This window comes from Paraburkholderia sp. GAS448 (assembly GCF_050435685.1).
GTDB lineage: Bacteria > Pseudomonadota > Gammaproteobacteria > Burkholderiales > Burkholderiaceae > Paraburkholderia.
Genome location: NZ_JBNDKT010000018.1, coordinates 57158 through 114232 on the forward strand (window position 1 = coordinate 57158; position 57075 = coordinate 114232).

54 protein-coding genes (2 of these 54 only partly in view) are annotated in these 57075 nt (G+C 63.9%); 25 read left to right on the plus strand and 29 right to left on the minus strand.

What is annotated here, in order from left to right:
- Positions 1–1097: the 3' portion of an aldehyde dehydrogenase family protein gene (locus P3T23_RS28195; RefSeq protein WP_429319380.1), read on the plus strand. It extends 340 nt beyond the left edge of the window; only the last 1097 of its 1437 coding nucleotides appear in the window; its start codon lies off the left edge, out of view; its stop codon occupies positions 1095–1097.
- A gap of 375 nt (positions 1098–1472) precedes the next feature.
- Positions 1473–2930 (plus strand): DEAD/DEAH box helicase, encoded by a 1458-nt coding sequence (locus tag P3T23_RS28200; RefSeq protein WP_429319381.1) that lies wholly within the window; start codon positions 1473–1475, stop codon positions 2928–2930.
- 104 nt (positions 2931–3034) lie between these two features.
- Here P3T23_RS28200 and gluQRS read toward each other — a convergent pair whose 3' ends face one another.
- Entirely contained in the window at positions 3035–3943 is a 909-nt protein-coding gene (gluQRS, locus tag P3T23_RS28205) for a tRNA glutamyl-Q(34) synthetase GluQRS (protein ID WP_429319382.1), read from the minus strand.
- 88 nt (positions 3944–4031) lie between these two features.
- A complete protein-coding gene (locus P3T23_RS28210) occupies positions 4032–4895 on the minus strand; it encodes a sulfurtransferase (protein ID WP_429319383.1) in 864 nt (287 codons plus the stop codon).
- Between the two features lie 228 nt (positions 4896–5123).
- Here P3T23_RS28210 and dnaE point away from each other — a divergent pair, with 228 nt between their 5' ends.
- From dnaE to P3T23_RS28225, 3 genes are all read left to right on the plus strand, one after another.
- The gene (gene dnaE / locus P3T23_RS28215) at positions 5124–8696 is read left to right on the plus strand and encodes a DNA polymerase III subunit alpha (protein WP_429319384.1); all 3573 of its coding nucleotides are present in this window, start codon (positions 5124–5126) and stop codon (positions 8694–8696) included.
- Between the two features lie 10 nt (positions 8697–8706).
- Positions 8707–9903, plus strand: a complete 1197-nt coding sequence (locus P3T23_RS28220) for a glycosyltransferase family 9 protein (RefSeq protein WP_429319385.1) — start codon at positions 8707–8709, stop codon at positions 9901–9903.
- Between the two features lie 312 nt (positions 9904–10215).
- The gene (locus tag P3T23_RS28225) at positions 10216–11487 is read left to right on the plus strand and encodes an O-antigen ligase family protein (RefSeq protein WP_429319386.1); all 1272 of its coding nucleotides are present in this window, start codon (positions 10216–10218) and stop codon (positions 11485–11487) included.
- A 181-nt stretch (positions 11488–11668) separates the two neighbouring features.
- Here the strand turns inward: P3T23_RS28225 and P3T23_RS28230 are convergent, their stop codons facing one another.
- Complete coding sequence (locus tag P3T23_RS28230) at positions 11669–12511, minus strand: glycosyltransferase family 2 protein (RefSeq protein ID WP_429319387.1); 843 nt, start codon at positions 12509–12511, stop codon at positions 11669–11671.
- 105 nt (positions 12512–12616) lie between these two features.
- Complete coding sequence (locus tag P3T23_RS28235) at positions 12617–13405, minus strand: glycosyltransferase family 2 protein (protein WP_429319388.1); 789 nt, start codon at positions 13403–13405, stop codon at positions 12617–12619.
- A gap of 324 nt (positions 13406–13729) precedes the next feature.
- On the opposite strand from P3T23_RS28235, the gene msbA reads away from it, so the two are divergent.
- On the plus strand, positions 13730–15511 hold the full coding sequence (gene msbA, locus P3T23_RS28240; protein ID WP_429319389.1) for a lipid A export permease/ATP-binding protein MsbA: 1782 nt from the start codon (positions 13730–13732) through the stop codon (positions 15509–15511).
- Positions 15512–15537: 26 nt separating this feature from the next.
- Here msbA and P3T23_RS28245 read toward each other — a convergent pair whose 3' ends face one another.
- From P3T23_RS28245 to upp, 14 genes are all read right to left on the minus strand, one after another.
- Positions 15538–15852, minus strand: a complete 315-nt coding sequence (locus P3T23_RS28245; RefSeq protein WP_429319390.1) for a hypothetical protein — start codon at positions 15850–15852, stop codon at positions 15538–15540.
- Positions 15853–15956: 104 nt separating this feature from the next.
- Entirely contained in the window at positions 15957–16115 is a 159-nt protein-coding gene (locus tag P3T23_RS28250) for a hypothetical protein (protein ID WP_166656095.1), read from the minus strand.
- A 64-nt stretch (positions 16116–16179) separates the two neighbouring features.
- Complete coding sequence (locus P3T23_RS28255) at positions 16180–16734, minus strand: ester cyclase (RefSeq protein ID WP_429319391.1); 555 nt, start codon at positions 16732–16734, stop codon at positions 16180–16182.
- A 167-nt stretch (positions 16735–16901) separates the two neighbouring features.
- Positions 16902–17159 (minus strand): hypothetical protein, encoded by a 258-nt coding sequence (locus tag P3T23_RS28260; RefSeq protein ID WP_429319392.1) that lies wholly within the window; start codon positions 17157–17159, stop codon positions 16902–16904.
- A 210-nt stretch (positions 17160–17369) separates the two neighbouring features.
- Positions 17370–17690, minus strand: a complete 321-nt coding sequence (locus P3T23_RS28265; RefSeq protein ID WP_429319393.1) for an ecotin precursor — start codon at positions 17688–17690, stop codon at positions 17370–17372.
- Between the two features lie 174 nt (positions 17691–17864).
- A complete protein-coding gene (gene rng / locus P3T23_RS28270) occupies positions 17865–19334 on the minus strand; it encodes a ribonuclease G (RefSeq protein ID WP_429319394.1) in 1470 nt (489 codons plus the stop codon).
- Between the two features lie 9 nt (positions 19335–19343).
- On the minus strand, positions 19344–19973 hold the full coding sequence (locus tag P3T23_RS28275; RefSeq protein ID WP_429319395.1) for a Maf family protein: 630 nt from the start codon (positions 19971–19973) through the stop codon (positions 19344–19346).
- Positions 19974–20155: 182 nt separating this feature from the next.
- Positions 20156–20626, minus strand: coding sequence for a 23S rRNA (pseudouridine(1915)-N(3))-methyltransferase RlmH (gene rlmH, locus P3T23_RS28280; protein ID WP_429319396.1), 471 nt, complete (start codon positions 20624–20626; stop codon positions 20156–20158).
- A gap of 59 nt (positions 20627–20685) precedes the next feature.
- Positions 20686–21144, minus strand: coding sequence for a ribosome silencing factor (gene rsfS, locus P3T23_RS28285; protein WP_429319397.1), 459 nt, complete (start codon positions 21142–21144; stop codon positions 20686–20688).
- A 3-nt stretch (positions 21145–21147) separates the two neighbouring features.
- Positions 21148–21855, minus strand: coding sequence for a nicotinate-nucleotide adenylyltransferase (locus tag P3T23_RS28290; RefSeq protein WP_429319469.1), 708 nt, complete (start codon positions 21853–21855; stop codon positions 21148–21150).
- 70 nt (positions 21856–21925) lie between these two features.
- Positions 21926–22849, minus strand: coding sequence for an oxygen-dependent coproporphyrinogen oxidase (gene hemF / locus P3T23_RS28295; protein WP_429319398.1), 924 nt, complete (start codon positions 22847–22849; stop codon positions 21926–21928).
- 221 nt (positions 22850–23070) lie between these two features.
- The gene (purD, locus tag P3T23_RS28300) at positions 23071–24348 is read right to left on the minus strand and encodes a phosphoribosylamine--glycine ligase (RefSeq protein ID WP_429319399.1); all 1278 of its coding nucleotides are present in this window, start codon (positions 24346–24348) and stop codon (positions 23071–23073) included.
- A 186-nt stretch (positions 24349–24534) separates the two neighbouring features.
- Positions 24535–25263 (minus strand): YebC/PmpR family DNA-binding transcriptional regulator, encoded by a 729-nt coding sequence (locus P3T23_RS28305; RefSeq protein ID WP_429319400.1) that lies wholly within the window; start codon positions 25261–25263, stop codon positions 24535–24537.
- Between the two features lie 435 nt (positions 25264–25698).
- Entirely contained in the window at positions 25699–26349 is a 651-nt protein-coding gene (upp, locus tag P3T23_RS28310) for a uracil phosphoribosyltransferase (protein WP_429319401.1), read from the minus strand.
- A 296-nt stretch (positions 26350–26645) separates the two neighbouring features.
- On the opposite strand from upp, the gene P3T23_RS28315 reads away from it, so the two are divergent.
- The 16 genes from P3T23_RS28315 (at position 26646) to P3T23_RS28390 (ending at position 43598) form a co-directional block, all read left to right on the plus strand.
- Positions 26646–27425, plus strand: a complete 780-nt coding sequence (locus P3T23_RS28315; protein WP_429319402.1) for an SDR family oxidoreductase — start codon at positions 26646–26648, stop codon at positions 27423–27425.
- 60 nt (positions 27426–27485) lie between these two features.
- Positions 27486–27875: a methylglyoxal synthase gene (locus tag P3T23_RS28320; RefSeq protein WP_429319403.1), complete on the plus strand. Its 390-nt coding sequence runs from the start codon at positions 27486–27488 to the stop codon at positions 27873–27875.
- Between the two features lie 62 nt (positions 27876–27937).
- Positions 27938–28912 carry a quinone oxidoreductase family protein gene (locus P3T23_RS28325; protein ID WP_429319404.1) on the plus strand — a complete coding sequence of 325 codons (975 nt, stop codon included), beginning with the start codon at positions 27938–27940 and terminating at the stop codon, positions 28910–28912.
- Between the two features lie 209 nt (positions 28913–29121).
- Positions 29122–29235, plus strand: a complete 114-nt coding sequence (locus tag P3T23_RS28330) for a potassium ABC transporter ATPase (protein ID WP_133660325.1) — start codon at positions 29122–29124, stop codon at positions 29233–29235.
- Positions 29232–29324 (plus strand): K(+)-transporting ATPase subunit F, encoded by a 93-nt coding sequence (gene kdpF, locus P3T23_RS28335; protein ID WP_063495262.1) that lies wholly within the window; start codon positions 29232–29234, stop codon positions 29322–29324. Before P3T23_RS28330 ends, kdpF begins: the two co-directional genes overlap by 4 nt.
- Positions 29321–31126: a potassium-transporting ATPase subunit KdpA gene (gene kdpA, locus P3T23_RS28340; RefSeq protein ID WP_429319405.1), complete on the plus strand. Its 1806-nt coding sequence runs from the start codon at positions 29321–29323 to the stop codon at positions 31124–31126. The genes kdpF and kdpA overlap by 4 nt, the downstream gene beginning before the upstream one ends.
- 31 nt (positions 31127–31157) lie before the next feature.
- Positions 31158–33269 (plus strand): potassium-transporting ATPase subunit KdpB, encoded by a 2112-nt coding sequence (kdpB, locus tag P3T23_RS28345; RefSeq protein WP_429319406.1) that lies wholly within the window; start codon positions 31158–31160, stop codon positions 33267–33269.
- A 30-nt stretch (positions 33270–33299) separates the two neighbouring features.
- The gene (kdpC, locus tag P3T23_RS28350; protein WP_429319407.1) at positions 33300–33878 is read left to right on the plus strand and encodes a potassium-transporting ATPase subunit KdpC; all 579 of its coding nucleotides are present in this window, start codon (positions 33300–33302) and stop codon (positions 33876–33878) included.
- A 176-nt stretch (positions 33879–34054) separates the two neighbouring features.
- Entirely contained in the window at positions 34055–37006 is a 2952-nt protein-coding gene (locus P3T23_RS28355; protein ID WP_429319408.1) for a DUF4118 domain-containing protein, read from the plus strand.
- Complete coding sequence (kdpE, locus tag P3T23_RS28360) at positions 36999–37697, plus strand: two-component system response regulator KdpE (RefSeq protein ID WP_429319409.1); 699 nt, start codon at positions 36999–37001, stop codon at positions 37695–37697. The genes P3T23_RS28355 and kdpE overlap by 8 nt, the downstream gene beginning before the upstream one ends.
- Before the next feature lie 126 nt (positions 37698–37823).
- Positions 37824–38144, plus strand: a complete 321-nt coding sequence (gene sugE / locus P3T23_RS28365) for a quaternary ammonium compound efflux SMR transporter SugE (RefSeq protein WP_133660318.1) — start codon at positions 37824–37826, stop codon at positions 38142–38144.
- A 319-nt stretch (positions 38145–38463) separates the two neighbouring features.
- Entirely contained in the window at positions 38464–39075 is a 612-nt protein-coding gene (locus tag P3T23_RS28370) for a DUF4126 domain-containing protein (RefSeq protein ID WP_133660317.1), read from the plus strand.
- A 92-nt stretch (positions 39076–39167) separates the two neighbouring features.
- Complete coding sequence (locus P3T23_RS28375) at positions 39168–41657, plus strand: ABC transporter permease (RefSeq protein WP_429319470.1); 2490 nt, start codon at positions 39168–39170, stop codon at positions 41655–41657.
- A gap of 27 nt (positions 41658–41684) precedes the next feature.
- Entirely contained in the window at positions 41685–42095 is a 411-nt protein-coding gene (locus tag P3T23_RS28380) for a group II truncated hemoglobin (RefSeq protein ID WP_429319410.1), read from the plus strand.
- A 145-nt stretch (positions 42096–42240) separates the two neighbouring features.
- On the plus strand, positions 42241–42972 hold the full coding sequence (locus P3T23_RS28385) for an alanyl-tRNA editing protein (RefSeq protein ID WP_429319411.1): 732 nt from the start codon (positions 42241–42243) through the stop codon (positions 42970–42972).
- On the plus strand, positions 42969–43598 hold the full coding sequence (locus P3T23_RS28390) for a DUF924 family protein (RefSeq protein ID WP_429319412.1): 630 nt from the start codon (positions 42969–42971) through the stop codon (positions 43596–43598). The genes P3T23_RS28385 and P3T23_RS28390 overlap by 4 nt, the downstream gene beginning before the upstream one ends.
- Before the next feature lie 39 nt (positions 43599–43637).
- On the opposite strand, the gene P3T23_RS28395 is transcribed toward P3T23_RS28390, so the two are convergent.
- The 11 genes from P3T23_RS28395 to P3T23_RS28445 all read right to left on the minus strand — a co-directional run bounded on the left by P3T23_RS28395 (position 43638) and on the right by P3T23_RS28445 (position 53272).
- Positions 43638–45527 (minus strand): ArnT family glycosyltransferase, encoded by a 1890-nt coding sequence (locus tag P3T23_RS28395; RefSeq protein ID WP_429319413.1) that lies wholly within the window; start codon positions 45525–45527, stop codon positions 43638–43640.
- A 241-nt stretch (positions 45528–45768) separates the two neighbouring features.
- Positions 45769–46515, minus strand: coding sequence for an SDR family oxidoreductase (locus tag P3T23_RS28400; RefSeq protein ID WP_429319414.1), 747 nt, complete (start codon positions 46513–46515; stop codon positions 45769–45771).
- A 79-nt stretch (positions 46516–46594) separates the two neighbouring features.
- Positions 46595–47179, minus strand: a complete 585-nt coding sequence (locus P3T23_RS28405; RefSeq protein WP_429319415.1) for a TIGR00730 family Rossman fold protein — start codon at positions 47177–47179, stop codon at positions 46595–46597.
- A 2-nt stretch (positions 47180–47181) separates the two neighbouring features.
- Positions 47182–47907, minus strand: a complete 726-nt coding sequence (locus P3T23_RS28410) for a TetR/AcrR family transcriptional regulator (protein WP_429319416.1) — start codon at positions 47905–47907, stop codon at positions 47182–47184.
- Between the two features lie 161 nt (positions 47908–48068).
- Positions 48069–48716: a diacylglycerol kinase gene (locus P3T23_RS28415; protein WP_429319417.1), complete on the minus strand. Its 648-nt coding sequence runs from the start codon at positions 48714–48716 to the stop codon at positions 48069–48071.
- A gap of 18 nt (positions 48717–48734) precedes the next feature.
- Positions 48735–49766: a glycosyltransferase family 4 protein gene (locus P3T23_RS28420; protein ID WP_429319418.1), complete on the minus strand. Its 1032-nt coding sequence runs from the start codon at positions 49764–49766 to the stop codon at positions 48735–48737.
- An 89-nt stretch (positions 49767–49855) separates the two neighbouring features.
- On the minus strand, positions 49856–50800 hold the full coding sequence (locus tag P3T23_RS28425; RefSeq protein WP_429319419.1) for a UDP-2,3-diacylglucosamine diphosphatase: 945 nt from the start codon (positions 50798–50800) through the stop codon (positions 49856–49858).
- Positions 50801–50963: 163 nt separating this feature from the next.
- A complete protein-coding gene (locus tag P3T23_RS28430) occupies positions 50964–51482 on the minus strand; it encodes an RDD family protein (protein WP_429319420.1) in 519 nt (172 codons plus the stop codon).
- 27 nt (positions 51483–51509) lie between these two features.
- On the minus strand, positions 51510–52259 hold the full coding sequence (locus P3T23_RS28435; protein ID WP_429319421.1) for a DUF3106 domain-containing protein: 750 nt from the start codon (positions 52257–52259) through the stop codon (positions 51510–51512).
- Between the two features lie 15 nt (positions 52260–52274).
- The gene (locus P3T23_RS28440; RefSeq protein ID WP_133663935.1) at positions 52275–52712 is read right to left on the minus strand and encodes a DUF3619 family protein; all 438 of its coding nucleotides are present in this window, start codon (positions 52710–52712) and stop codon (positions 52275–52277) included.
- On the minus strand, positions 52709–53272 hold the full coding sequence (locus P3T23_RS28445) for an RNA polymerase sigma factor (RefSeq protein WP_133663934.1): 564 nt from the start codon (positions 53270–53272) through the stop codon (positions 52709–52711). Before P3T23_RS28445 ends, P3T23_RS28440 begins: the two co-directional genes overlap by 4 nt.
- 342 nt (positions 53273–53614) lie before the next feature.
- Between P3T23_RS28445 and P3T23_RS28450 the strand changes: the two genes are divergently transcribed.
- From P3T23_RS28450 to ilvC, 3 genes are all read left to right on the plus strand, one after another.
- Positions 53615–55378, plus strand: a complete 1764-nt coding sequence (locus P3T23_RS28450) for an acetolactate synthase 3 catalytic subunit (RefSeq protein ID WP_429319422.1) — start codon at positions 53615–53617, stop codon at positions 55376–55378.
- 111 nt (positions 55379–55489) lie between these two features.
- Positions 55490–55981: an acetolactate synthase small subunit gene (gene ilvN / locus P3T23_RS28455; protein ID WP_074301882.1), complete on the plus strand. Its 492-nt coding sequence runs from the start codon at positions 55490–55492 to the stop codon at positions 55979–55981.
- 110 nt (positions 55982–56091) lie between these two features.
- Positions 56092–57075, plus strand: the 5' portion of a protein-coding gene (gene ilvC / locus P3T23_RS28460) for a ketol-acid reductoisomerase (RefSeq protein ID WP_429319423.1). 33 nt of this gene lie beyond the right edge of the window; only the first 984 of its 1017 coding nucleotides appear in the window; the start codon lies at positions 56092–56094; its stop codon lies off the right edge, out of view.

The following is a 57075-nucleotide window of genomic DNA, read 5'->3' on the forward strand; positions in this document are numbered from 1 at the left end:
AAGAGTCGGTGCGCATCGACGGTGAGATCGTCAACCTGGAGATTTCCGCGCGGGCGAAGGGCTACCACGGTTATGTAAAGCGCGTGCCGATCGGGCCGTGCTCGTTCATCTCGCCGTTCAACTTTCCGCTCAATCTGGCTGCACACAAGGTGGCGCCGGGTCTTGCAGCGGGGGTGCCGTTCGTGCTGAAGCCCGCCAGCCGCACGCCGGTCGGCGCGCTGATCATCGGCGAGATTCTCGCGGAAACGGACCTGCCGAAGGGCGCGTTCTCGATCCTGCCTGCACACCGCGACGGCGCCGATCTGTTCACCACCGACGAGCGCTTCAAGCTGCTTTCATTCACCGGCTCGCCCGCGGTCGGCTGGGACCTGAAGAAAAAGGCCGGCAAGAAAAAGGTCATTCTGGAACTAGGCGGCAACGCGGCGGCGATCGTCGACGGCGACCAGCAAAACAAGCTCGACTACGTCGTTGACCGCCTCGCGTTCGGCGCGTTCTATCAGTCGGGGCAGAGCTGCATTGGCGTGCAGCGGATCCTGATCCACTCGAGCCTCTATGACGCGCTGCGCGACAGGCTGATCGCAAAAACAAAGTCGCTGAAAATGGGCGACCCGAAGGACGAGGCGACCTTTGTCGGTCCGATGATCTCCGAATCGGAATCGAACCGGCTCGCCGGCTGGATGGAAACCGCGGTCGAGGCGGGCGCGAAGATCGTCGCGGGCGGCAAGGTGGACGGCGCGATGTTCGAGGCGACGCTGCTGGAGAACGTCGGGCGCGACACCGACCTGTATCGGAAGGAAGCGTTCGGGCCGGTGGCGATCCTCGAGAAGTTCGACGATTTCAGGAGCGCGCTCGCGACCGTCAACGACAGCGACTTCGGCCTGCAGGCAGGCATCTTTACGGATTCGCTGGCGCATGCGCATCAGGCGTGGGACGAACTGGAAGTGGGCGGCGTGGTGATAAACGATGTGCCGTCGTTCCGTGTCGACAACATGCCGTACGGCGGCGTGAAGGACTCCGGGCTGGGCCGCGAAGGTATCCGCTACGCGATCGAGGATATGACTGAACTTCGGCTGATGGTGATGCGCGAAACCTGGTGACGGGGGTGCAGGGTGGCTGCGCAGCCCGTTTCCATGCTGCTTTTAGCGGCTGGAAGCGCGGCTGGAAGCGCCGTCACGCGAATGTCGTCTACATGTCGTACGCTGCCTGGGGCCAAATCCGCCGCGCGACCGGAAAGCCGGTCGCGCGGGGCTGGAGCAGAAAGCGGATGCGTGCGCCATGAGCGTTTTTGCTGAAGTGCTACAATACCGCCCTTTCCGGCGGATGTTTCCGTCGGCCGGAGCCGGCTGCATTCTTTCCCATAGTTCATTCGGGTCCCGTGCGGCACGCCGTGGCTCCGCCTTCATCCTGATGCCCTCCGCGGCCTTGTCCGCTGCCACGCGTACCGCGCAGGCGCATTTTTAGCGAAAGCCACCATGTCCGACACAGCCGTCACGCCCAGCACCGATACACCGACCTTCGACCAGTTCGGCCTTTCCGCCGACATTCTGAGGGCTGTCACGGACTCGGGCTACACGACGCCGACGCCGATCCAGGCCCAGGCCATCCCCGTCGTCCTCGCCGGCCGCGACGTCATGGGCGCCGCCCAGACCGGCACCGGCAAGACCGCCAGTTTTTCGCTGCCGATCATCCAGCGGCTGTTGCCGCAGGCCAGCACGAGCGCCTCGCCCGCGCGACACCCGGTGCGCGCGCTGATCCTCACGCCCACGCGCGAACTCGCCGACCAGGTCGCCGCAAACGTGCAGGCGTACGCGAAGCACACGCCGCTGCGTAGCGCGGTGGTATTTGGCGGTGTCGACATGAATCCGCAGTCCGCCGAATTGCGGCGCGGCGTGGAAATCCTGATCGCGACGCCGGGGCGCCTGCTCGACCACGTGCAGCAAAAGACGGCGAATCTCGGCCAGGTGCAGATTCTCGTGCTCGACGAAGCCGACCGGATGCTCGACATGGGCTTCCTGCCGGACCTGCAGCGCATCCTGAACCTGCTGCCGAAGGAGCGTCAGACGCTGCTTTTCTCGGCGACGTTCTCCGGCGAAATCAAGAAACTGGCGGCGACCTATCTGCGCAATCCGCAGACGATCGAAGTCGCGCGCAGCAATTCGACCGCGACGAACGTCACGCAGATCGTCTACGAGGTCGCGGAAGGGGACAAGACCGGCGCGGTCGTGCAACTGATCCGCGAGCGCAGCCTCAAGCAGGTAATCGTGTTCTGCAACAGCAAGATCGGCGCGAGCCGTCTTGCGCGGCAGCTCGAGCGCGACGGCGTGGTGGCCACGGCCATTCATGGCGACCGGACGCAGAACGAGCGGATGCAGGCGCTCGACGCGTTCAAGCGCGGCGAGATCGAGGCACTGGTCGCGACCGATGTGGCGGCGCGCGGTCTGGATATCGTGGAACTGCCCGCGGTGATCAACTTCGATCTGCCGTTTAGCGCGGAAGACTATGTGCACCGGATCGGCCGGACGGGCCGCGCAGGCGCGTCGGGTGATGCACTCTCGCTGTGCAGCCCGAACGAGCGCAAGCAGCTTGCCGACATCGAGAAGCTGATCAAGCGTCCGCTCGATGTGCAGCGTCTGACTGTCGATGTGCCGGTGCGTCATCACCACGAAGAACGCGCTGGCCGGCGTGAGCGCGATGAGCGTCCGGGGCGTCGTCGCCCGACGGGTGGGTCGTCGTTCGATCGGCCGCATCATCATCGTCACGCGCAGCCGCCTGTCGACGATTTCTTCCTCAAGCCTTACGAGCCGTCGCTTTCCTCGAAGAAGCAGGAAGACGAAGCGGCCGCCGCTCCGCAGAAACCGGCTCCGAGGCAACCGCTTGCCGCGCTGCTCGGCGGCTTCGGTATGCCGCGCAAGACGCCTACCTCTTCCTGATCGTCTTCGCTGCTGTGTTCGCCTCTCTCCGGCTTGCTGCCTGAGAGGGGGCCTGGCAGCGGCGCACGTTTATCTTCCGTTCGCCGCCATCGCGGCCCAATGGGCTACTGGTGCCCGCGATTTTCGATCTGCGCCATGCGCCGGGACCATGCCATCGTGGCGGCCGCGTAAAAAGCGTCCAGCGATCCGCTGATGCTTGAGCCCAGGTCAAGTTCCAGATGCGCGGCCGCGGCGTGAAGCGTCCTTAACGGCGCTGAGTGATCGAGCGCGGTTGCTCCAGTCTGCTTGCTGAGTTTTTCGCCTGCATCGTTCGTGACCACCGGGACGTGCAGATATGACGGCGTCGGCACATCGAGGCAACGCTGCAGATAGATCTGCCGCGCGGTCGAATCGAGCAGGTCCGCGCCGCGCACAACGTGCGTAATGCCCGCATCCGCATCATCGACCACCACCGCCAGCTGGTAGGCCCATTGGCCATCCGCGCGCTTCAGTACGAAGTCGCCGACTTCCGTGGCCAGATCCTGTGTCGGCTGTCCCTGCCAGCCATCCTCGAACGTGATCACGGCCGCGTCGCCGTCCGGAATCCGCAGACGCCACGCGCGTGCAGGTTTGCCATGCAGGCCGCCACGACAAGTGCCTGGGTAGGCGAGGGTCGTGTTGCGTTCGTGTGCCTGCAGCAGTGAATCGGCGATTTCCTTGCGCGTGCAGCCGCACGGATAGATCAATCCGTTGGCCTCGAGTTGTTCGAACGCCCGCTGATACGGGTCGGTGCGCCGGCTTTGCCACACCGGCGGTTCGTCGGGGTTCATGCCGAAACGCACGAGTGTCGCGAGAATATCCTCGGCGGCGCCGGCGACCGTGCGTGGCCCGTCGATGTCTTCGATGCGCACCAGCCATGCGCCGCCATGTGCGCGCGCATCCAGCCAGCTCGCGAGCGCGCTGACGAGCGAGCCGAAATGCAGCGGTCCGGTAGGCGACGGCGCGAAGCGTCCGCGATAGGTCGACACGGTCATGGGCAAGGCGTCTGGCGAGCGCCTGCTATGCCGGCCGCGATGTCGGGTTGCGCGTGCGACCGTTCAGATTCGAAACCGGGCGCTGCCATCACGCGGCGTATGCGCCGTCCTTTTGCGGATGGCATTCAGGACAGGTCTTGCCCGGCGTGTACAGCGGCGACTTTTGCGCCTCTGCATCCACCACCGCGCGGCAGCCGAAACATTGCACTGTCGAAGTCGGCTCCAGTTGCGGGTTCAGTGCGGTCCGGTAGTCGAACACGAAGCAGTCGCCTTGATAGTGCGCGCCCCCCACTTCCTCGAAATACTTCAGGATGCCGCCTTCGAGCTGGTAGACGTTCTCGATGCCGACTTCCTTCATATGGATTGCCGCCTTCTCGCAACGAATCCCGCCCGTGCAGAACGAGACGACCGTCTTGCCCTCGAGATCCGAGCGGTTTTGCTCGATGACCTCGGGAAATTCGCTGAACTTCGCGATCCGGTAGTCCAGCGCGTGCTCGAAAGTGCCGACGTCTACCTCGAACGCATTGCGCGTATCGAGCATCACGACGGGGCGCCCTTCATCGTCGTGACCGCGGTCGAGCCATGTTTTCAGCGTCGGTGCATCGACGAACGGAGCGCGGCCCAGTTCCGGGCGGATGGCCGGCTTTTTCATCGTGATGATCTCGCGCTTCAGCTTGACGAGCATGCGACGGAATGGCTGCTTTTCCGAGAAGCTTTCCTTGAACTGAAGGCCCGCAAATTTTCCTTCGAAGAGCGGATCGTGGCGAATGTAATCGATGAAATCACGCGCGGCTTCGGGGGTGCCGGCGACGAACAGGTTGATGCCCTCCGGCGCGAGCAGGATGGTGCCGCGCAGGCCGAGCGCGTGGCAGCGTTCGGTGACGAGCGGGCGCCACTCGACGATGGCTTCGAGGGTCGCGAATTGATAGGCGGCGAGGTTGACGATACTCATGATGGTCCAGCAGCAAGAGGTGGCGGGCGGCGCGAAATCGCGCCCTGGCAGCGCGCTGGCGCGCGGTGCGGCCACGACAGAATGGTTCAAAGCCGTATTATCCCTCATCCCGCCGATATCCCCGCAGTCGGCCGGCTGGCATACGATTGCGGCAACCGGCGCAGACGCTCCTGGCCGAATGGCTAACGCTTTGCTTTCGGCGCAAATCTTCGGGAGGGTGGAGTTACAATGTCGCCCATGTCAGATCCCCGCTTCGTTCATCTTCGCGTCCACTCCGAATTCTCGATTGCCGATGGCATCGTGCGCCTTGACGACATCGTCAAGGCCGCCGCCAAAGACGGTCAGGGCGCGCTCGCACTCACCGACCTCGGCAACGCGTTCGGTCTCGTCCGTTTCTACAAGGAAGCTCGCGGCAAAGGGGTCAAACCCATCGCCGGCTGCGACGTCTGGATCACGAATCCCGATGATCGCGACAAGCCTTCGCGGCTCTTGCTGCTGGTCAAAGACCGGCGCGGCTACCTGAATCTGTGCGAGCTACTGACGAAGGCGTGGCTCACGAATCAATATCGCGGCCGTGCGGAAGTCGAGATCGGCTGGCTCGAAGCGGGTCTTGGCGAAGGTCTGCTCGCGCTCTCTGGTGCGCAACAGGGCGACGTCGGCATGGCGCTGGCCGCCGGCAATGAAGAGGCCGCAAGGCGCAATGCGCAGCGCTGGGCCGCGCTGTTTCCCAATGGTTTCTATATCGAGTTGCAGCGTTGCGGGCAGCCGGGTGGCGAAGCCTACGTCCAGCAGGCCGTCGCGCTGGCCGCTGCGCTGAAACTGCCGGTCGTCGCCACGCATCCGCTGCAGTTCATGACGCCGGACGACTTTACCGCGCACGAAGCGCGAGTGTGTATCTCAGAAGGGGATATTCTCGCGAATCCCCGTCGCCAGAAGCGTTTCACGACCGATCAGTATTTCCAGTCGCAGGACCAGATGGCGGCGCTTTTTGCTGACATTCCGTCGGCGCTGGCCAACACGGTCGAGATCGCCAAACGCTGCAACCTCACGCTCGAACTCGGCAAGCCGAAGCTGCCGCTCTTCCCGACGCCCGACGGCATGTCGCTCGATGACTACCTCGTGCAGCTGTCGAAGGAAGGGCTGGAGAAGCGGCTCGACCAGCTGTATCCGGACCAGGCCGAACGCGACGCGCAGCGCGAAACGTATTACCAGCGGCTCGAATTCGAGTGCGGCACGATCATCAAGATGGGCTTTCCGGGCTACTTCCTGATCGTTGCGGACTTTATCAACTGGGCCAAGAACAATGGCGTGCCGGTAGGGCCGGGCCGGGGCTCGGGTGCGGGTTCGCTCGTCGCCTACGCACTCGGCGTGACCGACCTCGATCCGCTGCGCTACAACCTGCTGTTCGAACGTTTCCTGAATCCGGAGCGGGTGTCGATGCCCGACTTCGATATCGACTTCTGTCAGGAAGGGCGCGACCGCGTCATTCAGTACGTGAAGCAGAAGTACGGCGCGGACGCCGTTTCGCAGATCGCGACCTTCGGCACGATGGCGGCGAAGGCCGCGGTGCGCGACATCGGTCGTGTGCTCGATCTGGGCTACATGTTCACGGATGGCATCGCGAAGCTGATTCCGTTCAAGCCCGGCAAGCACGTGACCATTGCCGACGCGATGAAGGAAGAGCCGCTTCTGCAGGAGCGCTTTGACAACGAAGACGAAGTCCATCAGTTGCTCGAACTCGCGCAGCGTGTCGAAGGGCTGACGCGTAACGTCGGCATGCACGCGGGCGGCGTGTTGATCGCGCCCGGCAAGCTGACCGATTTTTGCCCGCTCTACACGCAGGGCGACGATAGCGGCGTCGTGAGCCAGTACGACAAGGACGACGTCGAAGCCGTCGGCCTCGTGAAGTTCGACTTTCTGGGCCTGACCACGCTGACGATCCTCGACTGGGCCGAGCGTTATATTCGCCGCCTCGATCCGTCGAAGAAAGACTGGTCGCTCGCCCAGGTGCCGCTCGACGACCCCGCGTCGTTCTCGATTCTCAAGAAAGCGAATACGGTCGCCGTGTTCCAGCTGGAAAGCCGCGGCATGCAGGGCATGCTGAAGGACGCGCAGCCTGACCGTTTCGAGGACATCATCGCGCTCGTGGCGCTGTACCGCCCGGGCCCGATGGACCTGATTCCGAGCTTCTGCGCGCGTAAGCACGGCCGCGAAGTGGTGGACTATCCGGATCCGCGCGTCGAGCCCATCCTGAAAGAGACCTACGGCATCATGGTCTATCAGGAGCAGGTGATGCAGATGGCGCAGATCATCGGCGGATACTCGCTCGGTGGCGCCGACCTGCTGCGCCGCGCGATGGGCAAGAAGAAGGCCGAGGAAATGGCCGAGCACCGCGCGTTGTTTCGCGAAGGCGCGGCGAAGAACGGCCTGACCGCCGAAAAGGCCGACGAAATCTTCGACTTGATGGAGAAGTTCGCGGGCTACGGCTTCAACAAGTCGCACGCCGCGGCCTACGCGCTGCTCGCGTACTTTACCGCCTGGCTGAAGGCGCATCATCCGGCTGAATTCATGGCAGCGAATATGTCGCTCGCCATGGATGACACCGACAAGGTCAAGATCCTGTTCGAAGACTGCATCACGAACGGGATGAAAGTGTTGCCGCCGGACGTCAACCAGTCGGCATATCGCTTCGAGCCTGTCGCCGAAGCCGACGGCAAGCGATCGAAAACGATCCGCTATGGTCTCGGCGCGATCAAGGGCAGTGGCCAGAACGCGATCGAGGAAATTCTCCGCGCACGCGAAGAGGGCCCCTTCATTGACATCTTCGACTTCTGCAACCGCATCGATCGCCGGGTTGTGAACCGTCGGACCATCGAGGCGCTGATTCGCGCGGGCGCGTTTGATCAATTGCACGAGAATCGCGCGCAATTGATTGCGTCCGTTTCGCTCGCGATGGAAGCAGCCGATCAGGCCAGCGCCAATGCGTTGCAGGCGGGCCTCTTCGACATGGGCGATGAGCCGTCGCAAGGCCACGAACTCGTCGATGAACCGGCATGGCCGGAAAAGAAGAAGCTTCAGGAAGAGAAAGCCGCACTTGGTTTTTACCTGTCCGGGCATCTGTTCGACGCGTACAAGGGCGAAGTGCGCCGCTTCGTTCGCCAGAAGATCGGCGAACTGAAGGAGGGGCGCGACAAGCTGGTTGCGGGCGTGATCGCGTCGCTGCGCACGCAGATGACCCAGCGCGGCAAGATGCTGATCGCGTTGCTCGACGACGGTACAGGGCAGTGCGAAGTCACCGTTTTCAACGAGCAGTTCGAGGCCCACAAGCAGCTCTTCAAGGAAGATGAGCTTCTCGTCGTGCAAGGGCAGGCGCGTAACGACGCGTTCACGGGCGGGATCCGCTTCACCGTCGATACGGTCATGGACCTCGAACGCGCACGCAGTCGCTACGCACAGGCTGTCAAGGTGCAGATGAACGGCAATGCCGATGCGCAGGCGTTGCGTCGCGTGCTCGAGGCGCATTGCGCCGGTCCGCAGGAGACGGCGCAGGCTGCGCCCGCACCGGCCCCTTCGCGCGGCGGTGGAGGACGCGGCGGCAATGGCGGTTATGGTGGCGATGGCGGCCGGCAGCGTGCGCCCGTGCAGATACCGAATGGTCTTGCGGTGCAGATCATCTATCGCAGCGAACATGCGGAAGGCGAGGTGCGGCTCGGCGACCAGTGGCGCGTAAAACCGACCGACGAATTGCTGAACGCATTGCGCGGCGAGTTCGCGGGAAGCGCGATTGAGATCGTTTATTGAGTCCCCGACCGTGGCTGCATTATTTCCGTCTTCCCGTCCGCCGCGCAGCATCCTCGTCGTCTGCACCCGACGTATCGGCGACGTGCTGCTCACGACGCCGTTCGTCCGGTCACTGAAGGCTCAATGGCCCGATACTCCGATCGACATGCTCGTGTTCCGCGGCACCGAAGGGATACTCGAACACAACCCTGACGTGCGCCGCGTGATCGTCGTCGCACAGCGCGCCGGGCTGCGGGAACGGATTGCCGATGCGGTGAAGATCTGGCGCCGCTACGATCTCGCTTGCGCCGCCGTCAGTTCAGATCGTCCGCGGTTTTATTGCTGGTTCGCGGGCAGGAAGCGCATCGGGCTCGTCGATCCCAACCGCGTCACACTGCTGACCCGGCTGATGCTGCACGGCATTGCCATCAATCATCACGAGTCGGTCCATACGGTCAACAGCAGCCTCGCGTTGACGCCGCTTTTGGGGATCGAACCGCGCGCCGAGGTCGTTGCGCCCGGCATTGGCGACGACCCTGTGCGGCGCGCGGAATTCGATGCGCGCATTCACGCGCCGCCCGCCGTACTCCCCGGCCAGCCGTTCGTGGTGTTGCACCCGTACCCGATGTTTGCGTACAAGCGCTGGCACCTCGAAGGCTGGGTCGAGCTGATCGCCTGGCTGCGTTCGCAGGGTTTCGCGATTGCATTGAGCGGCGGCCCGGCTGCGGAGGAACGGGAGTACGCGGAGCGGGTCGCTGCCGCGGCTGGCGGCCCGGTGCTCAATATGGTCGGGCAACTGTCGCTTGGCGAAAGCGCGGAAATGATTCGGCAGGCCAGGCTTTACGTGGGGCCGGACACGGGCGCCACGCACATTGCCGCGGCCACCGGTACACCGACGATCGCATTATTCGGCCCGTCCGACCCGGTTCGCTGGGGGCCGTGGCCGTGCGGCTGGCCGGCCGGAGTCGATCCCTGGCCTTTGCGCGGGTCGGGTCGTCATAGCAATGTTTATCTGCTCCAGGGAGAGGGCGACTGTGTGCCGTGCCGGGGCGAAGGTTGCGAGGGGCATGTTGCAAGCCGCAGCGATTGCCTGGCCAATCTCCGCGCCAGCCGTGTTATCGGCGCAGCGGCCGAACTGCTCGGCTTGCCGGCTCCATCGGTCGCGAATCCGGCGGTTATCCAGTCGATCGTCGATACGTCGCTGCTAAGGCTGGGCGACGGCACGTAGGCTGTTGCTTTGACGAATCGGATGAGATTGCTGCCTTGACGAAGCGTTCGTTGCATTTCGCCGTGGTATGCGCCTCGTTGGCGAGAACTGGTTGTGGGTTTTTCCGGCAATCTGCTGTTGCATGAGCACCTTCCCTCCCACGTACCGACCCCATACAAATTCCCCTGGCGGCGTCGACCAGGAGAGGGACCCGCAGCCAGTTGATATACTTTGCACCTCGCTGGTCAGCAAACCGTCATACGAAAGTTATCGTGCGCCACGCGTGGCGCTTGCCCAGCCAACTTCTGCTTCACCGAACTACAGCGTTCTTACATGCATAACGTCTCACACCGATTGACCGCCTCGCGCATCTTCGCCGTTGTCGCACTGTGCCTGGTGCCGGTCTCGACCGCGCTCACCAACGTTGCCTGTGGCCTGTTTGTCGTCGCGTTGCTGAGCGCACCCGAATTCTGGCGCAATCTGCCGTCGATGTTTCGAAGCCGGACTGCGGTCTCCGCGCTGCTATTGCTCGCCGCGCTGATCGTAAGCGTTGTCTACACCGTCGCGCCGTATGGCGACGCGTGGTCGTGGATCGGCAAGTACGACAAGTTGCTGCTGTTGCCGCTCGCGATCGTCGCATTCAAGGATTCGGATTGGGCCGGCGTCGTGCGCTGGAGCTGGTTTGCGACCCTGTGCGTGATCTTGCTACTGTCGACGACGAACTATCTCGGACTGACCGCGATCGGACCTGCTCATGCATTTGAACTGCCGGTGTCGCGTGCGTGGGTGTTCAAGAACCACATTGCGGCGGGTCTGTTCGGCGCGCTGCTGTTCTATCAAGCCGCGGATCTCGCGATGGTTACGCGCCACAGCCGGGCGCGGATCGCGTTTGCGGCGATCGCAGTGCTCGCGTTGATCAACGTATTCGTGATGATGCAGGGCCGGACGGGCCAGGTGATCGCCTTGCTGTTCATGCTGGCCGTGGCGGTGCGATTCGCATGGCGTAAGCACGACCAGACGCCGCTGCGCGCGGGTTTGTCCGTCGGCGCGGTCCTCGCTGCTGCGGGCCTGCTTGTTGCGGTCGCCTGCACCATGCACGGAGGACGCTTGCTCCAGGTTGCAACTGAAGTGCACGAATACCAGCAAAGCGATGCGATCACTTCGACCGGGCTGCGACTCGAATGGTATAAAAAGAGCCTCGAATTGATCCGCGAACGTCCGCTGATCGGTTACGGGGCAGGTGGGCTCGGCGTCGAATTCAAAAAGTTGACCCAGGGCAAAACGGAGGCGGAAGGTCAGTTGACCCAGAATCCACACAACGAATATCTGCTGATGGCAGTGCAGTTGGGCGCCATCGGCGTTGCACTGTTCGTGAATCTGCTGATCCAGATTGGACGCGACGCGCGCGCGCTGGACCCACGTTCGCGTCAGTTGCTGTTGGCCTGGCTTGCCGCGTTCGCTATCGGCTGTCTCGCCAATTCGCTGCTGCTCGATTTCGCCGAAGGCCATCTGCTGGTACTGCTCGCGGGGATCCTGCTTGGCTGTGGCTATCGCACGCAGACTGTTGCCAGACACGACACATCAAGCGTAGCCACGGTGGGCTAGTGCGATCGAACGCGTGACGGACCTGTGCTGCGTCGTGTGCAGGTCAGATAAGGCTCGCGTCTTACGAACGAGCCTTCCTCGCAAGCCCGCTCCCCACTTGTGATCTCAAAGCACGGGAACGCAATTTACCCGTGCAGCGTCATACGTCTTTCGCAAGGGAGGGCGCCGGCGCGCCGCGCCGCTAACTGAACGCCCGTTTGATGCGGGACTTGAGGAGCGCGCGCCGCAATGCTCCGGTCGTTTCCGGCTCAGGCACATCAAGCCTCGCGCCAACCGGTTGCCCGCGGCGCAGATAGAAGCGATCGAACGTCGCCTGCGTCATTCCCCATTTGTTCAGGAACTGCCGGCGTCCGTTGTTTTTGACGATCTTGCCTGTACTTTTCTGCTGGAAGTGATAGACGAGGCTGTCGCCCACTCCGAGAAAGACTCGGCACCCGGCATCCCACATCTTCATCGAGAAGTCGTTGTCGCTGCTCATCCCGGGGCTGAGTTCGCTGCTGTAGCCGCCGACCTTGTTCCACCAGTCGCGATGGACCAGCGTCGGTGGCCAGGTGGCGCCGCGCCAGTCGGCGCGTTGGAGTTGTCGCGTGGCGGCGATCAGGTCGTCGGCCCGGAACGATTGGGCATCGCGGCCGAAGTCGCTCACGACGACGCACGGATTGCCTGTATCGACCGGCTCGATCATCGTTCCCGACAGCATGAACAGGTCGGACGGCATCTGCGGAATGCGTTGCGCGAGCGCGTCGTCCCAGCCGGGGCAACAGTACATGTCGTCGTTCATGTAGACGACGTAGTCGCGCGTCGCGCGTGCCGCCGCAAGATTGACCGCGTGGCAGATGCCGATATTGGCCGGCGAGGCCGTATGTTCGATTCCCTCATTGCGCACCCATGCGAGCGTACCGTCTGAGCCGTCGTTGACGTGGACGATGATCTGATGCTCGTGCGTCGAGTTTCGACGAATGCTCTCGACGACCCATTGCAGGTAGGCGAGATTGTTCCAGGTCGGAATGATGATTGAGAACATCGAGATCGGGGTTGGTTGTCGTTGACACGGCGCCCCTAAGGCGCCGGCAAAAAAACTGGCTGCATTGTACCGCCACCCGTCGCGCCGACGCAGACGCCGCGGCGCCTATTCGCCTTCGTGATGCCGATTGGCTGCATCGAGCTTCAGGAACCGGTAGTAGACCGTCTCCGCATTGAAGATCGCGATCATGAAACCCGTGCGGCCGTCCAGAAAGCCGCGCCGCAGCAGATAAGTGCGAATGAACGCCCACGCGCCGCGCCCGAGTGCCTTGCCAAAGCCGCCGCGCTTGCCGGCCGCGTGGCGCTGCTGGGCCCCGGCGCTCGAATAGGCATCGAGTTTGCGCAGCACGGTCTCGAAGTCCTCGTACGAGTAGTGCATCAGCTTGCCTTCGAGACGCGCGGCAGGCGTCTCGAAGACGAGACGTTCGTGTACGAGATCGTCCGAGAAGCGTGCGGCGCCGCGCTTGAAGAGGCGCGGCACCCAGTCGGGATACCAGCCGCTATGGCGGACCCACTGTCCGCAGAAGCTGGAAAGACGGTCGAGCGCGTAGACTTCGGCGCGTGGCGCGCGAATCGCGGCCTGGATCGACGCCGCCAGTTCCGGCGAGACTATCTCATCGGTATCGATCGACAGGATCCAGTCTGCCGACAGCGCCTCGACCGCCCGGTTCTTTTGCGGGCCGAAGCCCGGCCAGTCGGTGTGAACGATCACGCGCGCGCCGTGCGCCTGTGCGATCGATACCGTATCGTCGGTGCTGCCACCGTCGATGACAACGATGTCGTCGGCGAATGAAAGCGCCGCGAGGCATTGCGCGAGCCTTGCCGCCGCGTTGCGCGCAATGAGGGCAACGCCGACGGTGGGGGCGGCGGTGGAATCGATTGTCGAAGGCTGCACGTCGTGGTGTCGTCGCGTTTTAAAAGGGTGAGCGCGAGTATACCGGGCGTGGCAAGCCATGCCGGATTGCGCCCGGGCGGCGCTGGCGCGACCGAACCGAAATGCCGGCCCGTGAGGGGTGGGCGGTTATAATGTTCCGATTTTTCGCACCGCATGACTACTCCGTGAGAGCACTTCCTCGCCTCGTGACCAGATGCGGTGAGAAGGGGTGCCTCGGGGGTACCTCGGGGGCGCCTCGCGAAGCCGACGCGCGACGAGTCGATGCCTCATGGCTTGCCCAAAGTCGCCGCGCGTGCGGTGTCAATTGCAATCGAAGGGAATTTCTTGGAAACCCAAACAAGTTTGAATAAGCCGATCGGCGCTGAGCGCACATCGCCGTCTGCGGTGATGAAACGGCTTTGGCCGTATGTCCGGCCGCTCGTCTGGGTGGTGGTGCTCGCCATCTTCACCATGGGCGTCAGCGCTGCGACCGACGCCGGGATTCCGGCGCTCCTGAAACCTCTGCTCGACCACGGCTTCGGCGCAAACGCCAGCCGGCGGGCGGTCCTGTTCGTGCCTCTTGCGGTGATCGGCCTCGCGCTCGTGCGCGGCACCGCGCAATATGCGTCGCAGTACCTGCTTTCGTATGTGTCAAACCGCATCCTGTTGCAGTTGCGGCTCGATATGTTCAACCGGATGATCCATGCGAGTGCGTCGTTCTTCCAGCGCGAAACCGCCAGCACGGTCATCAACGCGATCGTGTTCGAGGTCAATCAGATCCTGAACGTGCTGATCGGCGTGATGGTGACGCTCGTGCGCGACTCGCTGACGGTCATTTTTCTGCTTGGCTATCTTTTCTACCTGAACTGGCGGCTTACGCTGATCGTCGCGGTGATCCTGCCCGGCATCGGTTGGCTCGTCAGCAAGATCAACCGGCGCTTGCGGCGGCTCGGCCGCGAGCAGCAACTGCTGACCAACGAGCTGTCATACATCGTCGAGGAGACCGTCGGCGGCTACAAGGTCGTCAAGGTGCACAACGGCGAGGCGTACGAGATCGGCCGTTTCAGCGAAATGAGCAAACGTCTGCGCGGCTATGCGATGCGTATGATCGTGGCCGGCGGTCTTGCGCAGCCGCTCACGCAGTTTCTTGCGTCGATCGCGCTCGCGATCGTCATCACGATCGCGGTCGTGCAATCGGCGCATGACCAGACGACGGTCGGTGGCTTTGTTGCGTTCGTCACGTCGATGCTGCTCGTCATTTCACCCCTCAAGCACCTGATCGACGTCAATCAGCCATTGCAGCGTGGGATGACCGCGTGCGAGTTGATCTTCGGTCTCATCGATGAGCCGGTCGAGCCGGAAGGCGGCGGACGCAAGCTCGAGCACGCACGCGGCGACATCGAGTTCCGCGACGTCTCGTTCACGTATGGCGCGGTCGATCGTCCGACGCTCGACCGCGTGTCGTTCACGGTCAGGCCCGGCGAGATGATCGCGCTCGCAGGACCGTCGGGCAGCGGCAAGACGACGCTCGTCAATTTGCTGCCACGCTTTTTCTCGCCGACGGGCGGGCAGATCCTGGTCGATGGCGTGTCGATCGAGGAATATGGCGTGCACGATCTGCGCAGCCAGATGGCGATGGTGAGCCAGGACGTCGTGCTGTTCAACGATACGATCGCCGCCAACGTCGCGTACGGCCATACGCCGGACCGGGCGCGCGTCGAAGCCGCGCTGCGCGCTGCGAACCTGTCAGATGCAGTGGCGGTGATGCCCGAGGGCATCGATACGCTGATCGGCGGCAACGGCATGCGCCTGTCGGGCGGGCAGCGGCAGCGTCTGGCGATTGCCCGCGCAATCTACAAGGATGCGCCGATCCTGATTCTCGACGAGGCGACATCGGCGCTCGATTCGGAATCGGAGCGCCACGTGCAGGCCGCGCTCGAGACGTTGATGAAGGGACGCACGACGCTCGTCATCGCGCACCGGCTGTCTACGATCGAGCGTGCGGACCGCATTCTCGTGATGGAAAGCGGGCGTATCGTCGAGCAGGGCAGCCACGAGGAACTGCTGCAAACTGACGGGCTCTACGCCCATCTGCACAAGATCCAGTACCAGCAGCAGGCGGCGTAGTACTCCGCACTCTGGCAGCCCTTTTCTTACGTACCTCCGGTCACGAGCGGGAGCACCGTCAAATCGGGATGCGTGCCGTCGATGATGCTGCGCCCAACGTGAACCCCTTCGTACAGCGCGTCATCCGCGCTCTTGAACGTCTCTTCTCCGTCCGCATGAAACGGCACGGAATGGCCGGGCAGCTTCGGGTCCGCGCCCGGGTGGCAGACGTAGCCGACATAGGTGAACCGGTCGCCGGGTTGGGGCGAGTGCTGCTCGGGCTGGCCCTTGACAGACGGGGCCACGTGGATTTCGAATCCTTCATATTCCACCAATTGCCACTGCGCCTGTTCGTCGGACATGTTCGTCTCCGTTCAAGCCGTTTCGTTTCGGATACTAGCTTCGTTTGACTGCCAACTGCTCCGTGGGCAATTTTCGCGCTGCGCGGTGCGATTTGGCGCGTCGTTCAATGCCGATGCCTCATGCGCTCCCAGAGACGGTGCCCGTCGAGCCGCTGAAGCAGCCGCTCTCTGGAATGCGCGCGCCGGTAGTGCGAACTCACGAGGATTGCGGCAACGATCAGTACGATCAAACCGACCACCGCGCTCACCATCGATTCAGCCATGGCGGCCTCCATCTATTTCACCTGCATACCAGGAATTCTAGGTGATCTGCAGGGAGAGGGGCCGCTACGGTTTCACGACGCCCAATTGCTTCAGCAGCGTCAGGTTGTCTTCCAGATGCCAGTTTTCGACGATCCGGCCGTCCCGCACGCGATACAGATCGAACGCCTGGAAATCGACGGTCTGTCCATCCCCCTTGATGTTCTGGAACTGACCCGTAAAGTGCCCGTGAAAATGCAGATGAACCGAGGCGCGGTCTCCGGCAACGACCATATCGCCGATTTCGGCGGTGAGGTCCGGCACGGCGGTGCGAAATCCTTTCGATGCCTGCAACGGGCCGTTGGGACCTTGCGGACGTCCGTCGGGGAGCGTGCGGTCGATAAAGTCGGGCGCCAACGCCTGCTTTGCATACGACTCGTCGCCTGTGTTCCAGAACGCGGCGTAGCGGCGCGCTGCCAGCGTCACCGCGGCACGTTCCGACGAGGTTTCGCCGACGCTCAGATGATGCGGCCGAGGCAGCGATTCGCTGGCGGCGTAGGCGGCCGGTGAAGTGGCCAGAGCGGCTGCTGCAGTGGCGGCGATGGCGGTAAGGCGGACGGCGGCGGACAGTGTTTTCAACATGACATTTCCAGTGAGAAAGCGTTGGGGTGAACCATGGACGCATTCTCTGCGGAAGTGCCGAATTTGATAATCGGGCTGTTTATTGAAGGATTTGCAAGATCGATTTGAAAATGCAGGGGGCAAAGGCCCCTGTTGCATCGGCTTCAGGACGTCCGCTGATTTGAGGCTTACACGCGACGGGCGAAGGCCTGGGGAGGGGCTGCGGTATCGCGCCGCCGCGAACCGGCGTCGAAGTCGTCCAGTTGAAGCAGCAGGCTATCCAGCGAACAGAGCTGCACCTTTGAAAGGTGCTCGACTTCAAGCAGCTGGTGGAGCCGCTTTCGCCAGTAGGTTGACGGCAGGATCGGCCCGCCGAGATCGCCGTGCAATGACGGCAACATCACGCGCGTGATGTGCGCGATGTCCTGGTCGATCAAGGTCATCATGATGCCCCCGTGACGTGCTGTGTGCTGGTCGTTGACCTGTTTTGCTCTTACGTCTGATGAATACTTTAGACTGATTTAAGTGAACTGCCAACCATGCAATTCGCGAGGCGGCGGAGGGGGCGCGCCGCCGATGGGGAAAAGTGGGTTGAGCGCTCTCGTTGGAGTCGGTGTGCCGGAAGCGGCGCAAGGCGGCTTCCGGCTTGAACTCCATCACCAGGCCGGCCGGACCGGTGCGTAGCCGTACTGACCTGCCGGCGCGGCGCTACAGGCGACGTAGGCGCGTTGATACTGGTCGTAGCAGTAACCCGGCGGCGGTCCTTCATAGGCAGGCGCCTGATACACCGGAGTCTGGTACACGGGCGCCTGGTAGGCGACCACCGGCGCCGGGTTCAAGGCAGAACTCACTACCGCGCCAATGACCGCGCCGCCGATCAGCGCGCCCAGAATATCCCCGCCATGATCGTGGGCGGAAGCCTGGCCTGACGCGATCAGGCTTCCGGCAAGTAACATTGATGCCGCCATCTTTTGCATGTTGCTCTCCTGCTTTTTGTAGCTTTGAGGGACATGCTGCCGATTGTCGGCGGCCCAGGCAGTAATAGATGCAGCAAGTGGTAACGGGAGATTTCGTTTGTAAGGCGGCTTTGAGGTGTTGGGTGGTGGAGGATCTTTGTGTGGCAGTCGAGCTTGGCGTGCTCAGTTGGGTCTCTACATCAAAACAATATCGTACTGCTCCTGACTCAGATTCGACTCCACCTGCAACGACACCGGCTTGCCGATAAAGTCGATCAGCATCGCCAGATGCTGCGACTCTTCTTCAAGAAAGAGATCGATGACCTGCTGTGAAGCCACCACGCGAAACTCGCGTGGATTGAACTGACGCGACTCCCTCAGGATCTCGCGCAACACGTCGTAGCACACGGTGCGCGCGGTTTTCACCTGCCCCTTGCCCTGGCACACCGGACAAGGCTCGCACAGCACATGCGCAAGCGATTCGCGTGTGCGCTTGCGCGTCATCTCCACGAGCCCGAGTTGCGAAAACCCGTTCACTGTCACGCGCGTGCGGTCGCGCGACAGCGCCTTCTTCAGTTCACCCAGCACCTGGTCGCGATGCTCGGCGTTTTCCATATCGATGAAATCGATGATGATCACGCCGCCCAGGTTCCGCAGGCGCAGTTGCCGCGCGATCGTATGCGCAGCTTCGAGGTTGGTCTTGAAAATGGTGTCGTCGAAATTGCGCGCGCCGACGTAGCCGCCGGTATTCACGTCGATCGTGGTCATGGCTTCGGTCTGGTCGATGACCAGATAGCCGCCCGATTTCAGGTCGACTCGCCTCGACAGCGCCCGCTGGATTTCGGTCTCGATGTTGTACAGATCGAAGAGCGGCCGCTCGCCGGTGTAGTGATGCAGCTTCGACGACACCGCCGGCGTGAACTCCGCCGCGAAGTCGGACAGCATCTGGAACGTTTCGCGCGAATCGACCTGGATGCGTGTGGTCTCGTCGTTGACGAAGTCGCGCAGCACGCGCTGCGCAAGATTGAGGTCCTGATACAGGAGACTCGTCGGCGGCATGCGCTGGCCTTGCGACAGGATCGTGGTCCACGTCTTGCGCAGATACGCGACGTCGCTGGCAAGCTCTTCGCTCGTCGCATCCTCGGCAATGGTGCGCACGATATAGCCGCCTTTTTCATCCGCGGGCAATACCGCGGTCAGCCGCGCACGCACCGCCTCGCGCTCGACTTCGCTTTCGATCTTCTGCGAGATGCCGATGTGCGGTTCCTGCGGCAGGTATACGAGGGTGCGGCCGGCGATGCTGACCTGCGTCGAGAGCCGCGCGCCTTTCGTGCCGATCGGATCCTTGACGACCTGCACCATCAGCGACTGGCCTTCGAAGACGATTTTTTCGATGGGCTGATGAGGCACCTGCTGTTGCGGTTCGCCGGCAATGCGCGGATGCCAGATATCGGCGACGTGCAGGAACGCGGCGCGCTCGAGACCGATGTCGATGAACGCGGATTGCATGCCGGGCAGCACGCGCACGACCTTGCCCAGATACACGTTGCCGACGCGTCCCCGCGACAGCGTGCGCTCGACGTGAAGTTCCTGGACTGCGCCCTGTTGGACAAGCGCGACGCGCGTTTCCTGGGGCGTTACATTGATCAGGATTTCTTCATTCATGGTGTTGTTCTAGAAGTCGATGCGCGCTGCACGCAACAGTGCAGCGGTTTCAAAAAGTGGCAAACCCATGATACCTGAATAGGACCCGTCGATATGCTCGATAAACTCCGCGGCGCGGCCCTGCACGCCGTAAGCGCCGGCCTTGCCGAGCGGCTCGCCGGTCGCGACGTAGCGGCGCAGCGCGTCGGCGTGCACTGCAGCAAAGCGAACCCGCGACGTCGACAGCGCGGCAGGTAACAGCGAACCCGCCGCATCGACGACGGCGACCGCCGTCAGCACTTCGTGATCGCGACCCACGAGGCGCGTCAGCATCGCTACGGCGTCGTCGGCATCGACCGGTTTGCCGAGGATCGCATCATCGATGGTGACCGTTGTGTCTGCAACCAGAATCGGCGCATTCGCATGACCGCCCTCGACGAGCCGTGCGCGCGCGGCTTGCGCCTTCGCGATGCACACGCGCATCACGTAGTCGTGCGCAAGCTCGCCAGGCAGTTCGGCTTCAAGTGCTTCGGCGTCTTCGTCGGGGCGGGGCAGCAGCAGTTCGAAGCGCACGCCGAGCTGTTGCAGCAACTCCTGGCGGCGCGGGCTCTGTGAGGCGAGGTACACGAAAGGGTGAAGCGCAGTGGACGACCAAGGCATGAACGGGTCTCGATGTGGCGTATCGCTTGCGGTGCGTTCGAGAACGCCTGAAGACTCAGGCGGACACGCATGGCACACAGGAAACCGCGCACGAGCGACGTGCATTGCCCGACTGGGGCGAAAGCAGCGAAAGGAGCGAAGCGAATCCGCAAACGGTCTGATGCTCTCAGACGCTCCAGCGCTCACGCGCGATGATAGGGGTGATTTTGCGTGATGGTCCACGCGCGGTAAAGCTGTTCGGCGAGCAGCACGCGCACCATCGCGTGCGGCAGCGTCAGGCTGGAGACGCGCAGCATCATGTCGGCGCGTGCCTTCAGGTCGGGATCGAGGCCGTCGGCGCCGCCGATCAGGAACGCGACGTCGCGTCCGTCCTGCTGCCAGCCGGGAAGCGCCGCGGCGAGCTGCATGGTGGTCCAGTCCTTGCCGCGTTCGTCGAGCGCGACGATGCGCGCGTTTTTCGGCAGTGCAGCTTCGATCTTCTGCCGTTCAGCCGCCATCACGCTTTCCGCCGGACGGCCAGACGAGCGCTGTTCCGGCTTGATTTCGCGCAGTTCGATGCGCAGCTCGGGGGGCATGCGCTTCGCGTACTCGTCGAAGCCGGTGGCGATCCAGTCCGGCATCTTGTGGCCGACTGCGAGGATATGCAGCTTCATCGTGAGCCGGTCAAAGCGGAGGAAGCGGACAAATCAAGGGACATCGACGTGACGCAGCGTCAGGTCGAGCGACGGCGTGCCGCCGCCTTGCGCGCGGGCTTCGCGACCGGTTCTTCGCCCTCGTCTTCGTCGTCGAGCGGCTCGCTCGCGCGCGCGCCGCCGAAGGTGTTCGGGCTGGACAGTTTCACGCGCACGGGCTTGTCGCCCCAGATTTCTTCGAGGTTGTAGTACTGGCGCAGCGCGGGTTGCATGATGTGCACGACCGCGTCGCCGCAGTCGACCAGCACCCATTCGCCAATGTCCTCGCCTTCGGTGCTAATGATGTCGCCGCCGGCTTCCTTGACCTTTTCGCGCACGCTGGAAGCGAGCGCCTTGGTCTGCCGGTTCGACGTCCCGCTCGCGACGATCACGCGGTCGAACAGGGAGGTCAGATGGCTGGTGTTGAACACCTTGATGTCTTGCGCTTTCACGTCTTCGAGGGCGTCGACGATCGCGCGTTGCAGTTTGCGAATATCCATTGTTTACCGATGGTACAGATGATGTTGAAGAATATAGTCCCATACGGCGGCAGGGACAGGGCTTGCGGCACTGTCGTGTTCCTTGCCTCCGGCATGGTGCTGGAGCCGCTCGCGCAGGTGCGAGCGGATGTCGGTGGCTGAGACGTCGAATGCAAGCGTCGTGTCGATCAGCAGATGGCCTGAAGGGGTTGCCTGCAGCACTTCCGCGCGGGCCTCTCGCGCGGCGATCTCGGCGGCCACCGCCGGCGGGATCGTTGCAAGTTCAAAACCTGGCCGGGTCGCCGCCCCCACGTGCGCGTAGTCGAAGAGCCGCCGCCAGTCGCGCCAGGTGTCGAAATGCACCAGCTGGTCGGCACCGATCAGCAGCGATATCGACACCTTTGCGCCTTCGCGTTCGCGCCAGCGTTGCAGCGTTTCGACGGTGTAGGTCGGTCCTTCGTGCTCGATTTCGTCGGTGGCGACGCTCACCGTGACTTCCGGCAGCACGAGCGAGCCGGCCGCCGCGCGCGTCATCGCAAGCCGGTGCTCCGGCGCCGACACGTCCGTCTTCTGCCACGGCTGGCCGGCCGGCAGCAATACGAGTTCGGTCAGTTGGAGCACGTGGGCGAACCGCCGCGCGAGCGCGAGGTGGCCGTCGTGGATCGGGTCGAAGGTGCCACCCAGCAGACCGATCCGGCGGGGCAGCGCGACTGGATGAGCGTTCGGATTCAGGTGCGGGTCCTTTCGTGACGGGGCATCGGGGCGTCGGGGGTGGGGCGGGGCAGGTGGAAATGCACCCGGCTCAAACCCACTCGCGCGGCACGAGAAAATCGGAATAGAGGCGCGCTTCCGGCGTGTCCGGCTCCGGCTGCCAGTTATAGCGCCAGTTCACCACAGGCGGCATCGACATCAGGATCGATTCGGTGCGTCCGCCGCTCTGCAGCCCGAACAGTGTGCCACGGTCGAACACCAGGTTGAATTCGACGTAACGGCCGCGTCGATAAGCCTGGAAATCGCGCTCGGCTTCGCCATAAGGCTGTGCGCGGCGCTTTTCGATGATCGGCAGGTAAGCGTTCAGGAACGCGTCGCCGACGCTTTTCACCATCTCGAACGAGCGGTCGAAACCCAGTTCCGCGAAATCGTCAAAGAAAATTCCGCCGATGCCGCGCGGCTCGTTACGATGCTTCAGGAAGAAATACTCGTCGCACCAGCGCTTGAAACGCGGGTACAGGTCGGCGCCATAAGGCTGCAGCGCGTCGCGGCAGACGCGGTGAAAGTGCTGCGCGTCGTCCTCGTAGCCGTAGTAGGGCGTGAGGTCCATGCCGCCGCCAAACCAGAACACCGGCGCCTCACCGGCTTTCGTCGCGATCAGAAGCCGCACATTCATGTGCACCGTCGGGCAGTACGGATTGTGCGGGTGCAGCACGAGCGATACGCCCATGGCCTCGAAACCGCGTCCGGCAAGCTGAGGGCGCGCCGCGCTCGCTGAGCCCGGCAGCGCATCGCCAGCCACGTCCGAAAAGCCGATACCGGCCCGCTCGAAGAACCTGCCGCCTTCGAGAATCCGCGTGCAGCCGCCGCCGCGCAGCTTTTCGCCGGGCGCGCGCTGCCACGCGTCGGTGGCGAACGGCGTGCCGTCAAAGGCGCCGAGCGTATCGGCGAGGTGTGTCTGCAGGCCCTGGAGCCATGTGCGGACGGCCGCTACGTCGTAGGTCGAATCGGTCATGGATGCTGATGGCGGCCGGATTGTCGGGCCGCGGGTTCATGAAAGGAGCAGTGGGGTGGGCCGTATCCCGGCTTCCCGATTGCCGGGTTGCCCGGAACAGCGCCCGGGAGCACCGGCATCAATACGCCCTGCGGAATCGGGCGACATTGGCACGGCCGCTACACCGCAAAACAACCCGCAGTGTAGCGTTGACTGGCAGAGCAGCCATGCTGCGCTGCGGACTAGCTGTGCTTGCGGTTGACCGCGCGATGGCCGATGTCACGACGGTACTGCATGCCGTCGAAGGAGATCTGGTTGATCGTTTCGTAGGCAACCGACTGCGCACTGCGCACCGAATCCGCAAGGCCGACGACGCAGAGCACCCGGCCGCCGGAGGTGGTCAGTTTGCCGTCCCTGTAGGTCGTACCGGCATGGAACGTCACGGCATCGCCGGTTTCGGCCGGGATGTCGCTGATCCGGTCGCCTTTGCGCGGGCTGTCGGGGTAGTTGTACGCAGCCAGCACGACGCCGAGCGCGGTACGACGATCCCATTCCAGTTCGACCGTATTGAGCGTGCCGGCGATCGCCTGCTCGACGACCTTCGAGAAATCGCCCTTCAGGCGTGCCATGATCGGCTGGGTTTCCGGGTCGCCCATGCGGCAGTTGAATTCGAGCGTCTTCGGGTTGCCCTGCGCGTCGATCATCAGGCCGGCGTAGAGGAAACCGGTAAAACGGATGCCTTCCTTCTCCATGCCGCGCACAGTCGGCTGGATGATTTCGCGCATCACGCGTGCATGCAGTTGGGGCGTGACGATCGGCGCGGGCGAATACGCGCCCATGCCGCCCGTGTTCGGGCCCTCGTCGCCGTCCAGCAGACGCTTGTGATCCTGGCTCGACGCGAGCGCCAGCACATGCTTGCCGTCGACCATCACGATGAAGCTCGCTTCCTCGCCATCGAGAAACTCTTCGATCACGACCCGCGCGCCCGCATCGCCCAGCTTGTTGTCGGACAGCATCATGTCGACGGCGGCATGCGCTTCATCAAGCGACTGCGCGACCACCACGCCCTTGCCGGCAGCAAGGCCGTCGGCCTTGATAACGATCGGCGCACCCTTCGCATCCAAATAGGCGTGCGCAGCGGCGACATCCGAGAAGGTTTCGTATTCGGCGGTCGGAATCGCGTGACGCTTCATGAAGGCCTTCGCGAAGTCTTTCGAGCTCTCGAGCTGCGCGGCTTCTTTCGACGGCCCGAAAATCTTCAGACCACGCGAGCGGAACAGATTGACGATGCCCCCGGCGAGCGGTGTTTCCGGCCCGACCAGCGTGAAGGCGATCTGTTCTTTCTCGACAAAGTCGGCGAGCGCATCCAGCTCGGTGATATCGACGTTGCGCAGACGCTCGTCCTGCGCGGTGCCGCCGTTGCCCGGTGCAACGTAGACGAGCTGAACGCGCGGCGACTGCGCGAGCTTCCACGCGAGCGCATGTTCGCGACCGCCGGAACCGACGACGAGTAACTTCATGTGAATCCCCGAAGACTAAAAAACAGTGACGGCCGACGCGCCTGCGTCAGCCGTGATTTACAGCAAGGTTCGCACAAGGCGGCAGGCGCGAGGCAATCAGCGCAATGTGCCTTGCAGGAGCCGGAACGCGGGAGCCGGCGGGCAGCGCGCAAGGGGCGCCCGCGAGAGCTGGCCCGCGCGCCGTGCTCATTCGTCGGCGATGGCTGCGTTCGTGTAGACCTCCTGCACGTCGTCCAGATTTTCCAGGGCGTCGAGGAGTTTCTGCATCTTGAGCGCGTCTTCACCGGTGAATTCGACTTCCGTCTGCGGCTTCATCGTCACTTCGGCGACTTCCGCCTTGAAGCCCGCGCCTTCGAGCGCCGCCTTCACCTTCGGGAAATCGTTCGCCGGGCAGACTACTTCGATGCTGCCGTCGTCATTCGTGACGACGTCGTCGGCGCCGGCTTCGAGCGCGGCTTCCATCAGCTTGTCTTCCGGCGTGCCGGGCGCGAACAGGAACTGGCCGACGTGATCGAACATGAACGACACCGAGCCGTCCGTGCCCATATTGCCGCCGAACTTCGAGAACGCGTGACGCACTTCGGCCACGGTACGGGTACGGTTGTCGGTCATCGTGTCGACGATGATCGCCGCGCCGCCGATGCCGTAGCCTTCGTAGCGGATTTCTTCGTAGTTTGCGCCGTCGACGCCGCCAACGCCACGCTGGATCGCGCGGTTGATGTTGTCTTTCGGCATGTTGGCGTCATACGCCTTGTCGACGGCGAGCCGCAGACGCGGGTTCGAGTCGACTTCTCCGCCGCCCATGCGGGCCGCGACCTGAATTTCCTTGATCAGCCGCGTCCAGATCTTGCCGCGCCTGGCATCCGTCGCTGCCTTCTTATGCTTGATGTTGGCCCATTTCGAATGACCCGCCATTACCTTTCTCCGTCGCGTGCACACGTGGCGCGCACGCATAAGTGCAAGTTGTCTTTGCCGCTGTTGCTTTCTTCAGGCGCTTCCCGAACGCGCGCCTCGATGTCTGTTCCATTACACCTTGTTCACCCCGGGTCCGCCTTCGACACCGGACCACATGGTGGAGCGGGTGGGCGGGGCGAAGCGGGTTGCCGGGGCTATCCGGGCCGTTGGCGCCGCTACCGCGCCGGCCGCAAGGCCCCGCGAAAGCGCATTGCGCTGTGGGGCTGGCAGATTTGAGTCGCCTGATGAGCGGATTCGAATTTTATCATGCCGCAGGACGGCGGCAGCGCGTGTTCGGCGGGAAATGCGAGGAAGAATCGCGCGGAAGAAGCGCGGCGCAACAGCGAAAGCGGGCGCTGCACCCGCGCAGCGCCCAGTTTCGACGCGCGCCCGCAGTCAGTTCTTGGTGCCGAACAGCCGGTCGCCGGCGTCGCCGAGGCCCGGCACGATATAAGCGTGCTCGTTCAGATGCGAATCGAGCGATGCCACGTACAGCTTCACGTCCGGATGCGCGTCCTGGAACACCTGAACGCCTTCCGGCGCGGCCACCAGGGCGAGGAACATGATGTTCCCGCCCGGCACGTTGCGGCGCTTCAGCACGTCCACCGCGTGCACCGCCGAATAGCCGGTAGCCACCATCGGATCGCACAGGATGAAGGTCCGGTCTTCGAGGTCCGGCAGGCGCACCAGATATTCGACCGGCCGATGATCTTCCGCCCGGTATACGCCGATGTGCCCGACGCGGGCCGACGGAATCAGTTCCAGCAGCCCGTCCGACATGCCGACGCCCGCCCGCAGCACCGGCACGATCGCCAGCTTCTTGCCGGCGATCACGGGCGCGTCCATATCGACGAGCGGCGTCGACACCCGGCGCGTCGTCATCGGCAGGTTGCGGGTGATCTCGTAGCCCATCAGGAGCGTGATCTCGCGCAGGAGTTCACGGAACGTGCGCGTCGACGTATCCCGGTCGCGCATGTGCGACAGCTTGTGCTGGATCAGCGGGTGGTCGAGGATGAAAAGATTGGGAAAACGGCTGTCCTGTGTCATGGCTTGAGCGCACGCGTTGGCAAGAGGAATCGGCAGGCGCCTCCCACCGCGCCGGCAAACCGGCGTGGCAGCGCGCGCCACGGCTGCAAGTTTACCGAAAGTGCCGTCGGAAGATACCGGATATTGCAGGGCGCTTTGCGGCAGCGCGGCGGCGATTCTTCTAGAATCAGGGGCATCAGGCCGGCCGCCTGATCCAGGCCGGCATGGCCGATGCGGCGCCCGCCGCACCGGTATTCCGCTTTCTACCGTCGATAAAACCGCCATTCCCTTCCGGAGTGGGAAAAGAGGATACGCACATGGACATGGGAATCGCAGGACGCACTGCGCTGGTATGCGCAGCGAGCAAGGGCTTGGGGCGCGGCTGCGCGGAGGCGCTGGCCGCAGAAGGCGTGAACGTGGTGATCGTGGCGCGCACCGCTGAGACGCTGGAGGCGACCGCGGCCGCCATCCGCACGAAAACCGGCGTCGACGTCAAGACGGTCGCCTGCGACATCACCACGCCCGAAGGCCGTGCCGCCGCGCTCGCCGCCTGTCCGCAGCCGGACATCCTCGTCAACAATGCGGGCGGTCCGCCCCCCGGCGACTTCCGCCAGTTCACGCACGACGACTGGATCCGCGCGCTCGAAGCCAACATGCTGACGCCGATCGAACTGATCCGCGCGACCATCGACGGGATGATCGGACGCAATTTCGGCCGCATCGTCAACATCACGAGTTCGGCGGTGAAGGCGCCGATCGACGTGCTGGGTCTGTCCAACGGCGCGCGCTCGGGGCTGACGGGTTTCGTCGCCGGTCTGGCGCGCAAGGTCGCGCCGCAGGGCGTGACGATCAACAACCTGCTGCCGGGCATGTTCGACACGGACCGCATCGTCGCGACGATCAACGCGCAGGCGAAGGCGCAGGACATTTCCATCGAAGAATCGCGCAAGCGGCGCATGGCGTCGATTCCGGCCGGCCGCTTTGGCACGTCCGATGAATTCGGCCGCGCCTGCGCGTTCCTCTGCAGCACGCATGCGGGCTTTATTACGGGCCAGAACTGGCTGATCGACGGCGGCGCCTATCCGGGCACGTTCTGAACGCCAGTTGCGGTTGTCAGCACCGCGCCACCATAACAACACATTGAGGAGTAGCACGTCATGACCACCCGCGTCGCGCTGATCGCGCACGATCACAAGAAGGACGACATCGTTCGCCTCGCTGGCGAATACGTCGACACGCTCGGGCGCTGCGAGATCGTCGCGACCGGCACGACCGGTTCGCGTATTGCGTCGGCGCATGGCCTGACGGTCGAACGGATGCTGTCGGGCCCGCATGGCGGCGACCTGCAGATCGGCGCGCAACTCGCCGAAGGCAAGGTCGACATGGTGATCTTCCTGCGCGATCCGATGACGCCGCAGCCGCACGAACCCGACATCAACGCGCTGGTGCGCGCGTGCGACGTGCACAACGTCCCCTGCGCGACGAACATTTCCACCGCGCGAATGATTCTCGACGTCCTGACGCTGCGTTTCACGCATCAGGTTTGACACGTCTGTCGATCCAGCGGACAGCAACAGGCTGCAACGATCAGCAACGATCAGGAGACACCATGACGAAGGCGATTCGATTCGACAGGACGGGCGGCCCGGAAGTGATGAAATGGGTCGATGTCGACGTAAGCGAGCCGGGTGAGGGCGAGATCAGCATCAAACAGCACGCCGTCGGGCTCAACTATATCGACGTGTACTTTCGCAACGGGCTTTATCCGTTGCCGTTGCCGGGCGGACTCGGCATGGAGGCGGCCGGTGAGGTGACAGCGGTCGGCGCGGGCGTGAAGGATCTGAAGCCCGGCGATCGTGTCGCCTACGTTGGCCGCCCTCCTGGCGCGTACGCGCAGGCCCGGGTGCTGCCAGCCGCGCAGGTCGTCAGGCTGCCGGATGCGATCGGCTATGAAGACGCGGCGTCAGTGATGCTGCAAGGTCTGACTGTGCAATATCTTTTGCGCCGTACCTACCCGGTGAAGGCCGGCGACACGATCCTGATCCAGGCGGCAGCCGGAGGCGTCGGCCTGCTCGCGTGCCAGTGGGCGAAGGCGCTGGGTGCAACGGTGATCGGCACGGTCGGTTCGGACGAGAAAGCCGAAATCGCGAAAGCGCACGGTTGCGACTTTCCGATCGTCTATACGCGCGAGAACTTTACGAAGCGCGTGCGCGAGATCACGAACGGCGCAGGCGTGCCCGTCGTCTACGATTCGATCGGCAAGGACACGTTTACGGCGTCGCTCGATTGCCTCGCGCCGCTCGGCATGTTCGTGAGTTTCGGCAATTCATCGGGGCCGCTGCCGCCGATCGATTCGTCCGAATTCGCCGGCCGCGGCTCGCTGTTCTTTACGCGTCCGGCGCTCTTTACCTACATCAGCAAGCGCAGCGATTACGACGCGATGGCGGCGGAGCTATTCGATATGGTCGTTTCGGGCAAGGTCAAGACGAGCGTGAACCAGCGCTATGCATTGTCCGATGTCGCGAAGGCGCATGCCGACCTCGAAGGCCGTCGCACGACCGGATCGACGGTTCTGCTTCCGTAACCTGCCTGGGGCGAAGCCTCGAGGCTTAACCCACGCCGTTCCGAAGCCGTTCCAGGACGCGGCAAAACACAGGGCCGCTTCAGCTCAACGCTGAAGCGGCCCTGTCCGTTTACGGGATTTTTATACCTCCCTTAACACCTTTGACCCGTCCTTTACGCCGATCGGCATAACGTTGCAGTCATCCAAAGTCCGTACATGGAGAACTCTAAATGGATGTGCTGTACATCGGGGGGCTGGTGCTTTTCACAGCGCTGACCTTTGCATTGATCGCCGGCTGCGAGAAGTTGATGCAGTTCCGGCGCGGCCAGGGAGCGCGCTCATGACCTGGATCCTGTGGCTGTCGGGAGCCGCGACCGCGCTGCTCTTCGCTTACCTCGTCTATGCGCTTCTGCGCGCGGAGGACATTGAATGAACGCCAACAATGTCCTTCAAAGTGTCATCTATGTCGTCGTTCTGCTGGCCGCGGCGGTGCCCGTCTCGCGCTACCTCACGAAGGTGATGGATGGCACCTCGCGCGTCGTGCGCTTTGGCGGTCCGATCGAGCGCTTGCTGTATCGCGTCGCCGGCGTCGATCCGTCGACCGAAATGAGCTGGAAGCATTACGCGATCGCGACGATCGCGTTCAACGCTCTCGGCGCCTTCTTCCTGTATCTGCTGTTGCGCGTCCAGGGCTGGTTGCCGGGCAACCCGCAGCAGTTCGGCGCGATGAGTGTCGACAGCGCGTTCAACACGGCAGTCAGCTTCGTGACCAACACGAACTGGCAGGACTACACACCGGAGCAGACGACCGGCTATCTGGCCCAGATGCTTGGCTTCACGGTGCAGAACTTCCTGTCGGCGGCGACCGCTATCGTCGTCGTGATGGCGCTGATCCGTGGCTTCGCACGTCATACGGCACAGACGATCGGTAACTTCTGGGTCGATATCACGCGCGTGACGATGTACGTGCTGCTGCCGATGGCGGCGATCATCGCGGCGCTCCTGATGAGCCAGGGCGTGATCCAGAACTTCAAGTCCTATCAGGACGTGCCGACCCTGCAGACCACCACCTATGCTGCGCCCAAGCTCGACGCCCAGGGCAATCCGGTGAAGGACGCGAAGGGCAATCCGGTGACGGTCGACACGAAGGTCACGACGCAGACGATCGCGATGGGTCCGGTCGCCTCGCAGGAAGCGATCAAGATGCTCGGCACCAACGGTGGCGGCTTCTTTAACGCCAACTCGGCGCATCCGTATGAAAACCCGACGCCGTTTGCCAACTTCGTGCAGATCCTCGCGATCCTGATCATTCCGGCGGCTTTGTGCCTCGTGTTCGGTCAAACCATCGGGGACCGCAAGCAGGGCGTCGCCGTGCTGGCTGTGATGACGATCGCGTTCGCCGTCTGCGTGGCCGGCGAAATCGGCGCCGAGCAACGCGGTAATCCGGCGTTCACTGCGCTGCACGTCGACCAGTCGGCGAGCGCGCTGCAGCCGGGCGGCAATATGGAAGGCAAGGAAACGCGCTTCGGCATCGCGCAATCGGGCATCTTCACGGTCGCGACGACAGCGGCTTCTTGCGGCGCAGTGAACAACGCGCACGACTCGCTGACGCCACTCGGCGGCCTGGTTCCGATGCTCCTGATCCAGCTCGGCGAAGTGATCTTCGGCGGTGTCGGTTCGGGGATGTACGGAATGCTGGTGTTCGCGTTGCTGGCGGTGTTCGTCGCGGGGCTGATGATCGGCCGCACGCCTGAGTACGTCGGCAAGAAGATCGAGTCCTACGAGATGAAGATGGTGTCGATCGTCGTGCTGCTGACGCCGCTGCTCGTGCTGGTCGGGACGTCGATTGCCGTGCTGACCGATGCCGGCAAGGCCGGCATCGCAAACCCGGGCGCGCACGGCTTCTCCGAGATTCTCTATGCGTTCAGTTCGGCAGCGAACAACAACGGCAGCGCGTTCGCCGGCCTGACCGTGAGCACGCCCTTCTACAACTGGCTCACCGGTATCGCGATGTGGTTCGGCCGCTTCGGCACCATCGTTCCGGTGCTGGCGATTGCCGGCTCGCTCGCCGCGAAAAAGCGCATCGCCGTCACGGCCGGCACGCTGCCGACGCACGGACCGCTGTTCGTGGTCCTGCTGCTTGGCACCGTCCTGCTGGTTGGCGCACTGACTTACGTGCCTGCCCTGGCTCTGGGCCCCGGCGTCGAACATCTGCTGATGCTCGCCGGCCATTGAACCCAGGCATATTGAGGAATTCGAGGAACAGATGACTGATCATTCCGCAACCCGGTCCATGTTCGATCCGACGCTGGTGCGTCCGGCGATCGTGGACTCCTTCAGGAAACTCACGCCGCGTACGCAGTTTCGCAATCCGGTGATGTTTTGCGTGTACGTCGGCAGCATTCTGACGACGATCCTGTGGATCGCCGCGCTCGCCGGTCAGGCTGAAGCGCCGGCGGGCTTCATTCTCGCAGTCACGCTGTGGCTGTGGTTCACGGTGCTCTTCGCGAACTTCGCGGAGGCGCTCGCCGAAGGCCGCTCGAAGGCCCAGGCGGCGTCGCTGCGCAGCGCGAAGAAAGACGTGATGGCCAAGAAGCTCAACGAGCCTCATCCGAAGTCGCCGATCCGCATCACGACGGCGACCGACCTGCGCCGCGGCGACGTCGTGCTGGTCGAGACCGGCGACGTGATTCCGGCCGACGGCGAAGTGGTCGAAGGCGTCGCGTCGGTCGACGAATCGGCCATCACCGGCGAATCCGCGCCGGTGATCCGCGAGTCGGGCGGCGACTTCTCGTCGGTGACGGGCGGCACGCGCGTGCTGTCGGACTGGATCGTCGTGCGCGTCACGGCGAATCCGGGCGAGGCCTTCCTCGACCGGATGATCGCGATGGTCGAAGGCGCGAAGCGTCAGAAGACGCCGAACGAGATCGCGCTGACGATCCTGCTCGTCGCGCTGACGATCGTGATGCTGCTCGCCACGGCCACGCTGCTGCCGTTCTCGATTTTCTCCGTCGAAGCGGCGAAAGCCGGGCATGTGGTGACGATCACCGCACTCGTGGCGCTGCTCGTCTGCCTGATTCCGACGACGATCGGCGGCCTGCTGTCGGCGATCGGCGTGGCCGGCATGAGCCGCATGATGCAGGCCAATGTGATCGCAACCTCGGGCCGCGCCGTGGAAGCGGCCGGCGACGTCGACGTGCTGCTGCTCGACAAGACCGGCACGATCACGCTCGGCAACCGTCAGGCGTCGCTGTTCGTGCCGGCGCCAGGCGTGACCGAGGAAGCGCTCGCCGACGCCGCGCAACTGTCGTCGCTCTCCGATGAAACGCCGGAAGGCCGCAGCATCGTCGTGCTGGCCAAGCAGCGTTTCAACATCCGTCAGCGCGACATGGCGACGTTGCATCCGGTGTTCCTCGCGTTCAGCGCGCAGACGCGCATGAGCGGCGTCGATCTGTCGCCCACGGGGACGTCCCCCGGGGCGCCGGGACGTGAAATCCGCAAGGGCGCGGCCGACGCAGTCCGGCATTACGTCGAGGCGCACGGCGGCCGTTTCCCGGCCGAGATGAACAACGCGGTGACGGAAATCGCCCGGCGCGGCAGTACGCCGCTCGTGGTGGCGGAAAAAGGCGAGGGCAACGCGCGCGTGCTCGGCGTGATCGAACTGAAGGATGTCGTGAAGGGCGGCATCAAGGAGCGCTTTGCCGAGTTACGCAAGATGGGCATCAAGACCGTGATGGTGACCGGCGACAACCGGCTGACCGCCGCGGCCATCGCGGCCGAAGCGGGCGTCGACGACTTCCTCGCCGAAGCCACGCCGGAAGCGAAGCTCTCGACGATCCGCGCGCACCAGGCCGAAGGGCGGCTCGTGGCGATGACGGGCGACGGCACCAACGACGCCCCCGCGCTGGCGCAGGCCGACGTCGCCGTGGCGATGAACACCGGCACGCAGGCGGCGAAGGAAGCCGGCAACATGGTGGACCTCGATTCGAACCCGACGAAGCTGATCGAGATCGTCGAGATCGGCAAGCAGATGCTGATGACGCGCGGCTCGCTCACGACGTTCTCGATCGCCAACGACGTCGCCAAGTATTTCGCGATCATCCCGGCCGCGTTCGCGACCACCTATCCGGTGCTGAATACGCTCAACGTGATGCATCTCGCGACGCCGGCGTCCGCGATCATGTCGGCGGTGATCTTCAACGCGCTGATCATCGTGGCGCTGATTCCGCTCGCGCTGAAGGGCGTGCGCTACCGGCCGCTGGGCGCGGCGATACTGTTGCGCCGCAATCTGCTGATTTACGGCCTCGGCGGGATCATCGTGCCGTTCATCGGCATCAAGCTGATCGACATGGTGCTGGCCGCGTTTGGCTGGGTTTGAACGCTGCGCTCCAAAAAGGAACTGTTAATCATGAAATCCCTGTTTCGTCCGCTGATCGTGATCTTCGCCGTGCTGAGCGCCATCACTGGACTGGCTTATCCCGCTGTAATGACAGCGGTTGGACAAGCGGCCTTCAACGATCAGGCCAATGGCAGCCTGATCGAAGCGAACGGCAAGGTGGTCGGCTCGAAGCTGATCGGCCAGCAGTTCGACGCGCCGCAGTACTTCTGGGGCCGTCTGTCGGCCACTTCGCCGATGCCGTACAACGCGCAGGGCTCGTCGGCTTCGAATCTCGGACCGACCAATCCGGCGCTTGCCGACGAAGTCAAAGGCCGCATCGACGCGCTGAAGGCCGCCGGCACCGATATGTCGCAGCCGGTGCCGGTCGATCTCGTGACGTCGTCGGGCAGCGGTCTCGATCCTGAGATCAGTCCCGCGGCGGCCGCGTATCAGATCGACCGTGTCGCGAAGGCGCGCAAGATGAACCCCAACGATGTGCAGGCGCTCGTCGAGCGTTACACGAGCGGGCGCCAGTTCGGCATTCTGGGCGAGTCGCGCGTCAATGTGCTGCAGCTGAACCTGGCGCTTGATCAGGCGCACCAGGGCTGATCTGCGGCCCTGCGGGAAGCTCCTGAAGGCGGTGCCGCGCTGCGGCACCGCTTTGCCGTTTGCGGTCGTTTTACAGCCATGCGACCATGCAACGATAAACCGCCGTTTGCGCGACACGCGACAACACCGAACCGAACCGGCATCGCACGCCCGCGGCAACACGACAACCACCACGCATGAACCGACCCGATCCCGACGAGTTGCTCGACAAGCTGCAACGCGATGAAGCGAAAAGCCAGCGCGGCAAGCTGAAGATTTTCTTCGGCGCGTCGGCCGGTGTGGGGAAGACGTATGCGATGTTGCAGGCAGCCCGCCGGCGCAAGGAGGATGGCGTCGACGTGGTGGTGGGCATCGCGGAGACGCATGGGCGCGGCGAGACAGCCGCGCTTCTCGACGGCCTCGATGTCCTGCCGCTCGCGCGGATCGAGTATCGCGGCCGCAAGCTCGGCGAATTCGATCTGGACGCCGCGCTCGCGCGCAAACCGCAACTGATTCTCGTCGACGAACTGGCGCATTCGAATGTTCAGGGCGCGCGGCACCTGAAGCGCTGGCAGGACGTCTACGAACTGCTCGATGCGGGCATCGACGTCTACACGACGGTCAATGTCCAGCATCTCGAAAGCCTCAACGACGTGGTTGGCCAGATCACCGGCATCCGCGTCTGGGAGACCGTGCCTGACCGCGTGTTCGATCGCGCGGACGAAGTGACGCTCGTCGACCTGCCCGCCGAAGAACTGCTCGACCGGATGCGCGACGGCAAGGTCTACATGGCGCAGCAGGCCGAGCGGGCGGTGCGCAACTTCTTTCGCAAGGGCAACCTGATCGCGCTGCGCGAACTGGCGTTGCGGCGCACGGCGGATCGCGTCGACGCCCAGATGCGCGAGTATCGCGCCGACCGCTCGATCCAGCGTATCTGGCAGGCACGCGACCGTTTGCTCGTGTGCGTCGGGCCGGGTCCGGAGGCGCCGACCCTGGTGCGTGCCGCTGCGCGCCTTGCCGCGGCGCTGAAAGCCGACTGGATCGCGGTATACGTCGAAACGCCCAAGCTGCAGCGGCTGCCGGATGCGCGCCGCGAACGCACGCTGAATGCGCTGAAACTCGCGGCGGAACTCGGCGCCGAAACGGCGACGCTCGCGGGTAACGACGCCGTCGCTGCATTGATCGGCTATGCGCGCGTGCGCAACGTGTCGAAGCTGGTGGCCGGTGCGTCGTCGCGTTCCGGCTTGACGCGCTGGCTGCGCCGGCCACTGGGCGACCGCATCGCCGAACGTGCGGGCGATGTCGACCTGACCTTGATCCGCGCGTCGTCGGAGCAGCAGGGCGTCGAGCGTCACACGCCGCTCGATGCCGGCGCACGCGCATGGCGCGATGCATTGAGCGCGGCCCGCGAACGACGTTCGCCGCCGGGTGCGTATGCCTGGGCACTGGCGATCTGCGCGGGCATCACGCTGGTCGCGAGCCAGCTGCTCGACCGCATCGATCTGACCAATCTCGTGATGCTGTATCTGCTCGGTGTGATTTTCACCGCGGTGAAGCTCGGGCGAGGGCCGGGCGTCGTGCTGTCGTTTCTCAGTGTGGCCGCATTCGATTTCTTTTTTGTGCCGCCGCGCATGTCGCTGTCGGTGTCGGATACGCAATATCTGCTGACGTTCTTCAGCATGCTGCTGACCTCGCTCGTGATCAGCCATCTGACTTCGAGCCTGCGGCGCGAGGCGAGCGTCGCGCGACGTCGCGAGCAGCGCACCGGCGCGATGTACGCGATGGCGCGCGAGCTGGCCGCGGCGCTCGCGACCGAACAGATCGTCGAGATCGGCAGCCGTCATGTGAGCGAGGTGTTCCGCGCACGCGTGGCGATCCTGCTGCCGGACAGCGCCGATCAGGTGAAGCAGAAAATCGAGGAAGCCGACGCGGCGATCACGCTCGAAGGCAGCGCGCTCGATAGCGACGTCGGCCAGTGGGTCTACGATCAGCAGAAGCCGGCGGGCCACGGCACCGATACGCTGCCCGCCGCCGCGGCGCTGTACCTGCCGCTGAAAGCGCCGATGCGCACGCGCGGCGTGCTCGCGGTCGTGACCAAAGACGAACGCGAACTCGAGGTGCCCGAGCAGCAGCGCATGCTCGACGCGTTCGCCGCGCAGATCGCGCTGGCGCTGGAACGCGTGCACTACGTGGACATCGCGCGCGACGCGCTGGTGAACATGGAGTCGGAGCGGCTGCGCAATTCGTTGCTGTCGGCGATTTCGCACGACCTGCGCACGCCGTTGACCGCCATCGTCGGTTTCTCGTCGATGCTTGCGCAGACGCGCGAATCGCACCCCGAGCCGCTGCCCGGCGACGATCTCGTGGAAGCGATTCACGAAGAGGCGCTGCGGATGACCGGCATCGTCACGAACCTGCTGGACATGGCACGGCTTCAGGCGGGCGGGCTGAAGCTGAACCGGCAGTGGTCACTGCTCGAAGAGACGGTCGGTGCTGCGCTGCGCGCCTGCCGTCGCGTGCTCGTGCGGCACCCGGTGCAGGTGAAGTTGCCGCTGGACCTGCCGCTGCTGCAGCTCGACGCCGTGCTGATGGAGCGCCTGTTCTCGAACCTGTTCGAAAACGCCGCCAAATATGCGCCGGCGGATACCCCGCTCGAGATCGGTGGCGAGCTCATCGACGACGATGGCAAACCGCTCGTGCGCGTGACCGTCGACGATTTCGGCCCGGGCCTGCCGGCCGGTATGGAAGCGCGGGTGTTCGAGAAGTTCACGCGTGGCGAGAAGGAATCGGCGAAGCCCGGCATCGGGCTGGGTCTGGCGATCTGCCGTGCGATCGTCGATGCGCATGGCGGTACAATCGGCGCGGTCAATCGCATGGCCGCGGACGGGCATGTCGAAGGCGCGCGCTTCTGGTTCACGCTGCCGGTGGAAACGCCGCCGCCGTCGTCGCCCGAAGCGCTTGAACCCCCGGACGAATCCCTGGGCGACGAACCCGGCTTCGCAGACGAACCCGCGACATCGGTTTCCGTGCCGGACCACACAGCAGACGCCACCAATATGCCGTCTTCCATTTCCCACGATCTGCCGGTCGATTCGACGCCCGCGTCGGCACGAACCCCCTCGCAGAACTCAAAGCCGACCCATGAGTGACCCGAGCATCACCGTCGTACTGATCGAAGACGAAAAGCAGATCCGCCGTTTCGTGCGCGCGTCGCTGGAAGGCGAGGGCATCGCGGTTCATGACGCGGAAACCGGCAAGCAGGGGCTCGTCGAAGCCGCGACGCGCAAACCCGATCTGGTGATCGTCGATCTCGGCCTGCCGGACACCGACGGCCTCGATGTGATCCGCGAACTGCGCGGCTGGAGCGATCTGCCGATCATCGTGTTGTCGGCGCGCACCCAGGAAACCGAGAAAGTCGCCGCGCTGGACGCCGGCGCCGACGACTACCTGACCAAGCCGTTCGGCGTGTCGGAACTGCTCGCGCGGATTCGCGCGCACATGCGCCGCCGCAACCAGGGCGGGGCGAACGATTCGCCGCAGGTGCATTTCGGCGCGGTCACGGTCGATCTGGCGCTGCGGCAGGTTTCGCGCGACGGCGTGGCGGTTCACCTGACGCCGATCGAATACCGGCTGCTGGCGACGCTCGTCCGCCACGCCGGCCGTGTGCTGACGCACCGGCAGTTGCTGCGCGATGTCTGGGGGCCGTCGCATGTCGAAAGCCATCACTATCTGCGCATCTACATGGCGCATCTGCGGCAGAAACTGGAACGCGATCCGGCGCAGCCAGAGCACATCGTGACCGAAACTGGGGTCGGCTACCGGCTGGTCGGCGCGGTCTGAGATATATGCCGGGCGATATGGCGCGCGGGTCCAATTAAATCGATTTGATATGATAGTGAAACTGTAAGGACGACCTTGCACGTTCGATTCATCGGGGACGGCCCCATCTAACCCATGGAGGCCCCCGTGTCCTGGATTCTTCTATTGATCGCCGGTTTGCTCGAAGTCGCGTGGGCGGCCGGTCTCAAGTCTTCCGAAGGTTTCACCCGTTTCTGGCCGTCGGCATTCACGGTGGTGACTGCGCTCGGCAGTTTCATCCTGCTCGCGATGGCCATGCGCCAGTTGCCGCTCGGCACGGCTTACGCCGTCTGGACCGGGATCGGCGCGGTCGGCGCATTCATTTTCGGCATTGTCATGATGGGCGAAGCGCTGACGCTGGCGCGCGTCGCCAGCGCGGCGCTGATCGTCGTCGGGCTGGTCGGGCTCAAGCTCTCTTCGGGGCATTGACCGGGCCACCAAGCGAGGCACCGGGCACGGCGCGCGGGCTGGCTGGTCCGCCGCACCCGCCCATGTCTCGAAGGCCCGAACGCGAGAGATTCAGCGGACTGCGAATCAACGTGGCTATAATGAAGCCGGATCCAGTCTCAAAAATGCCTCGCGCGGCTGGTCTGGCGCCGCTTGGGGTCTGACACGACCGATCGGCGCAGCGAGACCGTCATCGTGCCGCCGTTGCGTCCGTCGTGCCTGTTGTCACCGCGGTGCGTGCAGGGCGTGTGGCACGTGCGGTGCGCCCCGCAGGGCGCCCGCAGTGCACCTGGAGGCAGCAATGCTTGAACCACTTTCGCTTGCAGCGGGCCTCGCATGGGGCAGCGGCCTTCGCCTCTATCTGACGGTGCTGCTCGCCGGCGTGTTCGAACGCCTCGGCCTCATCCATCTTCCTGCCACGCTTTCCGTGCTGTCGTCGCCGTGGGTCATCGGTGCGGCGGCCGTGCTCACCGTCGCTGAATTCCTCGCCGACAAGATCCCCGCGGTCGATTCGCTGTGGGACGCGATCCATACCTTCATCCGTATTCCTGCTGGCGCGATGCTTGCCGTCGGCGCGCTCGGCCACGCCGATCCGGCGCTGCTGACCGTGGCCGCACTCGCCGGCGGTACGCTCGCCGGCACCGCGCATCTCGCGAAGGCCGGCACGCGGGCGCTCATCAACCTGTCGCCGGAACCGGTGTCAAACGTGATAGCGTCGTCGGCGGAGGATGGGCTCGTGTTCGGCGGGCTGCTGCTTGCGCTGTTCCTGCCGTTCCTGTTCCTGCTGCTCCTGATCGGTTTTCTGATGGCGGCGGCGTGGGCGCTGCCGCGTCTGTGGCGAGGCGTGCAGGGCGGCTTTCGCGGCATGGCGAACCACATGGTGTCGCGCCTCGCAAGGAGCCGGCACGATTGAGCGATCGCTTGAACGTTTCGGTGCGTGTTTCGCAGCAAGCGAGGACGGCCCGCCGCTTCACGTTGTCTGATCTTCTCGCGCAGGCCGGGCGCATGACGTTGCGCGACTGGCGCGCAGGCGAGCTGACCATGCTGCTGCTCGCGCTGGTGCTCGCGGTGGCGGCGCTCTCGAGCGTCGGCTTTCTCGCGGACCGGCTGCATCAAGGGCTCGAGCGCGATGCCCGGCGCATGATCGCCGCCGACTTCATCGTGCGCGCCGATCATCCGGTCGATCCGCAGTTCAGCCAGCAGGCCCAGGCGCTCGACCTTCGTACGGCGACCACCGTCATTTTCCCGAGCATGATCAGTTCGACCGTCGCGACTCCGACCTCGCGCCTCGCGGCGCTGAAGGCGGTGTCGGCCGGTTATCCGTTGCGTGGCGCGCTGCGCATCGCAACGGCGCCCGGTGTGCCGGATCGTCCCGCCGACGCGATTCCGCCGAAGGGCGTCGTGTGGGCCGACCAGGAACTGCTCGATTCGCTGAAGCTGCACGTCGGCGACGCGGTGAAAGTAGGCAGCCGGACCTTCACGATCGGCGCGATCATCACCCGTGAACTGGATCGCGGCTTCGCGTTCGTCAATTTTTCGCCACGCCTGATGCTCAATGCCGACGACCTCGCGTCGACCGGCCTCATCGCCTATGGCAGCCGCGTCACGTACCGGCTGCTGGTGGCCGGGCCGGACGAAGCCGTGGCGAAATTCGCGGCGTGGTCGCATGCGCGCGTGGACGGCGGCAAGATGCGCGGCGTCGCGCTGGAATCGCTGCAGGACGGCCAGCCGCAGGTGCGTCAGACGCTCGATCGCGCAAGCCACTTCCTCACGCTCGTTTCGCTGCTGACGGCGCTGCTTGCCGCGGTCGCCATCGCGATGGCCGCACATCGCTACATGCGCCGGCATCTCGACGGCTGTGCCGCGATGCGCTGCCTCGGCGTCAGTCAGAAAACGTTGCGCTCGCTGTTCACGCTCGAATTCGTCGCGCTCGGTGTGACGGGCGGCGTAGCCGGTGTCGCGCTTGGCTTTGCGGGGCATCTGGCGCTGCTCGCGTGGCTGGGCAGTCTGATCGACGTGGTGCTGCCCTGGCCGACCGTATGGCCCGCCGTCGAAGGCATTGCGGCTGGCCTCGTGCTGCTGCTCGGCTTCGCGTTGCCACCGCTGTTGCCGCTGACGCGCGTGCCACCGGTGCGCGTGCTGCGTCGCGAGTGGGGCGAAGAGGGGCGCACCGCGTGGGCGGCCTACGCGCTCGGTATCGTGCTGTTCGCGGCGCTCCTGATCGTTGCAGCGGGCGAGCTGAAGCTCGGAGGCATCGTAGCGGGCGGCTTCGCGGGTGGGCTGCTCGTATTCGCCGTCATCGCACGGCTTGCGCTGTGGGGTGCCTCGCGGCTCGTGCGCAGCGAGCGTGTGAATGCCGGTATCGGCTGGCGCTATGCGCTCGCTTCGCTCGAACGCCGCAGCAGCGCCAGTGCGCTGCAGATCACGGCGCTCGGCATCGGCCTGATGTGCCTCCTGCTGATCGCGATGACGCGCAACGATCTGGTCGCAGGCTGGCGCAAATCGACGCCGCCCGATGCACCCAACGAGTTCATCATCGACATCCAGCCTGATCAGCGCGACGTGGTCACGCAATACCTGGGCGCGCATGGCTTGCCCGGCGCGGAGCTGTCGCCGATGGTGCGCGGCCGCCTGATCGCGATCAACGGCAAACCGGTCAATCCGGATTCGTACAGGAGCGAGGATGCCCGGCGCCTCGTGGACCGCGAATTCAACCTGTCGTACACGACGAGCCTGCCCGACGACAACCGGATCGAAGCGGGCAACTGGTACGGTGACACAACGAAACCGCAGATCTCGATCGAGCAGGGTCTCGCGAAACTGATCAACGTCAAGCCGGGCGATATGCTGCGCTTCGATGTGACCGGTCTGCAGGTCGACGCGCCCGTGACGAGCGTGCGCAAGCTCGACTGGGGCTCGTTCAAGGTCAACTTCTTTGTGCTGATGCCGCCCGCCGCCTTGCAGGATTTTCCGGCGACGTTCATCACGAGCTTCCATTTGCCGCCGGCGAGGCGCACGGCGATCGATGGCCTGATCGCCGAGTATCCGAACCTCACGGCGATCGATACCGGCCCGATTCTGGCCCAGGTGCAGCGCGTGCTGGAGCAGGTGATCGGCGCGGTGCAGTTCCTGTTCGCCTTTACGCTCGCGGCGGGTGTGCTGGTGCTGTACGCCGCGCTCGCCGGCACGCGCGACGAGCGTATGCGAGAATCCGCGCTGCTGCGCGCGCTGGGCGCGTCGCACCGGCAGGTGCGGGCGGTGCAGGTGGCGGAATTCATTGCGGTCGGCGCGCTCGCCGGGCTGATGGCGGCGCTCGGCGCGCAGGCGATCGGCTGGGTGCTGGCCACGCGCGTCTTCGAGTTTCATCTCGAGTTCGACCCGTGGATGCTGCCGGTTGGCGTGGCCGCCGGTATCGCCTGCGCGGGCGTCGGCGGGTGGTTGAGTCTGCGCCATGTATTGACGCGCCCGGCCTTGCAGTCGTTGCGCGATGCCTGAGTTTTCGACTCTCTTTTGTCTTCACGTATGACCGATCCAATCGACGAAGCGCCGGCGCAACCGACGGCCTTCGAACTCGTGGGCGGCGAGGCGCGCGTGCGCGAACTCGTCGACCGTTTCTACGACCTGATGGACCTCGAGCCGGATTTCGCCGGCATCCGCGCGCTGCATCCGCCGACGCTCGAAGGCTCGCGCGACAAGTTTTTCTGGTTCCTCTGCGGCTGGCTGGGCGGCCCGGACCACTACATCAGCCGCTTTGGCCATCCGCGTCTGCGGGCGCGGCATCTGCCGTTTACGATCGCGTCGGGCGAGCGCGACCAGTGGCTGCGCTGCATGGCGTGGGCAATGGAAGACGTCGGGCTCTCCGAGGCCCTGCGCGAGCGGCTGCTGCATTCGTTCTTCGATACCGCCGACTGGATGCGCAACCGGCCGGGCTGATGTCAGGAAGCGTCGTGCAACGGTAAAAGCGGCCTGAAAAAGCGGCCAGTACAGTCCGGCTATTCCTCTCCATCTGGCTGACTTTCTACGCTGTGGGCTGCCCGGCATAATGGCTCTTTTGGCGGAAAGTAAAAGAGGACTCTCCATGAAGACGCGCGCCCTGTTTCGCGACGACGCCTATCTCACGCACTGCGACGCCGCGATTACCGCGGTGGACGAGCAGGGTATCCATCTCGACCAGACCGTGTTCTATCCGCTCGGCGGCGGCCAGGCGGGAGATGCGGGCGCCCTGATCCTGGCGGACGGCACACGAATCGCGATTGCAGACACCCGCAAGGCGAAATTCGAAGGCGCGACGCCCGACGACGCGGTGCATGTTCCCGCGCCAGGTCAGGAGATGCTGCTGGCGCGGCTTGGGGCCGGCGAGCGCGTGCGGGCGGAAATCGACTGGGAACGCCGGTACCGGCACATGCGGTTGCATACGGCGAGCCACCTGATCTGCGCGGTGCTGCCTTACCCGGTGGACGGCTGCAGCATCACCACCGACTACGCGCGGCTCGATCTTGCGACAGTCGAGCCGATCGAACGCGAGGTGGTCGAAGCGCGGCTCGCCGAACTGGTCGGCGGGGCGCATAGCGTCTCGACCCAATGGATCACCGACGAAGAGATGGAGCAGCGCCCCGAACTGGTTCGCACGATGAGCGTGAAGCCGCCGATGGGGCTCGGACGTGTGCGGCTGTTGCGCATCGAAAACGTCGATCTGCAGCCGTGCGGCGGCACGCACGTGCGCAACACACAGGAAATCGGTGCGTTGCGCGTGGCGAAACTGGAAAAGAAAAGTGCGCGCACGCGCCGGCTCGTGCTGGAGTTCGCGTGAGCGAATCGAACGCCCGGGAAGCATTATCCGCGGACTACGCCGCGCTCGATCCCCGTGCGCGGGATGTACTGGAATGCTGGTTCGGCGCACCAGGTACGGCGGATTTCGGCGCGGAGCGCAAAAACTGGTTCAAACGCAGCGACGCGTTCGACACGATGCTTCGCCAGCGTTTCGGTGCCTTGATCGACGAAGCGCTGCACGGCGCGCTCGACAGCTGGACGCGGACACCGCTCGGCGCGCTGGCACTCGTTATCGTGCTGGACCAGTTTTCGCGCAACTGCCATCGGGGCACAGCCCGGGCGTTTTCCGCCGACGCGAAGGCGCTGCTCGTCGCGCAGCAGATGGTCGCGAGCGGCGCGGATCGCCAACTGCCCGGCGTCCATCACCGGGCATTCGCCTATCTGCCTTTCGAGCACGATGAGACCCTGGAGAGCCAGCGCGAATCGGTGCGTCTCTTCAATGCGCTGGAGGTCGAGGCGCCTGGGGCGGACTATGTCGGCTCCGCCATCCGGCACGCGAAGATCATCGAGCGGTTTGGACGTTTTCCCCATCGCAATGCATTGCTCGGCCGCCCGTCCACCGTGGAAGAGATGGCGTTTCTACGCGAGCCAGGCTCGTCGTTCTGATTACCCGTCGCGACAGGAAGCGATGCCGGTCTCGAACCCTCAATCCTGCGGCGTCTTTGCGCGGGGGATGCGCACAAAGACGCGCAGCAGTTGGTCGTCGTCGCCGTGGCGCGCGCCTGACCAGTATGGCTGCCAGTCGCCGCGCGGCACGAACGCATCGCCAGGACTGCTTTGCACGATGAGCCACGTGCATTCCGTCTTCTCAGTGTCGCTGGTCGGCATGTGCTGCACGCCGGTGAAGTAGTACAGCATCGGCGCTTCCGATTCGCCTAGTCCGACGCTTGCCATGCAGTCGCCATCGTTCCACTCGGTGTCGAGGCGCGTACCCAGATCCTCGAAGACCGCCCGGTAGCTCTTGGCCTCATCGATCCACGGCAACAGCAACGTGCTGACCAGACCCCACGCGAGGATCGCACCCAGGCACCAGCTCAGCGCGCCGCGCCACTTGCCCGCGTGCCTGAGGGCGGGCAACAGCCATAGCCAGCCGGCCGTCAGCAGCAGCGCCGAGCCGATCAGCACCGGCCTCGCGGGCATCACCCAGTCGAGTGGCAGCCAGCGGCCGAGCAGACGGAGAGTCGAATGGGATTCTACCGGGCCCGTCATGGTTGACCAGACGATCCAAACGAGCATCGCAAAGCTGCCGAACAATAGGCGGTTCGTCATATCCCAGATGGAATGCAGGCGCTGCGGCAGGCGTTCGACACCCAGCATCGCGAGGAGCGCGAGAGGCGCGATGAAGGGCAGGATGTACAGTTCGCGCGCGGTCGCCGAGAGCTGCAGCACGGCGATGCCGATGCCCGCGAAGATCGCCGGCAGCGCGACGCGAGGATCGAGCCAGCGTCGCCAGCCGCTGCCCGGAAGTGAGACCAGTGCAATCAGTGCAAGCGGCCCGACCGGGAAGCCGACGGTCAGAACTGCGCGCAGCACAAAAAAATGTCCGTCGTTTCCCGAGCCGAGATAGGGCACCGAGAAGCCGAAGAAGCGTCCCACGTTGTTGTCCCAGAACCAGACCTTGAACAACTCCGGCGAGCGCAGATAGAAGCAGATTGGCCAGATCAGCGCAAACGGCGCCAGCACGAGCGTGGCGAGCGCAAGCGAACGCGCGAAGCTGCGACTGCGGCAGGCGGGATACAGCAGCATCACCGCTACGGTGGTCGCCCCGAACACGAGCGGCACGAACAGGCCTTTGGCCAGCAGCGCGATGCCGACGCCCGCACCTGTCATCCACACAGGATTGTTCGCGAGGGCGCGTGGCGCGTCGATAGTCGATTCGCGGACGTGCGCAAGCACGAGTTCGAAGAGTCCGCAGAACGCCAGTGTCGTGCCGGCCATCAGCGCGACGTCGGTCATCATGTCGTGCGAGTGCTTGATCACGACGAGGCTGCTTGCGAACAGGGCGACGCTGCCGATCACGCGCAGGTCGAGCCAGCGGGTGGCGCCTGTGACCGTGCGCGCAAGACGGGCGGTATAGAACAGCGCCATGCCGGAAAAGAGGGCGCTCGCGAGGCGCGCAGCGTCGTGCAGTGGCAGGTAACGTCCGAACATCCACGCGAGACCGGCAGCGACCCAGTCATAGATCGGCGGCTTCTCGACGAACGGCTGGCCGGCATTGGTCGGCACGACCAGATCACCCGTCTGGAGCATGTGCTGGATGATGCCGAACGTGTAGGTTTCGTCCTGCTTCCAGGGGTCGTGCCCGAGCGTGCCGGGCAGCAGCCACGCGCAAAGTACGGCGAGGGCCACGATCCATATAATGGGGCGTGACCACGCGAACGCGTCTGTCCGCGGTGCGTGCGCGGCGGGTGCAAGCGGTGCGGCGGCTGCGCCTTCGGAGAGGACTGCGGAACCTGCGGTGCTGGCACGTGCCCCTATAGTGGCAGTGGCGATTGTTCCCCGGCGCGATGCCTTGGGACGATCTGGCTGATTCATGGCAAAAAAGCTCTGGTCTTGAGCCGCGACGCAGTGGTGCGCGATCTGTTCTGGTTGTCGGGCGCAGCGCGCTGTCCTGCTTCTCTGTGCGCGTCAGTCGCCCTGGCTGGGCGCCATTCTATACGCCTAATATTACGGGCGTTTACAGAGAGTGTAGGGGTTTAGAAAATATCGTCGCGATAACGCGATCATTGTTGCGCCGAAAGCAGGAATTCGACGGTGCGCTGGGGAACAGAAGGGGTCAGCGACCGGCGCTGACGTCGAGAAGCGCGCCGTTCACATACGAAGCGGCGTCGCTGAGAAGCCACACGATGGCCTCGGCGACTTCGTCGGCGCTGCCTGGGCGGCCGAGCGGGGTTTGTGCGCCGAGCACCGCGGCGCGGTCAGGGCGGCCGCCGCTCGCATGGATATCGGTATCGATGAGGCCGGGGCGCACCGCGTTCACTCGCACGCCCTGGGGGCCCAGTTCTTTGGCGAGGCCAATCGTCATCGTGTCGACGGCACCTTTCGAGCCAGCGTAATCGACATATTCGTTCGGCGAGCCGAGGCGCGACGCCGCTGACGAAACGTTGACGATCACCCCGCCGTCGCCACCGCGATCTTTTGCCATACGACGGGCCGCCTCGCGGGCGACCAGATACGCGCCCAGTACATTGACGTCGAACATGCGCTTGAGTCGAGCGACATCCATGTCGGCGAGCTGCATCGCCGGCGCGACGATGCCCGCGTTGTTGACGAGCGCATCGACACGGCCGAACGCATGCTCGAGCGAATCGAACATCGCGATCACGGCGGTTTCGTCGGCGACGTCGCCGGGAATCACGCGCGCGTGGCCGCCAGCGCGGCCGACTTCGGCGGCGGCTTCACGCGCAGCGGCTTCATTGTGTGCATAGTTGACGCCGACCGACCAGCCGCGAGCGCCGAGGAGCCGCGCGGTTGCCCGGCCGATGCCCCGGCTCGCCCCGGTAATCAGAACGACTTTTGTCATGAAAGCCTCGTCAAAAGCACACGCCGAAAACGTAGCGTTCGGCGACATGCGGTTTTGCGCCGCACCACTTCACTCCACGTCACACGGCTTCGCGGTTGTCGGCCCACTTGTCGCGGGCGGGCGGTTGATAGCGTTGCAGCTTGTTGATCAGAGAAACCGGGTCCGAATCGATCTGCAGGATATCCAGGTAAGTCTGTCGCATGAAGCCTTCCTGTACCGTATGCTGCAGCATCGAGATCAGCGGATCGTAGTAGCCGTCGATGTTGAGCACGGCCACCGGCTTCTGGTGATAGCCGAGCTGCGCCCACGTGTAGACCTCGAAGAGCTCTTCGAGCGTACCTGCGCCGCCGGGCATCGCGATGAACGCATCCGACAGGTCTGCCATCATCTTCTTGCGCTGGTGCATGTCGGGCACGACATGCAGTTCGGTCAGACCTTCGTGACCCACTTCCTTGTTGACCAGAAGCTCGGGAATCACGCCGATCGCGCGGCCGCCGGCGGCCATGACTTCGTCCGCGATCACGCCCATCAGGCCCACCTTGCCGCCGCCGTATACCAGTGCAAGCCTCGCCTCGACGATGGCGCGGCCGAAGGCCTTCGCGGCTTCCGCATAGAGCGGTTTGGCTCCGTCGGAGGAGCCGCAGTACACGCACACCGACTTCATGCTCAGGCGTCCTTCGATTCGTTGCGCGGGGCGGCGCCGTCTTTGGGAGGCAGGTAGTCGTAGAACTCGCGCTTGGGCAGCTTGCCGGAGACGAGATCGTCGAAGATCTGCCGCGAGCGGCCATGCAGATACGGCGCCATCAGCGAGATGATCTGCACGCTGACCTGATGCAGTTCGGTACGGATCGCTTCCTGGTCGTTGTATTTGCGCGGGTTCATCACGAACTGGTACGACAGCCAGTACGTCGCGATGACGCCGATGTTGGTCGCGATCACGTGGAGTTCTTCAGACGTGGCAACCATTTCGCCATCGGCGACGAGCTGTTCGCAGAACTGGTTCGCAAACCGGACCTTGTGGCTGATGATCTGCTTGAAGTGTGTTTCCAGCGTGCGGTTGCGCGCGAGCAGATCGTTCAGATCGCGATACAGGAAGCGATAACGCCAGGTGAAATCGATCATGTATTGCAGGTACGACCACATTTCGTCGATGGTCGCGCGATGGTCGTCGGGGAAACGTAGACGCTTTTCGATCTCCTGCTCGAACTGGCTGAAGATGCTGTTGATGATGTCGTCTTTGTTGCGGAAGTGGTAGTACAGGTTGCCCGGACTGATTTCCATTTCCTCGGCGATCGTCGTGGTCGTCACGTTGGGTTCGCCGATCTCGTTGAAGAGTTTCAACGAGAGTTCGAGTATCCGTTCGCGGGTGCGGCGGGGAGGTTTGGCTTCCATGTCGTCCGGCCCTGGTTTGACCGGGCTGGCGCGCGGCGGCATACAGCAGCTGCGGGGTCCGCCCGGACGCGGTTTGTATTTTCAGAAACGATCGTCCGATTATAAACCGGACGTTCTGTCACCAGGCGCGTTTCAGGCGTTGCCGGGAAGCGGGAGCGCGGTCAACGCCACGACCCGATCCAGTGCAGCAGGGGCGGGCCGAGCACCAGCCCCCAAGTCATCAGACACATGACGAGGGCCACCATGACCGCCGCGCTGCCGAGATCCTTCGCGCGGCGCGACAGTTCGTGGCGTTCGAGCGAAATGCGGTCGATCGCGGCTTCGACACTGGAATTCAGCAGCTCGACGATCAGCACCAGCAGCACGGAGCCCTGCAGCAGCACGCGCGCCACGGGTTCGACCGGCACGATCATGCCGATCGGCAGCAGGATCGCGGCGAGTGTCAGCTCCTGGCGAAACGCGCTTTCCTCGCGGATCGCGACGCGAAAACCGGCGAGCGAGTTTTTCAGCGCGTGCCAGGCGCGCGTGAGGCCACGGTTGCCCTTGTACGGATTGAACGGCAGCGGCGCGAGCGGATCGTCCGGACCGAGCGGCTCGCCGGTGGTTTCCGGCAGCGCCTGCGTCGCGTCGCGATCGCTTTCAAGGCCGTGACCGCGTGGGTCGTCGAACGGCTCGAGGTCGGGCGCGCCGGCGGCATCGGTAGCATCGCGGGTATCGGCGGTGCTGAGGTGAGGTGGGCGCGGCGCGTCACGCGGCGCGCGTAGCGCGTCCGCGGCCGGGCGTCGAACGGTGGAGGTTCTTGCCTGCATGTCTGGTCGCGCGCCGCCTCATGCGGCGGCACTCTCCTCGCTGAATGATGCACCCGGCAACGGCTTCAGATGCGTTGCGAACTGCTCGGACGCCGCGCCCCACGAAAAGCGCTCGGCCCACGCGCGTGCATGGTTGCGATCGATCTTCAGCGCTTCGAGGCAGGCCTCGCGCAGATCCTCGTTCATCGCTCCTGCGCCGCCGTTGCCCAGCACGTCGATCGGACCCGTCACCGGGTAAGCCGCGACCGGTGTGCCGCACGCGAGCGCTTCGAGCAGCACCAGACCGAACGTGTCGGTGCGGCTCGGGAACACGAACACGTCGGCAGCCGCGTAGACCTTGGCGAGTTCGGCCTGGGTCAGCACACCGAGGTAGTTCACCTGCGGATAGCGCGACTTCAGTTCGGCAAGCGCCGGGCCTTCGCCGGCAACCCATTTCGAACCGGGCAGGTCGAGCTTCAGAAACGCCTCGACGTTCTTCTCTACCGCCACGCGTCCAACATACAGGAAGATCGGCCGCGCCGTGTTGAGCACCTTCGAATCCATCTGGTGGAAGATGTCCAGATCGACACCGCGGGTCCACAGCACGACGTTCGTGAAACCGAATTTTTCGAGATCGGCCTTGACCACCGGGGTCGGCGCCATCACTGCGAGCGACGGCTTGTGAAACCAGTGCAGGAACCTGTACGTCGCGGCGAGCGGAATGCCGAAGCGCGCCTGCACGTATTCCGGAAAGCGCGTGTGATAGGCGGTCGTGAACGGCAGTTTGTGCTGGATCGCATAGGCGCGCGCGGCGAGGCCGAGCGGGCCTTCGGTGGCAATGTGCAGCGCGTCGGGTCCGAACTCGTCGATGCGCTGGCGCAGACGCTTTTTGGGGAGCAGCGACAGGCGGATTTCAGGGTACGTTGGGCACGGTATCGTGCGGAATTCGAGCGGCGTCAGCAGGTCGACGCGATGGCCAAGCGCCGTCAGTTCGCGCGTCGTGTTCTTCAGCGTCCGGACGACGCCGTTGACCTGCGGTTCCCATGCATCGGTGACGATCAGAATCTTCATCGTTGTGACCCAGGTGAAGTGAAGGATTGACGCGGTACAGCGGTTCCGTTACTGACGATACCGCCTTGTAGCTTGAACTGGAAGCAGACTCAGGCCGCAGTCGCCTGGGCTTTCTGCGCGCCCACCGGCGGCGCGCGCATCACGGTCCAGTAAATCACCTTGAGTTCGCCCTCGAAGGTTTCGACGAGCGCCGAAAGGCTTTCGACCCAGTCGCCGTCGTTGCAATACAGTACGCCGTCGATGTCGCGGATCTCGGCCTTGTGGATGTGTCCGCAGACCACGCCGTCACAGCCGCGGCGGCGTGCCTCGTCGGTCATCACGTGCTCGAACTTCGAGATGAAGTTCACGGCGTTTTTCACCTGATGCTTCAGGTATTGCGACAGCGACCAGTACTGGAAGCCGAGCCGGTTGCGGACACGGTTGAACCAGCGGTTCAGGAGCAGGATCAGCGTGTACAGCGAGTCGCCGAGATAGGCGAGCCACTTCGCGTGCTGGATCACGCCGTCGAACAGGTCGCCATGGGTGATCCACAGGCGCTTGCCGGCGAGCGTCGTGTGGAACGCTTCGCCACGCACGTGGATGTCGCCGAAGGCGAGGTCGCAAAACTGGCGCGCCGCCTCGTCGTGATTGCCGGGGATATACACGACCTGGGTGCCTTTACGCGCCTTGCGCAGGATCTTCTGCACGACGTCGTTGTGCGCCTGCGGCCAGTACCAGCCTTTTCTCAGTTGCCAGCCGTCGATGATGTCGCCGACGAGATACAGGTATTCCGATTCGTTGTGCCGCAGAAAGTCGAGCAGATACGGCGCCTGGCAGCCGCTTGAGCCGAGATGGATGTCCGAGAGCCAGATCGTCCGGTAGCGATGCTGGCCGGCGTCGTCATCGTCGTGATGACCCGTGGCTGTCATCGGTGTCGACGGAGATTGGGACAGCGGCAGCGGACTGCCGGGAGCGGCACCAGGTCGAAAAGCGACGGGGTCGACGCCTGGGCCTGTCTGGCGGAAGAAGGAAGTCGCGGACGTCTTTGGGTCCATGGCTGACGCGTCGGGTTGCGGTACGTGCATTCCGCCATCGACGCGTGACTGTGCCGTGACAGTCACAAGAACTTCTTATTACGCGCTTAGGTGAGAGCGTTGCTTCTCAGCAGCTTTGCGAGGGGGCAAGGCCTGGCCTGCGCCATTTCAGATGGTTAGCGGCTTACTTCAATTCGATAATACGCGTGCCGGCAAGCCGGTCATGCAGGAACTGACGGTTCGTGCCGAAGCTGCCGGTCGCCGCCCACAGCGCGAACCAGGCGGCGCTCGCGACGAGCGTCCGCGGCACAGAGAGGCCCAGCAGCGGATGCAAGGCGAGCGGCGGCAGGAACCACAGCCACGCCAGCGCGTAGCGTGCGATCGCGCGTGGCACGGACACCGGCGCGCCGTCGACGCCGACAAGACGGAGCCGCCAGGTTTTCATCGGCAGTGTCTGTCCGCCGTGCGTCCAGAACCAGACGAAATACACACCGACGACGAGCCCGATCCACGCCGCAAGAATGTTGTGATGCGTGAGGCCGTTGCGTTGCTGGGTCAGGGTGCTGAACAGATACCCTGCAAAGAATACGATGCCGAACAGGATCACGCCTTCGTAGACCATGGTCGCAAGCCGTCGGCGGACGGTCGGCGCGGGTGCCGCGTTATCCGGACACAGGTCGGCGGTGGCGAGGGGGCTGGACACGGCTTGGCGGTGAGTTCGGAGAAAAGGTCAGGAGCCGTGGTAGAGCGACGGCGCGTCGGACGGCGAAACGGGCAGCGGAGTCGCGGGAACGACGCTGCTGGCGGCCGGGACGGCCGGCATCGCAGCGGGCAGCGACGCTCCCGGTACGGACGCCGGCAGATGGTTTGCCGCCCCTGCGCCGCTGGCGCCACGGGCATTGACGAGCCGGTCGATGTCCTTGACTTCGGTCTTGCCCGACGGCGGCGCGCTGACGACGGTCGGCCGGCGCTTGCGTTCGCTGGCGGCGAGCCGTTCCTTCTGCTCTTCCGACAACTCCTGATAGGCCTTCCAGGCGTTCTGGCGCGCCTCGCGCGGCAACTCCTTCGAGACCTGGTAGTTCTCGCGGGCGACGCGGCGCTGCTCGGGGGTCATGCGCACCCATTCGCTCATCTGCTCGTGCAGCCTTTTTTGGGCTTCAGGCGTCATCTTCGGGTAACGCTGCGCGATCCTGATCCATTTTCGCTTGCGTGCGTCGCTAAAGGCGTCCCATTCACTGGCGAACGGCGCGAGCGCCACGCGTTCGGCGGGCGAGAGGCGGGCCCATGAATGAGGGCTGTCACTGGGCAAGCCAGGGATCTCGACGTTCAATGACGGCGCAGCCGCCTTCGCGGGCGCCCCGGCAACAGGCGCCGAGGCCGCGACTGGCTTTGGGTAAAAACGGGGCCATGTCGCGGCAAAGGACACAAGGGCCGCGATTGCGCATCCGAAAACAACGGCAAGGCCGCGCTTGTAACTCACCCGATCGATCCTCGCTCAGTGCGCGCGTGACAGATACGCGTTGAAGCCGTGATCGAGATACGCGTTGAGCGGCAGGTCATCGCTCAGCATGGCGGCGTCAATATCGGCGAGTTCGGCGGTGCGCTGCTGGTCTTCCCAGTAAGCAACCGCCACGAGGCTTACGACAAGCGCGGCGAGCGGCCACGCCAGCGCGAAGCGGCGCAGCGGCGAGCGGCGGCGCTGCGGCGTTTCCAGCATCGGCACGTTGACGGACATTCCCGCGCCGGCAGCCGCGAAGACAGGCGCGAACACCGGCGCCGAAACCGCTTCGGGTTTCTTGCGGGCGAGGGCGGCACGGCGCGCCACGGCGAGTCGATCGATGGTGGCGGAGGGAATGCTGGCAGTATTTTCATCGAGCGCACGGCGCAACTGCCGCGCAAACTCGAGTTCTTTAGTATCGAGAGCGGAGCTCATAGCGTAATTCCTTTAGCCTTGAGCGCTTGCGCCAGCGTATGGGTAGCCCGCGAACAGTGTGTCTTCACACTTCCTTCGGAGCAGCCCATGGCAGCCGCAGTCTCGGCGACATCCATATCTTCCCAGTAACGCATGAGAAACGCCTCCCGTTGACGTGCCGGTAATTTCTGGATCTCTTCGTCGATCAGCTGCAGTACCTGTTCACGCTCGAGCCTTTGTTCGCTGCTCTCGGCGCCCGCCGATCCCTGTTCGGCTTCGAACGTTTCCAGCGGGTCGAATTCGTCATCTTCTGAATTACCCAGCGACGAAAACAGGCTGACCCACGTATTGCGCACCTTCTGCCGACGAAAGTAGTCGTGCATCGTATTCTGAAGAATACGCTGAAACAAAAGCGGCAGCTCGGCCGAAGGGCGATCGCCATATTTTTCGGCGAGCTTGATCATCGCGTCCTGCACGATGTCGAGCGCGGCGTCGTCGTCCCGCACGGCGTAGACCGTCTGCTTGAACGCGCGCCTTTCGACGCCCGCCAGAAAATCGGCGAGTTCCTTGTCTGATGCCATCCGTTGGGGTCGGCGCAGCGAGCGTGCGCGTAATCGGTCGAAAAATGTCGTAAAACTCGCGGATGCTAACAAATTTTTGCGCCGGCCAGGGAAAAGAGCGACCGAGTCCACGCGGTAAAAGCTGCCCTGGCGTACTCCGTTCATGTCGCATCGCGGAAATATCTGCTTGACCGCGCGCACGACAGCAGATATCGTCGACGGTTCGCAACATAAGTGACTTGTCTCAATTGAGGTGTGGCCCAAGAAGCTCACCTGTCAACTGGACGCGCCGCTTGAACCCGAGCCACAAGCCCGGCAGAGAGCACCCGATCAATTTTTTGCCGAAAATTCGAAAGGTGAACGATGAATATGCCCAGCGCGGAATTCTCCACGTCGGATACGACTTCCCATCCCGAAACTGACTCTATCGGCGCCACCGTGCTCATGAAGGCACTGGCCGACGAAGACGTCGAGTTTATCTGGGGCTATCCCGGCGGCTCGGTACTCTACATCTACGACGAGCTGTACAAGCAGGACAAATTCCAGCACGTCCTCGTGCGCCACGAGCAGGCCGCGGTTCACGCCGCCGACGCCTACGCGCGCTCGACCGGCAAGGTCGGCGTCTGCCTCGTGACTTCCGGCCCCGGCGTCACCAATGCGGTCACCGGTATCGCCACCGCCTACATGGATTCGATTCCGATGGTGGTGATCAGCGGCCAGGTGCCGACTGCCGCGATTGGCCAGGATGCGTTCCAGGAGTGCGATACGGTCGGCATCACGCGTCCCTGCGTGAAGCACAACTTCCTCGTGAAGGACGTGCGCGATCTCGCCGCTACCGTCAAGAAAGCCTTTTACATCGCCCGTACCGGCCGTCCAGGCCCGGTGCTGATCGACATTCCGAAAGACGTGTCGAAGGCGCCGTGCCATTACGAGCCGCTGAAAAGCGTGTCGCTGCGCTCGTACAATCCGGTGACCAAGGGCCACTCCGGTCAGATCCGCAAGGCGGTTGCGCTGCTGCTGTCGGCGAAGCGCCCTTATATCTATACCGGCGGCGGCATCATCCTCGCTGACGCGTCGCGCGAACTGAACCAGTTTGCCGATCTGCTCGGCTATCCCGTCACCAACACGCTGATGGGGTTGGGCGGCTACCGCGCAAGCGACAAAAAATTCCTCGGCATGCTCGGCATGCACGGCACGTACGAAGCCAACATGGCGATGCAGCACTGCGATGTGCTGATCGCGATCGGCGCGCGTTTCGACGACCGTGTGATCGGCGACCCGGCGCACTTCGCCTCGCGGCCGCGCAAGATCATCCACATCGACATCGATCCGTCGTCCATTTCCAAGCGCGTGAAGGTCGACATTCCGATCGTCGGCGATGTGAAGGAAGTGCTGAAGGAGCTGATCGAACAGTTGCAGACGGCCGAACATGGCCCGGACACCGCGGCGCTCGCCGACTGGTGGAAGGACATCGAGGCGTGGCGCTCGAAAGACTGCCTCAAGTTCGATCGCAAGAGCGACATCATCAAGCCGCAGTATGTGGTCGAGAAGGCGTGGGAACTGACCGACGGCAATGCCTTCGTCTGTTCCGACGTCGGCCAGCACCAGATGTGGGCTGCGCAGTTCTATCGCTTCAACAAGCCGCGTCGCTGGATCAATTCCGGTGGTCTCGGCACGATGGGTTTCGGCCTGCCGGCAGCGATGGGCGTGAAGATGGCGCACCCGGATGACGACGTGCTCTGCATCACGGGCGAAGGCTCGATCCAGATGTGCATCCAGGAGCTGTCGACGTGCAAGCAGTACGACACGCCAATCAAGATCATTTCGCTCAACAACCGCTATCTGGGCATGGTGCGGCAGTGGCAGCAGATCGAATACAGCAAGCGCTATTCGCATTCGTACATGGATGCGCTGCCGGATTTCGTGAAGCTCGCTGAAGCATACGGGCACGTCGGCATGCGCATCGAAAAGACTGCGGATGTCGAGCCGGCGCTCAAGGAAGCGCTGCGCCTGAAGGATCGCACGGTGTTTCTCGATTTCCAGACCGATCCGACCGAAAACGTCTGGCCGATGGTTCAGGCCGGCAAAGGCATCACGGAGATGCTCCTCGGTTCGGAAGATCTATAACGACGGTTTGTGCGCCGGCCACGCTGCGCGCGCCTTCACGAAAGGCGCCAACGGGCGAAGCCGCGCGAAACCGGATCGCATACATCGACACACATCTGGAAGAAGCGAAACATGAGACATATTATTTCCGTCCTGCTGGAAAACGAACCGGGCGCGCTGTCGCGCGTGGTCGGTCTTTTTTCCGCGCGCGGCTACAACATTGAAACCTTGACGGTGGCCCCGACCGAAGACCATTCGCTGTCGCGCATGACCATCGTTTCCATTGGCTCGGACGACGTGATCGAACAGATCACGAAGCATCTGAACCGCCTGATCGAGGTGGTGAAAGTGGTCGACCTTACCGAGGGCGCCCACATCGAGCGCGAGCTGATGTTGATCAAGGTAAGGGCGGTCGGCAAGGAACGTGAGGAGATGAAGCGGATGTCGGATATTTTCCGCGGCCGCATCATCGACGTCACCGAAAAGACCTACACGATCGAACTGACAGGCGCGAGCGACAAGCTCGATGCCTTCATCGAAGGGCTCGACGCTACCGCGATTCTCGAAACGGTCCGCACGGGCAGCTCGGGGATCGGTCGCGGCGAACGCATTCTGAAGGTGTAGGTCGCGTTTGCCCCAGTATCGGTCGAAGCCGGGTGCGCACTGTGCAAGCCCGGCATGCAGCACACAATAAGTAGTACCTGAATCTCCCTGAATTTTGCCAAGGAACGAACATGAAAGTTTTCTACGACAAGGACGCCGACCTCTCCCTCATCAAAGGCAAGCAGGTCACCATCATCGGCTACGGCTCGCAAGGCCATGCACACGCGCTGAACCTGAAGGAAAGCGGCGTGAACGTGACGGTGGGTCTGCGCAAGGGTGGCGCATCGTGGAGCAAGGCTGAGAACGCCGGCCTGAAGGTCAAGGAAGTGGCCGAAGCCGTGAAGGGTGCAGACGTCGTCATGATGCTGCTGCCGGACGAGCAGATCGCCGAAGTCTACAAGAACGAAGTGCACGCCAACGCCAAGGAAGGCGCAGCGCTTGCATTCGCGCACGGCTTCAACGTGCACTACGGCCAGGTCATCCCGCGTTCCGACCTCGACGTGATCATGATCGCGCCGAAGGCGCCGGGCCACACGGTGCGCAACACCTACCAGAACGGCGGCGGCGTGCCGCACCTGATCGCGGTTGCCCAGGACAAGTCGGGCGCAGCACGCGACATCGCGCTGTCGTACGCAGCGGCAAACGGTGGCGGCCGTGCCGGCATCATCGAAACGAACTTCCGCGAAGAAACCGAAACCGACCTGTTCGGCGAACAGGCCGTGCTGTGCGGCGGTACGGTCGACCTGATCAAGGCTGGCTTCGAGACGCTGGTTGAAGCGGGCTACGCGCCGGAAATGGCGTACTTCGAGTGCCTGCACGAACTGAAGCTGATCGTCGACCTGATCTACGAAGGCGGCATCGCGAACATGAACTACTCGATCTCGAACAATGCCGAGTACGGCGAGTACGTGACGGGCCCGCGCATCATCACCGACGAAACGAAGAAGGTGATGAAGGAAGTCCTCAAGGACATCCAGACGGGCGAGTACGCAAAGAGCTTCATCATCGAAAACCGCGCTGGCGCGCCGACGCTGCAATCGCGTCGCCGCATCACGGCTGAACACCAGATCGAACAGGTCGGTTCGAAGCTGCGCGCGATGATGCCGTGGATCGCG

Excerpts from the sequence above, each read along its gene's own strand:
- hemF (WP_429319398.1), bottom strand. The coding sequence starts at position 22,849 with ATGACCGATTCGACCTACGACGTAGCGGCCGTCCGCACATGGCTCCAG.
- kdpF (WP_063495262.1), top strand. The coding sequence starts at position 29,232 with ATGACCTGGATCCTGTGGCTGTCGGGAGCCGCGACCGCGCTGCTCTTC.
- P3T23_RS28355 (WP_429319408.1), top strand. The coding sequence starts at position 34,055 with ATGAACCGACCCGATCCCGACGAGTTGCTCGACAAGCTGCAACGCGAT.
- P3T23_RS28370 (WP_133660317.1), top strand. The coding sequence starts at position 38,464 with ATGCTTGAACCACTTTCGCTTGCAGCGGGCCTCGCATGGGGCAGCGGC.
- P3T23_RS28450 (WP_429319422.1), top strand. The coding sequence starts at position 53,615 with ATGAATATGCCCAGCGCGGAATTCTCCACGTCGGATACGACTTCCCAT.
- P3T23_RS28250 (WP_166656095.1), bottom strand. The coding sequence starts at position 16,115 with ATGGCTGAATCGATGGTGAGCGCGGTGGTCGGTTTGATCGTACTGATC.
- dnaE (WP_429319384.1), top strand. The coding sequence starts at position 5,124 with ATGTCGCCCATGTCAGATCCCCGCTTCGTTCATCTTCGCGTCCACTCC.
- P3T23_RS28385 (WP_429319411.1), top strand. The coding sequence starts at position 42,241 with ATGAAGACGCGCGCCCTGTTTCGCGACGACGCCTATCTCACGCACTGC.
- P3T23_RS28225 (WP_429319386.1), top strand. The coding sequence starts at position 10,216 with ATGCATAACGTCTCACACCGATTGACCGCCTCGCGCATCTTCGCCGTT.
- P3T23_RS28445 (WP_133663934.1), bottom strand. The coding sequence starts at position 53,272 with ATGGCATCAGACAAGGAACTCGCCGATTTTCTGGCGGGCGTCGAAAGG.
- kdpA (WP_429319405.1), top strand. The coding sequence starts at position 29,321 with ATGAACGCCAACAATGTCCTTCAAAGTGTCATCTATGTCGTCGTTCTG.
- P3T23_RS28320 (WP_429319403.1), top strand. The coding sequence starts at position 27,486 with ATGACCACCCGCGTCGCGCTGATCGCGCACGATCACAAGAAGGACGAC.
- P3T23_RS28395 (WP_429319413.1), bottom strand. The coding sequence starts at position 45,527 with ATGAATCAGCCAGATCGTCCCAAGGCATCGCGCCGGGGAACAATCGCC.
- P3T23_RS28425 (WP_429319419.1), bottom strand. The coding sequence starts at position 50,800 with ATGGACCCAAAGACGTCCGCGACTTCCTTCTTCCGCCAGACAGGCCCA.
- kdpC (WP_429319407.1), top strand. The coding sequence starts at position 33,300 with ATGAAATCCCTGTTTCGTCCGCTGATCGTGATCTTCGCCGTGCTGAGC.
- P3T23_RS28400 (WP_429319414.1), bottom strand. The coding sequence starts at position 46,515 with ATGACAAAAGTCGTTCTGATTACCGGGGCGAGCCGGGGCATCGGCCGG.
- rlmH (WP_429319396.1), bottom strand. The coding sequence starts at position 20,626 with ATGAAGCTGCATATCCTCGCAGTCGGCCACAAGATGCCGGACTGGATC.
- kdpE (WP_429319409.1), top strand. The coding sequence starts at position 36,999 with ATGAGTGACCCGAGCATCACCGTCGTACTGATCGAAGACGAAAAGCAG.
- purD (WP_429319399.1), bottom strand. The coding sequence starts at position 24,348 with ATGAAGTTACTCGTCGTCGGTTCCGGCGGTCGCGAACATGCGCTCGCG.
- P3T23_RS28330 (WP_133660325.1), top strand. The coding sequence starts at position 29,122 with ATGGATGTGCTGTACATCGGGGGGCTGGTGCTTTTCACAGCGCTGACC.
- P3T23_RS28210 (WP_429319383.1), bottom strand. The coding sequence starts at position 4,895 with ATGAGTATCGTCAACCTCGCCGCCTATCAATTCGCGACCCTCGAAGCC.
- upp (WP_429319401.1), bottom strand. The coding sequence starts at position 26,349 with ATGACACAGGACAGCCGTTTTCCCAATCTTTTCATCCTCGACCACCCG.
- P3T23_RS28275 (WP_429319395.1), bottom strand. The coding sequence starts at position 19,973 with ATGCCTTGGTCGTCCACTGCGCTTCACCCTTTCGTGTACCTCGCCTCA.
- rsfS (WP_429319397.1), bottom strand. The coding sequence starts at position 21,144 with ATGGATATTCGCAAACTGCAACGCGCGATCGTCGACGCCCTCGAAGAC.
- P3T23_RS28230 (WP_429319387.1), bottom strand. The coding sequence starts at position 12,511 with ATGTTCTCAATCATCATTCCGACCTGGAACAATCTCGCCTACCTGCAA.
- P3T23_RS28375 (WP_429319470.1), top strand. The coding sequence starts at position 39,168 with ATGACGTTGCGCGACTGGCGCGCAGGCGAGCTGACCATGCTGCTGCTC.
- kdpB (WP_429319406.1), top strand. The coding sequence starts at position 31,158 with ATGACTGATCATTCCGCAACCCGGTCCATGTTCGATCCGACGCTGGTG.
- P3T23_RS28255 (WP_429319391.1), bottom strand. The coding sequence starts at position 16,734 with ATGTTGAAAACACTGTCCGCCGCCGTCCGCCTTACCGCCATCGCCGCC.
- P3T23_RS28415 (WP_429319417.1), bottom strand. The coding sequence starts at position 48,716 with ATGCAGGCAAGAACCTCCACCGTTCGACGCCCGGCCGCGGACGCGCTA.
- ilvN (WP_074301882.1), top strand. The coding sequence starts at position 55,490 with ATGAGACATATTATTTCCGTCCTGCTGGAAAACGAACCGGGCGCGCTG.
- P3T23_RS28265 (WP_429319393.1), bottom strand. The coding sequence starts at position 17,690 with ATGCAAAAGATGGCGGCATCAATGTTACTTGCCGGAAGCCTGATCGCG.
- P3T23_RS28380 (WP_429319410.1), top strand. The coding sequence starts at position 41,685 with ATGACCGATCCAATCGACGAAGCGCCGGCGCAACCGACGGCCTTCGAA.
- P3T23_RS28200 (WP_429319381.1), top strand. The coding sequence starts at position 1,473 with ATGTCCGACACAGCCGTCACGCCCAGCACCGATACACCGACCTTCGAC.
- P3T23_RS28420 (WP_429319418.1), bottom strand. The coding sequence starts at position 49,766 with ATGAAGATTCTGATCGTCACCGATGCATGGGAACCGCAGGTCAACGGC.
- P3T23_RS28405 (WP_429319415.1), bottom strand. The coding sequence starts at position 47,179 with ATGAAGTCGGTGTGCGTGTACTGCGGCTCCTCCGACGGAGCCAAACCG.
- P3T23_RS28260 (WP_429319392.1), bottom strand. The coding sequence starts at position 17,159 with ATGATGACCTTGATCGACCAGGACATCGCGCACATCACGCGCGTGATG.
- P3T23_RS28410 (WP_429319416.1), bottom strand. The coding sequence starts at position 47,907 with ATGGAAGCCAAACCTCCCCGCCGCACCCGCGAACGGATACTCGAACTC.
- P3T23_RS28315 (WP_429319402.1), top strand. The coding sequence starts at position 26,646 with ATGGACATGGGAATCGCAGGACGCACTGCGCTGGTATGCGCAGCGAGC.
- P3T23_RS28325 (WP_429319404.1), top strand. The coding sequence starts at position 27,938 with ATGACGAAGGCGATTCGATTCGACAGGACGGGCGGCCCGGAAGTGATG.
- P3T23_RS28440 (WP_133663935.1), bottom strand. The coding sequence starts at position 52,712 with ATGAGCTCCGCTCTCGATACTAAAGAACTCGAGTTTGCGCGGCAGTTG.
- P3T23_RS28305 (WP_429319400.1), bottom strand. The coding sequence starts at position 25,263 with ATGGCGGGTCATTCGAAATGGGCCAACATCAAGCATAAGAAGGCAGCG.
- P3T23_RS28245 (WP_429319390.1), bottom strand. The coding sequence starts at position 15,852 with ATGTCCGACGAACAGGCGCAGTGGCAATTGGTGGAATATGAAGGATTC.
- gluQRS (WP_429319382.1), bottom strand. The coding sequence starts at position 3,943 with ATGACCGTGTCGACCTATCGCGGACGCTTCGCGCCGTCGCCTACCGGA.
- rng (WP_429319394.1), bottom strand. The coding sequence starts at position 19,334 with ATGAATGAAGAAATCCTGATCAATGTAACGCCCCAGGAAACGCGCGTC.